42 protein-coding genes, 2 tRNA genes and 1 pseudogene (1 of these 45 running past the window's edge) are annotated in these 57671 nt (G+C 39.2%); 24 read left to right on the top strand and 21 right to left on the bottom strand.

Annotation, left to right across the window (positions count from 1 at the left end; genetic code table 11):
• The 3 genes from H0W62_02090 to ruvA form a co-directional block, all read right to left on the bottom strand.
• Positions 1-1103: the 5' portion of a T9SS type A sorting domain-containing protein gene (locus tag H0W62_02090; GenBank protein MBA3647330.1), read on the bottom strand. It extends 757 nt beyond the left edge of the window; only the first 1103 of its 1860 coding nucleotides appear in the window; it begins with the start codon at positions 1101-1103; its stop codon lies beyond the left edge, outside the window.
• Positions 1104-1453: 350 nt separating this feature from the next.
• Positions 1454-8728 carry a cell surface protein SprA gene (gene sprA, locus H0W62_02085; GenBank protein ID MBA3647329.1) on the bottom strand — a complete coding sequence of 2425 codons (7275 nt, stop codon included), beginning with the start codon at positions 8726-8728 and terminating at the stop codon, positions 1454-1456.
• 211 nt (positions 8729-8939) lie between these two features.
• Entirely contained in the window at positions 8940-9536 is a 597-nt protein-coding gene (gene ruvA, locus H0W62_02080) for a Holliday junction branch migration protein RuvA (protein ID MBA3647328.1), read from the bottom strand.
• 187 nt (positions 9537-9723) lie between these two features.
• On the opposite strand from ruvA, the gene H0W62_02075 reads away from it, so the two are divergent.
• Complete coding sequence (locus H0W62_02075) at positions 9724-9930, top strand: hypothetical protein (protein ID MBA3647327.1); 207 nt, start codon at positions 9724-9726, stop codon at positions 9928-9930.
• Between the two features lie 88 nt (positions 9931-10018).
• On the opposite strand, the gene H0W62_02070 is transcribed toward H0W62_02075, so the two are convergent.
• From H0W62_02070 to H0W62_02060, 3 genes are all read right to left on the bottom strand, one after another.
• Positions 10019-11821: a T9SS type A sorting domain-containing protein gene (locus H0W62_02070; GenBank protein ID MBA3647326.1), complete on the bottom strand. Its 1803-nt coding sequence runs from the start codon at positions 11819-11821 to the stop codon at positions 10019-10021.
• Between the two features lie 107 nt (positions 11822-11928).
• The gene (locus tag H0W62_02065; GenBank protein MBA3647325.1) at positions 11929-12150 is read right to left on the bottom strand and encodes a T9SS type A sorting domain-containing protein; all 222 of its coding nucleotides are present in this window, start codon (positions 12148-12150) and stop codon (positions 11929-11931) included.
• Between the two features lie 78 nt (positions 12151-12228).
• On the bottom strand, positions 12229-12624 hold the full coding sequence (locus H0W62_02060) for a hypothetical protein (GenBank protein MBA3647324.1): 396 nt from the start codon (positions 12622-12624) through the stop codon (positions 12229-12231).
• Positions 12625-12861: 237 nt separating this feature from the next.
• On the opposite strand from H0W62_02060, the gene H0W62_02055 reads away from it, so the two are divergent.
• The 3 genes and pseudogenes from H0W62_02055 to H0W62_02045 all read left to right on the top strand — a co-directional run bounded on the left by H0W62_02055 (position 12862) and on the right by H0W62_02045 (position 14358).
• On the top strand, positions 12862-13758 hold the full coding sequence (locus H0W62_02055; GenBank protein ID MBA3647323.1) for a hypothetical protein: 897 nt from the start codon (positions 12862-12864) through the stop codon (positions 13756-13758).
• A pseudogene (locus H0W62_02050) lies at positions 13752-13946 on the top strand (phosphoesterase). Before H0W62_02055 ends, H0W62_02050 begins: the two are co-directional and overlap by 7 nt.
• A 46-nt stretch (positions 13947-13992) precedes the next feature.
• The gene (locus H0W62_02045; GenBank protein MBA3647322.1) at positions 13993-14358 is read left to right on the top strand and encodes a hypothetical protein; all 366 of its coding nucleotides are present in this window, start codon (positions 13993-13995) and stop codon (positions 14356-14358) included.
• Positions 14359-15746: 1388 nt separating this feature from the next.
• Here H0W62_02045 and H0W62_02040 read toward each other — a convergent pair.
• The 9 genes from H0W62_02040 to H0W62_02000 all read right to left on the bottom strand — a co-directional run bounded on the left by H0W62_02040 (position 15747) and on the right by H0W62_02000 (position 23071).
• Positions 15747-15902 carry a hypothetical protein gene (locus tag H0W62_02040; protein ID MBA3647321.1) on the bottom strand — a complete coding sequence of 52 codons (156 nt, stop codon included), beginning with the start codon at positions 15900-15902 and terminating at the stop codon, positions 15747-15749.
• Between the two features lie 78 nt (positions 15903-15980).
• The gene (locus H0W62_02035) at positions 15981-16982 is read right to left on the bottom strand and encodes a T9SS type A sorting domain-containing protein (protein ID MBA3647320.1); all 1002 of its coding nucleotides are present in this window, start codon (positions 16980-16982) and stop codon (positions 15981-15983) included.
• Positions 16983-17054: 72 nt separating this feature from the next.
• Positions 17055-17255 (bottom strand): hypothetical protein, encoded by a 201-nt coding sequence (locus tag H0W62_02030; protein ID MBA3647319.1) that lies wholly within the window; start codon positions 17253-17255, stop codon positions 17055-17057.
• Between the two features lie 130 nt (positions 17256-17385).
• Positions 17386-17985 (bottom strand): hypothetical protein, encoded by a 600-nt coding sequence (locus H0W62_02025; GenBank protein MBA3647318.1) that lies wholly within the window; start codon positions 17983-17985, stop codon positions 17386-17388.
• Positions 17927-19657: an NADP-dependent malic enzyme gene (locus tag H0W62_02020; protein MBA3647317.1), complete on the bottom strand. Its 1731-nt coding sequence runs from the start codon at positions 19655-19657 to the stop codon at positions 17927-17929. The genes H0W62_02025 and H0W62_02020 overlap by 59 nt, the downstream gene beginning before the upstream one ends.
• Positions 19658-20076: 419 nt before the next feature.
• Positions 20077-21651, bottom strand: a complete 1575-nt coding sequence (locus H0W62_02015) for a T9SS type A sorting domain-containing protein (protein MBA3647316.1) — start codon at positions 21649-21651, stop codon at positions 20077-20079.
• Between the two features lie 100 nt (positions 21652-21751).
• Positions 21752-22534 (bottom strand): PhzF family phenazine biosynthesis protein, encoded by a 783-nt coding sequence (locus H0W62_02010; GenBank protein MBA3647315.1) that lies wholly within the window; start codon positions 22532-22534, stop codon positions 21752-21754.
• A 103-nt stretch (positions 22535-22637) separates the two neighbouring features.
• The gene (locus H0W62_02005) at positions 22638-22895 is read right to left on the bottom strand and encodes a hypothetical protein (protein MBA3647314.1); all 258 of its coding nucleotides are present in this window, start codon (positions 22893-22895) and stop codon (positions 22638-22640) included.
• A gap of 47 nt (positions 22896-22942) precedes the next feature.
• Complete coding sequence (locus H0W62_02000) at positions 22943-23071, bottom strand: ASPIC/UnbV domain-containing protein (protein MBA3647313.1); 129 nt, start codon at positions 23069-23071, stop codon at positions 22943-22945.
• Positions 23072-23427: 356 nt separating this feature from the next.
• On the opposite strand from H0W62_02000, the gene H0W62_01995 reads away from it, so the two are divergent.
• From H0W62_01995 to H0W62_01980, 4 genes are all read left to right on the top strand, one after another.
• Positions 23428-23949 carry a sigma-70 family RNA polymerase sigma factor gene (locus tag H0W62_01995; GenBank protein MBA3647312.1) on the top strand — a complete coding sequence of 174 codons (522 nt, stop codon included), beginning with the start codon at positions 23428-23430 and terminating at the stop codon, positions 23947-23949.
• Entirely contained in the window at positions 23915-24214 is a 300-nt protein-coding gene (locus H0W62_01990; protein MBA3647311.1) for a zf-HC2 domain-containing protein, read from the top strand. The genes H0W62_01995 and H0W62_01990 overlap by 35 nt, the downstream gene beginning before the upstream one ends.
• Positions 24215-24220: 6 nt before the next feature.
• Complete coding sequence (gene meaB, locus H0W62_01985) at positions 24221-25141, top strand: methylmalonyl Co-A mutase-associated GTPase MeaB (GenBank protein MBA3647310.1); 921 nt, start codon at positions 24221-24223, stop codon at positions 25139-25141.
• A gap of 132 nt (positions 25142-25273) precedes the next feature.
• The gene (locus H0W62_01980) at positions 25274-25906 is read left to right on the top strand and encodes a T9SS type A sorting domain-containing protein (protein MBA3647309.1); all 633 of its coding nucleotides are present in this window, start codon (positions 25274-25276) and stop codon (positions 25904-25906) included.
• 29 nt (positions 25907-25935) lie between these two features.
• On the opposite strand, the gene H0W62_01975 is transcribed toward H0W62_01980, so the two are convergent.
• The 4 genes from H0W62_01975 to H0W62_01960 form a co-directional block, all read right to left on the bottom strand.
• Positions 25936-26583 carry a response regulator transcription factor gene (locus H0W62_01975; protein ID MBA3647308.1) on the bottom strand — a complete coding sequence of 216 codons (648 nt, stop codon included), beginning with the start codon at positions 26581-26583 and terminating at the stop codon, positions 25936-25938.
• Between the two features lie 33 nt (positions 26584-26616).
• A complete protein-coding gene (locus H0W62_01970) occupies positions 26617-29847 on the bottom strand; it encodes a hypothetical protein (GenBank protein ID MBA3647307.1) in 3231 nt (1076 codons plus the stop codon).
• Positions 29848-29920: 73 nt separating this feature from the next.
• Positions 29921-30355, bottom strand: a complete 435-nt coding sequence (locus tag H0W62_01965) for a hypothetical protein (protein ID MBA3647306.1) — start codon at positions 30353-30355, stop codon at positions 29921-29923.
• A 1031-nt stretch (positions 30356-31386) separates the two neighbouring features.
• Positions 31387-36804: an alpha-2-macroglobulin family protein gene (locus H0W62_01960; GenBank protein ID MBA3647305.1), complete on the bottom strand. Its 5418-nt coding sequence runs from the start codon at positions 36802-36804 to the stop codon at positions 31387-31389.
• 179 nt (positions 36805-36983) lie between these two features.
• Here H0W62_01960 and H0W62_01955 point away from each other — a divergent pair, with 179 nt between their 5' ends.
• Positions 36984-37964 (top strand): amidohydrolase, encoded by a 981-nt coding sequence (locus H0W62_01955; GenBank protein MBA3647304.1) that lies wholly within the window; start codon positions 36984-36986, stop codon positions 37962-37964.
• 19 nt (positions 37965-37983) lie between these two features.
• On the top strand, positions 37984-38313 hold the full coding sequence (locus H0W62_01950; GenBank protein ID MBA3647303.1) for a pathogenicity locus: 330 nt from the start codon (positions 37984-37986) through the stop codon (positions 38311-38313).
• A gap of 17 nt (positions 38314-38330) precedes the next feature.
• On the opposite strand, the gene H0W62_01945 is transcribed toward H0W62_01950, so the two are convergent.
• Complete coding sequence (locus H0W62_01945; protein MBA3647302.1) at positions 38331-39101, bottom strand: alpha/beta hydrolase; 771 nt, start codon at positions 39099-39101, stop codon at positions 38331-38333.
• A gap of 162 nt (positions 39102-39263) precedes the next feature.
• Between H0W62_01945 and H0W62_01940 the strand changes: the two genes are divergently transcribed.
• The 11 genes from H0W62_01940 to rny all read left to right on the top strand — a co-directional run bounded on the left by H0W62_01940 (position 39264) and on the right by rny (position 49781).
• On the top strand, positions 39264-40043 hold the full coding sequence (locus H0W62_01940) for an amidohydrolase (GenBank protein MBA3647301.1): 780 nt from the start codon (positions 39264-39266) through the stop codon (positions 40041-40043).
• Positions 40044-40131: 88 nt separating this feature from the next.
• Positions 40132-40470: a hypothetical protein gene (locus H0W62_01935; protein ID MBA3647300.1), complete on the top strand. Its 339-nt coding sequence runs from the start codon at positions 40132-40134 to the stop codon at positions 40468-40470.
• Between the two features lie 19 nt (positions 40471-40489).
• Positions 40490-40867, top strand: coding sequence for a VOC family protein (locus tag H0W62_01930; GenBank protein ID MBA3647299.1), 378 nt, complete (start codon positions 40490-40492; stop codon positions 40865-40867).
• A gap of 99 nt (positions 40868-40966) precedes the next feature.
• Positions 40967-42535, top strand: a complete 1569-nt coding sequence (locus H0W62_01925) for a methylmalonyl-CoA mutase (protein ID MBA3647298.1) — start codon at positions 40967-40969, stop codon at positions 42533-42535.
• Between the two features lie 540 nt (positions 42536-43075).
• On the top strand, positions 43076-44509 hold the full coding sequence (gene dnaA / locus H0W62_01920) for a chromosomal replication initiator protein DnaA (GenBank protein MBA3647297.1): 1434 nt from the start codon (positions 43076-43078) through the stop codon (positions 44507-44509).
• Between the two features lie 114 nt (positions 44510-44623).
• Positions 44624-44715: transfer RNA gene (locus H0W62_01915), tRNA-Ser, on the top strand.
• 71 nt (positions 44716-44786) lie between these two features.
• Positions 44787-44859: transfer RNA gene (locus tag H0W62_01910), tRNA-Pro, on the top strand.
• Between the two features lie 148 nt (positions 44860-45007).
• Entirely contained in the window at positions 45008-47440 is a 2433-nt protein-coding gene (locus H0W62_01905; GenBank protein MBA3647296.1) for a phenylalanine--tRNA ligase subunit beta, read from the top strand.
• 2 nt (positions 47441-47442) lie between these two features.
• Positions 47443-47736, top strand: a complete 294-nt coding sequence (locus tag H0W62_01900) for a hypothetical protein (protein MBA3647295.1) — start codon at positions 47443-47445, stop codon at positions 47734-47736.
• A gap of 2 nt (positions 47737-47738) precedes the next feature.
• Entirely contained in the window at positions 47739-48035 is a 297-nt protein-coding gene (locus tag H0W62_01895; protein ID MBA3647294.1) for a cell division protein ZapA, read from the top strand.
• Between the two features lie 171 nt (positions 48036-48206).
• Complete coding sequence (gene rny, locus H0W62_01890) at positions 48207-49781, top strand: ribonuclease Y (protein ID MBA3647293.1); 1575 nt, start codon at positions 48207-48209, stop codon at positions 49779-49781.
• A 154-nt stretch (positions 49782-49935) separates the two neighbouring features.
• Here rny and H0W62_01885 read toward each other — a convergent pair whose 3' ends face one another.
• Positions 49936-52038, bottom strand: coding sequence for a hypothetical protein (locus H0W62_01885; GenBank protein ID MBA3647292.1), 2103 nt, complete (start codon positions 52036-52038; stop codon positions 49936-49938).
• Positions 52039-52436: 398 nt separating this feature from the next.
• Here H0W62_01885 and H0W62_01880 point away from each other — a divergent pair, with 398 nt between their 5' ends.
• The 3 genes from H0W62_01880 to H0W62_01870 all read left to right on the top strand — a co-directional run bounded on the left by H0W62_01880 (position 52437) and on the right by H0W62_01870 (position 57325).
• Positions 52437-54218 carry an ATP-binding protein gene (locus H0W62_01880; protein ID MBA3647291.1) on the top strand — a complete coding sequence of 594 codons (1782 nt, stop codon included), beginning with the start codon at positions 52437-52439 and terminating at the stop codon, positions 54216-54218.
• 192 nt (positions 54219-54410) lie between these two features.
• Complete coding sequence (locus tag H0W62_01875; protein ID MBA3647290.1) at positions 54411-55763, top strand: DUF262 domain-containing protein; 1353 nt, start codon at positions 54411-54413, stop codon at positions 55761-55763.
• Positions 55764-55933: 170 nt separating this feature from the next.
• On the top strand, positions 55934-57325 hold the full coding sequence (locus H0W62_01870; protein ID MBA3647289.1) for an AAA family ATPase: 1392 nt from the start codon (positions 55934-55936) through the stop codon (positions 57323-57325).
• Positions 57326-57671 lie beyond the last annotated feature (346 nt).

Here is a 57671-nt window from a genome sequence, read left to right as displayed (position 1 = left end):
TATTGCACTTTGTCCATGATCACATCGCTTAAAGGTTCCAGCTTGGTATTGCTATTCGGCTGCGGAATACATGAAAAGTTATCAAATCCGCATAAGTTGCTGTTGTATGGAATGGTTGGTAAATTAATAGGTCCCGTGATAGTGGAGTTGGAAGGAATGGTCCAATCAATGCTTAACTGAAATAATTCAAGCCGGTCGGTATCTATAGAGCTTCCCCAGGCATCATCAGCGACCCGGATCACCATTGCGGGCTCAGAAGCAGGAGGCGGCTTATTGCCTGTTTCCGTAATGGGTGATGCAGCCTGGAAACCTATGGTAGGAAAGCGAGCCAGTGAAAACATCTGTACTATTCCAATCGGCTGACCGACAAGCAAACTGCTGCGGTTAAGGACCCAAATGCTGGGAGCATTGGAATTGGTAGTGATTAAATAGGAGTCCCCCCATACTGCAATTTTCGGATAGTCTGGTAATCCGTTGGATGGCGTAAATGAGTACACATAATAGGCGCCGTTGGGGTCAGGAGTTTGTGAGACGCAAACATAAATTTTACTATAAGTATTCGAAAGTGTAGAAATTACGAAGCGATCTGCCTGCTGGTCATAGAGCACGTTAATATCCCCGCCGTCACTTTGACCAAGGATGCTTTTCAGCTGCTTGCTGTTTGCAATAATGTTTCCGGATTTATCCCAAAGGCGAATAAGTGAACCGCTCAGTGTTCCGTTTATAATCTGAAACACATGGTTAGGTCCTACCGCCATACTGTTATCGGAAGGCTCTGAGCCGGATTGCAACCCTGCCCAGTTAGATAATACCGTGGCGGCAGTAGTAGAGTGCATATTACTGATCTCTGATTGAAGTGCAGGATCAGGTCCTGCAGGAAGCGCATGAGGATTGGTAACGGGCATGTGGCGCTCCAGAGACCGATTATCTCTTTCCATCCTCGGACTTTTCATATCAGCAGTGCTTTCCTTAATGTCGCGGAGTGCTGGAGAAATTTTTTCAAGCTTTATAGAAACCTGTTCAGGATTGCTTAAAGTAGTTACCTGTGCATGGATTACTATTGAATACAGAATTGTAAACAAAAAGAGGAGATGTTTTTTCATTTCAGTTTATTTAAGTGCTAAGCTAGGTTTCTTTCTAATTAAAATACACCGGGTTTAAACCTTGATCAAGAATAACGATTTCGTATTCTGCTCCCGGCAGCTTCACTCCATCAGACGTTGAGCGTTGGCGGAGGAAGCTGCGGATGTAAGTAAAATTAAGCTTACCCATTACTTCTGCAACGTCAACCTAATAGTGACGCCACTATCTGTATAGCGTATAGGAAAGGAGGAAATTTTAGGCGTGGAGTAACGCTTATCGAAAAATACATGAACGTTCACAGTATTCGGCTCCCCGCAGCTTCACTCCATAAGGCTTGAGCATTGGCGGAGGAAAGTGCGGATGAAACTAACTATTTCTGCAACGTTAACCTGATGGTGACTCCACCATCTGTATAGCGTATAGGAAAGGAGTTGGAAATCTTAGGCGTGGAGTAGCGCTTATCGAAAAATACGTGAACGTTCACAGTATTGCTGACCGTGTAATCAAAAGAAGGAGAAATGGAAATTGTTTGAATACCGCCGGTTGGAAGGGAAGCTACTGCCTGGTCGAGCTTTTCGCTTACGATAAGGTTGTCTGCATAGGAAATATTCAACAGGAAATTCACATCATTTTTCAGCCGCTTCTTCTTGCCATTCACCTTAAACGGAATAGGCACATTCTGAAACTTATACCCTATACCACCAGTAACCTCCTGGTTTCTTGATTCCGTCAGCTGGTAGTCAATCAGGCTTAATCCAAGATTTCTTCCCCGGTTGTACTGAAGCTTGGTGGTTAATGAATTTTTCCAGGTTAAATCAATTCCTATCAGCGGTGCGAACTGCTCTGAAATAGCAATTGCAGGAATGGCGAAGAAAGAAATAAAGTTTTGTGAATTGGGATCTATTATAGATGGAAAATAAATATTCCCGCTGTTGTTTCCTCTGAAATTTAGTGATGAGGCAAAGGCACCCACGCTTAAAGTAGAGTTATAGGCATGCGTCACATTTACAGAGTTCCAGATCTTCTTTGCCCATGGATATTTGCCTAACCCGTTATAAGTGATGCGCCAATTGGGAATTGGGAAGTTTTTAAAGGGAAGACCAAGGGAAATCTTATTTGCATCCTTTTTACTGTATGCAGCAAGAAATGCGGGTATAAGCACATCCTGTGAATAGGGCCCGTAACCCTGCGAATAATTCTGTAAAGAATCATTAAATACACCCTGGGAAAAAGGATTCACTGTTCCAAGCCGCTGCGAAATAATGGTGCGGTTATTTTCAAATTCCAGGAAAGTGGAAGAAAACTGATTAGGCTTTAAAGAAGTAAATGCAGTCTTTATGGTAAGATAAGACATGCTGAAGGTACCAAACTGCTGACGGCTTAAGTGCTCAAATCCGGCTCCGATCGAGGGTCTTTTAAAATACTCGGAAAGGTTGTCCGTAGTAGATCTCATAAAATTAAGATCGACTAGAAAATCCTTGAAAGGCTCCAGCGAAGCCTTCATGTTGAGAGCCTGCGTTTTGTTTTGTATAAAAAGATAGTTTAGGGTAGTATCATTACTGATCCATCCTTTTCTTGCCTTGTCGTTCAACCAGTTAGAGTCAGGCTGATATCCAAAGATAAAATCCCATCCCGGCGCATTCTCACTAAAGTCCTGCCCAATCCACTTTGGCTTAAACAGATATCCGGGAAGGGTAGTGTTATGGTTATCTGAGAAGCTCGCTGAAACTCGTTTCAGCATTAATGGAAGCCGTACAAACAAGGCTTCAAAACCAGTGGTTTTAGCCTGCTGATTCTTAACAGTCCCCCTTTGCGTGGAATCGGATTGATTTTTTATATTTTGCCTTGGAGCCTGCACTCTTGAAGAAGGTGCATTGGTATCATACTTCTTAAGGAACTTTGATTTATTATAAAGATTGCGCAAATTCAATTCACCGTTCAGGGCTACATTTTGATTATTAGAAATGGTATTTCCTAATGGACTGGGTACGATGCGCTGGGTAACGCTGTCGAAGACGAGCGGGCCTGTGAGCCAGTTATAGTTACTGCCATAACGCGCTGTAACCTGGGTCCAGTCAAGGATCGGTATTTTACTTAAAGGTAAAGTGTATGTTACGTTTGCTGAATGCAGATAATTGGTGGTTCTGCCCAGCTTCTTAATATTATTCCAGACCGAATCCTTCTTCTCTTGCGTATTGATTAATCCATCCGGCTCATCGATACGCGTATTTGCAGCGGCATTAAAGTCAATGGAAAGACCTCTGGTAAGGTCCCATTTGAACCCTTCAAAACGATCCCAGGTGAAATACTTATTATAAGTCGGAAAAATAATTTCGTCGGATGTAATTGGCCTTAGTAATAAGGATCCAATCTGCCGGTTTATGGCGGTCCGGAATGAAAGATTTGTGGGGTACGGATTAAAATTGATGTCCCGGATAATCTTCAGCCATTTCGATTTTGAAGGAATGACTTTGCCAAAAGGCGTGATAAACTTCGATTTACCTGGAAATGTATAACCAAGTTCGCCGTGATAAATACGGGTCAGCTGTGATTGAATTATGGGTGTATGAATATAGGTTCTGGTATATGCAAGTGTCAGGTTCAAGTTTTCAGGTGAATAAAGATGCAGCTTCTTATTGCGGTTAGAGCTCACCTTCCTGATATTGGTAAAGTTCACGCTTCCTATTGAGCTGTAGGTTTCTGCCGCTTTACGAGCGGCAGCTCTTGCCGCCGGACTGGCAAGCTGGTTTAATTTTTCCTTCAGCAGTATATCATGGTCATAAGGATCATATTGCGGGTTACTGATAGCCTTGGAAATACCCGCATACAATGGCAAAACAATTCCCGATGTTTTAGGGAAAAATTTTCCGAGCTGTAAGTTGGTTGCAACGTCATACTGATTAAAGTTATCCTTAAACCGGTTTTGAACCTGCTGCTCTATCTGTCCAAAACCAATGGTATGCATCGCCCCCGATAGAGCAACAGTCCCCAAATCTGCAAGCTTAATGTCCGCCCGTGCAATGGCGGCATATCCACCGCTTTCATCCAAACCGCTCAGGCGCAGCTCATCGAACCATGCCTCTGCACACTTTGAGGCTCCATCATCGTCGCCTCCCTGGTTTTTTGGATTTCTAATACCTAACATAGCGGTTGCTGCAACTCCTAAATCAGGGTTTCCAATAATGGTGACCCGCGCGCCCGTCGCTGTACCAATAGTATATGGAACATTCAGAGGAATACCGGCGAGGTTTCTTGCTTCTTTTGCATTAACGAGGTCTGTTAGAATAATATGAAAATCATTTGATATTGGCCAGATATCGTTTGCATTACCTGTTCCTGCAAGCGTAACAGTCAATGGAACTTCATATTCATAGTAGTTACTCACGAAGTCGGTACCCAGACGCATGAAGGCGGTAATATCTCCATTGTTTAATACCTGGCCGCCCGAAGCTTCGGCATGCACAAACATGTCGAGGGCCTGATAGGTGCGTAAATCGAGGTTTATATTTTTATAAACAGCTCTCGAGTCACCATCCTGTAAATTGCAAACCTGCAGAGAAAGAGACTGTTCATTTTGAAAAAATGTACCTGTCTGGCCAACAATCTGCTCCCGCTGAATACCCGGAGGAATAGTATACCGGATCGGAACCCTTTCTGAATTTTCTTCAAGACTAACAGAAGTGACATTAAAAAATGTATTCCCGGCATTGTCATCAGGTAAGCTTTCACCTGGTTTTTTCAATGAAAGATCGTACTTACGCCACTGGTTGCGAACAAGCTCAAAACGATCGAAGCGAAGTATAATGGTGGTATCAAATCCTGAAAGGTAAGTTCTGATAAACCGTATAGAACGAAAATCAGGGATACCTCCTATACGCTCTTCATAATCAGTGATTGGAATTTTTATTTGTATCCATCGCTCCTGCTGTATACCTCCGCTCTTATCCAAAGGAACGGTAGTCGATACCGCATCTGTTACAAATTTTTGACCTACCCTGAGATTGACAGGGTTTATCCGTACATGATATTGAAAATACTGCTCATTTTCATTTACCGAATTATCGTGGTTCAGATCCTCTGATTCGGGTTCATTTGTAGAGGCAAAAATCAAGGTTGAGGTGGCAGTAGATACCGGGGAATTGCCGTCAGGACCATTGAATTTACTATACCGGTCAAGGATATTCGTCTGGGCTGCATCGTAAAAAGGATCGGCATAGTACCTGTAATTGTCATTGGACGGATCAGCGAGAGCTGCCTGGTAGGCAGCCTGGTTAGTCAATGCAAGATTATTAATATACCCTTTGAAAAAGTTAGCTTCGTCTGAGTTTTTAACTCCATCATATCCAACATCCTGAAACTGCCGTGCATTGGGGTCATTATCGAAAGCATTGGTAATAGGAGGGGTTTTGGCGGAATATCCCCAGACACTTCTGTTTACAATAGTGGTATCACCGGTGGGAGAAACTCCATTTTCATATTCAAATTTCGAATCACGCAACACATCCTCTGAAATGTTTCCAAGATCGATATACAGGTCTCCATGTGTATTTTGTGATGAATCATAGCCAAACGGATCCAGCATCCACAGCTGTATGTATTCTACATTCGCTTCTTCAAAATCGGTCTGATCGATGCTGCGCTGAATACCTGCCCAGCGCTTACTGATATTCGCGGAACTGGTATCCAGAAATTGCAGGGAACCATCTGCGCCTACTGTAAGTACTGAAGTAGTATCGAAATTATAAGGGCCTCTTTTACGGGGTTCATACCGAAGATCAAAAGTGTTCTCATTTTGAGGGACAAAGCCACTAGTAACATCTTTTTTCGGGAAAATTTCTTTAGTAAGCACCTGCCTGGAGTACAGGTTGTATATCTGTGTATAATTACCTTTTATTCCGGCGGGTGCTTGGTTACCCCAAAAGTAGGGATCGATGTTATACCATGACAGTTTCGACCGGTCAAATCCATACCGCCAGTCGTTAATTGCTGTGGCAAATGGAATGGAACCGTCTTGAGGAGTGCTGGCAAGTCCCCAGCTTGCAAAAGGAAAACGCAGATCGTAAGTAGTGGAAGTACCTTCAAAATCATCGATATAGACTGTGCCATTTTTACCAATAGCTTTTGAATGCCCGGGCTGAAGGCGGGCCGCCTCACCGCTAATGCTTACCGTTGATTTTTCCTTGGTTTCAATGAAAGGAATTTTATCAACTATACTGGTAAGGAAATCGGATGCAGAAGTATAGCTGCCATCCACACCATAAATAGCATTTGAAATAGGGTCTTCGCCCACATTAACCTTATTGGTAAAGGGTCGTTCCCACTCTTTCAGTAAGGTGCCGCCGAATGACAAATGATCATTAATGTAGTAATCAGCACGTACGCCAAATAGTGTCTTGGTAAGAATGCCAAATGTGGCATTGTTTTCAAAAGCAACACTTACAGGTATTCCTGAATTCAAAAGTCCCTGGTTAAGAATCTTGACGCGACCAAGGTTATAATCCACCGTATAATCTGCATTTTCTATCAGCCTTTGTCCACCGGCGGTAACGGTAACGGAGCCTTCTGGCACATTGAAGGCACCCAAAGATATTTCAGATGAAACACTCGATTTATAAGATCCCCTTAAAGCATACCTGTTAAACTCCGGAAACTGCAGGGCCACTGTTTTTGTAGAATCATATAAGACCTGGTATACATAAGGCTTGGAAGCAGTAGCAGATGAAAATTTACTTGCAAGGTCTTTACCGAATGGTTCCAGCACTGGAAAAATAACTTTTCCATTTGCGGGATTTATAGTGATTCCAGGAATGAAATCAAACACCCCATCAGGCTGCGGGTCGTTGTTGCTGTTTAAGCGGTCAAGCCCTAATACCTGAATGAGTGGCTTGCCATTGATATTATCTGCAGGTATGTAACGTTTTTCCCCGCCACCCGGATCATAGTAGTAGACATCTAAATAAAAATCCTGAGGATTGACCTGGAAAGCGCCAAGCGAATAAACGTTTTTCATCATCAGCTGCCAGATCGGCAATTGGGTACGAACTGAAGTGGCCTTCAGCATTTTTAAGAATAGCACGTTGGCAGTATCCGTATTAGGAGGAATATCCTGCGCAAATTCACCTACCTGGTAAACCTGGCCATTGTAAGTATATTGATAGGCCACTCCAAGAACATCATCCGGGCTCAGCTGCTGATTAAGCATTAGATATCCCACACGCGGATCGAAAGTATATTCAGTTGGAGAAAGTTTCCTGGCATAAGTTTTTTCAAAATCCTGAACCGGTATCAAAAAATGAAAATCGGGTCCAGTCAATTCAGCAATTGTATTGTCAAGTGATCGGGCCGAAGAATGGGATATTAAAGTGGGGTATAAACTATTTGAATTGAGATTAGGAACAAGGGAATATGCATATGGCAATGGATTATTACTCCCATTGTTGAATTCAGTTCGATAAGGGCTTGGTTCACCCAAATCTGCAAATGCCACTACATCCCGCACATCTACTGTAGCTCCTGTTTTATTCGTGACCCAAACCTCTATCTTATTAACAGTTACACCTGAATTGATAATTGGAATTTGTGCAAGCGCGCCATTGTAATGGTTACGGAAGTATTGGGCAAGCAGGAAGTTCCGGTTCTCATCATATTGATCAGCGGTGAGCCGGAATACCTGAGTTTGTGCACCACCCTGCACCGTAATATTTTGTGATTGTGATTGCTGCTGGGAAACAACACCGGTAAGCGTTAACCGCCCGAATTGCAACTGTGTCTTTAAGCCAAACAGGCTTTGGCTTCCCTGAATAAGCGTCCCATGCAAAGGCAGCTGGATATTTCCTGCCTCAATTTTCTTTATGATCTCATCATCGTAGCCGGTATAATCAAGCTTCACCTGGTTTTCAAAATTAAATGTCGATTCTGTATTGTAATTTGTAGTAAGCTTTAATTTATCGCCGATTTTCCCAATTACGTTCATCTGTATTTGCATAGCGAATTCAAATCCGCCCTGCCGCTGCTGCCTGCGCGTAAGTGTGGGGTTCAGGATATTCTGAAAGTTTCCGCCAAAGGTGAGATCGATATTCCCCTGCGGGCGTATATCCACGTGTGTGCCGCCAAAGATCCGGTCGAAGAGGCGGCTGTTTACATTCACATCGGGGATTACTCCCTTTTCAGAAAGAAGAGAAGCTGCATTTGAACGGTCTTTCCAGTATTGCGCGTCGGATTGTTTGTACTGATAGTTTAAAAAATCTTCAAAGCTCATGGAAGATGGATTGCGATAGAATTGATCGCCCATCGTTTCATTAATTATGTATTGGTTAGATTGTGGATCATACTCTACATCTTTTTTTACATTCGAAGGATCCTGTAAATCGAAAGAATTGTCGGGTGCAGCAAGGAAATCGGTAACGCGATCGTGAATAGGATAATGCAGATCAACTGCAGGAGGTGTATCTGCAGGAGCATTATATACCGGGACAGAGAAAGATTTTATTTCTTTTGAATCTTCACTAAGGCTTGCAACCGGTTCGTCGGGAACCACCTGTGGTATATATAAAATATGAAAACCATTTTTTCCCATAGCGGAAAGAATGGTAAGGGACACAAAAGCAGTGAAAACCAGTAAAGAGATGTTATTTTTTACCTTCAAGAACTGTGATGGTTTTACCTGAGCATCATAATAAATAGTGAGAAACGGTTAATCCGTTACCGCGCATAGCTGTAACGCGAAGAAATAGATTTTTTCAAAAACAAACCAATCAAAATTTTTAAGGCGACTAATATTAATTATGAGTATGGCCCAAATGCTTTTCCCGAATTTTGAGGCTTCATATTATTAAACAAATACAGTACTATTTCTATCAAATATATTTTAGGGTTTGTTTAATTAAATCCTCTACAGTCCAATCTTTTTTATCATTCAAAATTTTCTGTACAGCCTGCTCTGCCTGGATGCGATTAAACCCAAGCATAACAAGTGCACTTAACGCTTCCTCCTTTACGTTATTGCCACCTGCTACCTGCATTTGCGGAGCCATTAAATTTTTACCGATTTTGTCCTTCAGTTCCAGGATAATACGCTTAGCGGTTTTGGGGCCAATGCCTTTAATACTCTCCAGCAACTTCACATTTTCGGTTATGATGGCTCTTTGAATTTCCTCCGGTGAAAGCGATGAGAGAATCATTCGTACGGTAGAAGCACCGACTCCGGAGATGCTTAATAGTTCTGTAAAAATTTGTCTCTCGCTTTCGTCATAGAAACCATAAAGTGAAACGCCCAATGCACCCTGCAAGCCTCCGCTGAAATGCAGGTAAGTATGCAGCTTGCAGCTGGTTTTCCCTTCAATGCTGGAATAGGTATTTAAAGAGATGTTTACAAAATATCCTAATCCTCCTGATTCGATAATCACATGGGCAGGTGATTTTGAAGTGATGGTACCTTGTATGTAAGAGATCATTTATAATCTTATTAACTGACGCAACTTTCAGGTAAAGAAAAGAAATTCATTGGGTTTCAGCTTCTGTTTCCTTTTGTAATTTCTGTACGTGTCAAAAAGGAATTACTTGAAATAATACCTTTTGGTGGAGACCCCTACTCATTTGAAGAGTTAGTGGGCCGAAATTGGTGCCTGTTACCTGCAATCAGTGAGCGGTATAGCACCTACTCAGTTTGAAAATAATGTGGCTTATATCAAGGGATGGTTGGATACACTCGAGAAAGATAGACGGTTTATCATCTTAGCCACTAGCCAGGCACAGAAGGCTACTGATTTCATTCTCAACCTTAAAAAAGAGGAGAAGCCGGAAGAGGAAGTTCTCGAAGTGGTAAAGGAAGATGACGTACCCATTTGATTAAAATGTTAAAGCCTGATGGGTATTTTCTATCAGGCTTTTTTTCTATTCAATGAATCATCTATAATTCTTTTCTGGAGTATAAAATCTACTGTAAAAATATTTTTTTTGTCAAAACTTCATTTTCCATTCGCACCTTAACAAAATAGATGCCTTTGGAAAGCGTGGCATCTAAATATAGCGGAATTTTAAAGTTAGGGCCTGCAATGGCCATCTTTTCACTTTTTATTATTGCACCATTGGAGTTTATTATCTCGATGGTGGCAAATGGAGAATACATATGAGAGACTGAGAAGTTAACCTCTAAACAGCCAGTTGTTACAGTTGGAAAGATAAAAATGCTATTGGTAGAAAATAAAGATTTTTCAGAAACATAAACATCTTCGTTCGAAATGTTGCTTTCTTCCTTGGCTCTTTTGCCGGCCACATTTACAACCCAAAAATCACTGGAGGTTGTCGCTCCATGGTGATCTTTTACATTGCCATCATCTGAATAGCTATAACCTGCCACTGTAAAGCCACCATCTGCTGTTGGAATAAGTGAAGTTGGATACTCATTATTTGATCCCCCTAATGAGATTTTATATCTTGAATTTCCGCTTGCTGAAAGCTTATCGATGAAATAATCCTGACCCCCATGATTTTGTGGGAAACTGGATGAATAGCCAAAAGCTATACAACCCCCATCATGGGTTAATTGGATCCCCTGGCTATTGTCACTATTGTAGCCTCCAAGACATTTCTGCCATATTAAGTTTCCCATTGGATCTAACTTAACTATCCAATAATCATTAATAAAGTCATACTCCTGACCGTGATAACCCATTACATCGCCATCATTAGAGGTAGTAGTTCCTGAAATATAGTAATCTCCGTCACTTGCTTGTTCAATGGAGTAGGCAAAATCTGTGTATGAACCACCCAGAGCGTTCTCCCACTCAATCATGCCATTGGAATCGAGTTTTACGATCCAATAATCATCAAATCCATGAAAGCCGGTTACATCTCCATCATCAGAACCTGTAAATCCCGCCAAAATATATCCATGATCAAAAGTTTGATGCCCGGAATATAAACGATCAACATCACTACCCCCTAAAGATTTTTCCCAAATCAAGTCTCCTTTTGAATTTAACTTTACGACCCAGTAGTCTTCAGTACTACCGAAATGATGTTCCGTTACATCTCCATCAAATGAACTTGACGTGCCTCCAATAATAATCCCATTGTCTTGAGTCATTTCTGAAAAATGTAATGTTTCGTCCTCCGTTCCTCCCAATGCTTTTTCCCATATTAAATTACCATTTTCATCTAACTTTATAGCCCAAAAATCAACTCCTCCATGGAAACCAGTTACCTGTTTGTCATTTGAAGATGTTTCACCCACTGCAAAATATCCTTCGTTATTAGATGGATAAACAGTTAGCAAATTATCCGGACCGCTTCCTCCAAATGATTTTTCCCATTGCATCGTACCATCCTTGTCTAACCTTATGATCCAGTAATCTTTGTGTCCATGATTGCCAGTTACATCACCATCATTTGATTCTGAAGTTCCTCCTACTATGAATCCCTCATCTTTAGTTTGTTCAATATGCATTGCTTCATCATCTTTGCTGCCACCGTATGAGTGTTGCCATTGCATTTTGCCTTCATAATCTAATTTTACAATCCAATAGTCATTACGACCGTGATTATCTGTAATATCCCCATTCTTGGAATTGCTGTATCCTGCAATAACATAACCGCCATCCTTAGTACCAATCATAGAGGATGTTATCTCGTCTTTGCCTCCCCCCAATGAATTTGTCCACTGGATATGAGGTGATTGAGAAAAAGTCCGTGCCGTCAAAAGGCTCAGCAAAGAAATTATAAATAAATATTTTTTCATGAAGGAAAATTTTAGAATTAAAAGGTTAAAAGAATCTTATCTATTCGTAGGTCAGATCAATATATCTACATGAATCAAAGTGAAAATGGTCAAGCCACCATAAAGCCTTATTTTCCTGTTTTAATTAATTTATATATTTTGCTCGTACCATCTGCATATTTAAGGCGGGTAAGATAAACACCAGAAGGATACATTGATCCAAACGTAATTTGATCACCGGTACTCGTGAAATATTCCACTTTCCTTCCAAAAAGATCGGTAACAAAAAATTGAGTTCCTACAGGTATTGTTTGGGTACGAAAATCAGTAGAGGTTGGATTAGGAAATATTTCTGTCCAAGCCCTGTCTCGCTAAGAGGTTGAGTGAAGGTGCGGACAGGGCGCAATCTATGGAAGTAGCTATTACCTTCACACATCCCTATAGTGGGTTAACTTAAATATTCCCTGAACTTCTGTTGCATAATAGCGGGCACTGGAGTGCAGATAAGAAATGTCATCAACTGCCAGTCTCCATTTTTTTGAAACAGGATTGGAATGCATGTAATCCAGCTTCTGAAGCATCATTCTATCACTCATAATCTCTTTTGCATCAAATGAATCTCTGAACACCTGGTGCAGCTTACCTGCTCTGCGGTCACTTGCCGATACATCTTCAGACAATAAATTTAGGATTTGTTGCTGATCTTTTTGTCTCAATCGCTTCACTATCTCATATGCCATAAACCGCTTGCCATTACTGATACAGGCATTGAGTGACTTCACATCTTCAGGACAATAAATAGTGAAATGCAGGTGGTTGGGCATAATACATATCCTGTAATTCTATAGCCTTTGGATTCCATGATGCGAAACCACTTATAAATTTCATCATAAAAATCAGTGATCAGGAATAAATTCAGCCAACGGTTACAGGTAAAAGTGCAGAAATAAATAGCGTGTGATTGATGATGGTTGGTATGTGTTGTCAATTTTTAGAACCCGGGAACAATCAAACTTAAATAAAGTAAACTGTTTTAATAGAGAATTGCCCTGTCCGCGTCTATGCTTAACCTTCAAGGCGAGACAGGGCAAAGGCAAAATAAAGTTGCCTTAGCAAACATAAATTATTTAACCAATTTTTCAGAATGGCTGAAAGTACAAGAAGGTAATCCTGATTCAGATGGTAATACTTTTAATGACTTAGCTGAAAACAATATCGCACCCGGGGTTGCAGGCTCGCTATTTGAGCACGATCCACGATATATTTGCACCCTGCGTGATCTAACTACGTATGTTCATTTTGATGCCCTTTATGAAGCGTATCTCAATGCTTGTTTGATTTTGTTAGGTATGCCAGCCCGCGTTGACCCAGGCAATCCCTATTTAGATGAGCCGCGATATCGGACCCAACGTACACAAGATGGATTTGCGACATTCGGACCTCCACACATTCTTACCCTCGTTACTGAAGTAGCCACACGTGCACTAAAGGCAGTTTGGTTTCAAAAATGGGGAGTACACAGGCGTCTCCGCCCTGAGGAATTTGGGGGGCGAATACAGGTACATCTTGTAGAAGACTCAGGGCGGTATAACGGTATGATAAACAAAGAAATTTTGGATTCCTTAAGTGCAGCAGGAAAGCTCGCTTTACATTTTCCCATGGCTGGTGGATACTTACTGCCGCAAGCGTTTAAAGAAGGAGCACCTACGCATCCTGCATACGGCGCTGGTCATGCCACTGTTGCAGGCGCCTGTGTCACTGTCCTTAAAGCCTGGTTTGATGAATCAGAGGTATTTGATCCATCTGTTGTACCAGCAGTAATCCCGGGTGTACCGGGACCTGTTCGAAATCAGATGGCAGAAAATAGAAGGCCAAAGGAACCAGACCCTGCAGATCCAACATGTAGAACACTAAGGAATGTAATCAATCCTCCTATCTTGACAGTAGGTGTGAGTTGAATAAACTTGCTGCTAACATAGCGCTCGCCCGCAATGCAGCAGGAGTACATTGGCGAAGTGACTATACAGAATCTTTAAAACTTGGAGAAGAAATTGCAATTCGAATTCTTCAGGAACAAAAGTTAACGTATAACGAAGATCATCATTTATCGCTTACAAAATTTGATGGCACCAGTATTACAATTTGAAGCCTCAATGGCTGAAAGCGATTTTCAATAAATAAAAAGAATAGTTATGCAATTGAATTTTAATGCCGAAATATATCGGAACGCCTCTGCGTTTTATTCCGATGCAGTACTTGAAGCAAGTACAAGCTATACTGATCTTTCATTGGTTCCTGCTATTGGAGATTTGCAATATTTTCCGCAACTAACAGCAGAAGTACGAGCATTAGAGCTGGCATTGGGTCAGCTTGAGGAAAAACTTGATGAGGTTATAATTATGCTGAAGGCTCTTGCCGTAATAGCGGAACCTGCGAACAAATTAAAGGTGCTTCCGATAATAGGATTAATGGATCAACAGGTAGAGCCTTATGTTAATTTTTATCTGGTAGAAATGAAGTGCAGGAACGAAAAAGTAGGGAATAAAGAAAATAAATAATTGGTGTACTCAGGTAGCTTCCATGCAGAACAATGTTTGCCCTACTTGAAATCCTTTCATGGGTGTTCAGCCAGCTGAGCATTTTACCAATACCCTTCATCATTATTGCTCACCTGAATGTGATGAACCACTTCGCGGCGTTCATCAGCAATCAATGCAACATCTAATGTCGCTTTAGAAACATCTATTCCTTCTTAAAATTTGTACTGCGTTTTAAAAGTTAAGAATAAACAACGGTGTTCATGAGTTTCTTTGAAACCTTAATAATAAGCCCGAAGCTTGAATTTCTATTCGAAGCATCTCATAAACAAAAGGAAGCAGTCTGTATCAACGGATGGACCTGCAAAAGTCAATTGGTCTTCATAGTTCACTGCTGCAATTCGGTTAGTAATTATCAACAAATGTGTGTTTAAATAACAAAAGAAAAAGCAGCAAAAAGGAAAGATAATAATAATTGCAAAGTGCTGAAAAAATCACTTTGCGAATCTAAAGATGGGCGTCCTCGCTGACCACAATTCTACCAATCAGATATAACCATGTAGTAGGTGAGAAAGGAAAATTCTTTTCATTAAACAAATAATATCATGCTGATGAAAACTATACTGTTCAGGGAGTGAGACAAGGTGCCATCTTCCTGAAATTGGGTTCAAATGCATATAATCCAATTTCTGCTGTGCAATAGTAGGACATAGTATGTTGATGGGTGTGTGACCCATCTTTCCCAAAAATGATAGCTTCTGTCATGTTATGTTGAATCAAAATCATTGAGCATTTCAGGATCATTTGGTAACAATTGCTTGTTGAATGCATGAGAAGTAAAGTCAACAGCATATTTTCAATTTTAGCAGGCTCAAAAATCGTTTTGAAGACCATAACAGACGGATATGATTTGGCATAATAATAAACCATGAATTCTTGTCCGGTTATTATCATGAAGCCTCTGTAAAGAATCTGTAATTATTTTTTTGTAAACATCCTTAAAAAGCAGCGGTTTCCAGCTATTAATAGTTGTAGTAAAGAAAACCATTTCCTGAAGGTAACGGATCGTTTAGAGTGGTCGGTGGGGACACCGACCACGGAAAGGGTCGGGGCACGAAGAAATAGATTTTTTCAAAAACAAACCATCAAATTTTAAGCTGACTCATATTAATTAAAGGAATATCTAATAATCGGCGGATTTGAAAATTCCCTGTTCATACATTCAACAAATACAGTACTATTGTACCAAATATATTTCAGGGTTTGTTTGATTAATTCCTCTACAGTCCAATCCTTCTTCTCATTCAAAATTTTTTGCACAGCCTGCTCTGCAGCTTCACTCCCGCAGAGCATCAGCGTGCAAGCAGAGGAAGCTGCCAGGTGAACGGTTTATTAATCTTTAAATATCTTTACTGCACATCTTTTCTCTCCTCAGCTTCCTCTGCAAACGCTTTAGGCTCAACAGGGTGAAGCTGCGGGGAGAGTAAATATCCTAACCCTCCTGATTCAATGATCACATGGGCAGGTGATTTTGAAGTGATAGTGCCTTGGATGTAAGAGATCATTCCCGATTCTATATACTATGATTAAATATAGATTTATAAATCCAAAACCCACCGGAGGGAAACATAGTGGAGAAAGTCTCATCTTTCCACTACTATTTTTTGACTCACTCTTTCTTCTGCTGTTTGCAAGGTTAATAAATAAACTCCGCATGCTAGATCGCTGACAACTACCAATTTATTTTCTGAAGATGGAGAAAGGGTGAATAATTTTAATATTCTTCCATAAGTATCAGTGATCGCGAGGTAGCCTTGTTGACTTGTATTGAAGCTAATGCTGATAAAACTATTGGTGGGATTGGGAAAGATTTTAAATGGTTGAATAGATTTTACTCCCTGAGTTGGTGTTGCGTAATCTAAATAGGCAACACCATTTAAACTATCCTTAAGTTGAGAGAAATCTCCTCCTACATATATATGCGATTGAAAATAGATAGAAGCAAAGATAGCTCCCACACCGCCCCAATCTATACCAGACCACGTAGTTCCATCCCAAACCTGAAATCCATCCGTAATATCTCCTGTCACATATAACTTGTTATTCAAGCTTAATATCGAATTCACAAAATCAATTTCCAAATGTTTTAATGTATCCCAGGAGATACCATTCCAATCCGCAATTCCATCGCACTTAATCGTATCAGCTTTTTTGAAATCACCACCAACTATAAGATCATTTTCGAAAGTGTCCAATGCACCGACATATTCCCCGGAGATACCTTTCATCATGGGATACCAATTAAATCCATTCCAGCGTGCAATATTCTTTGCATTTGAATCTCCGGCTTCGTAAAATCTTCCGGCGGCTACTAAATCTCCCCTGTATTCATGCATAGCATCCACTGAGCCAGTAGTGCCCGTTCCTAACGGTAGCCATTTACCCGCATCGATAAACTTGGCAATATGATTAACCGTAACATCGTCCCCATCTAAAAAACTGTAAGAAACAGTAAAATCACCACCTGCATATAATGTGTGATGATAGACTGTAAGGCTATTCACTTCATTATTAAAAGCCCCAACAATAACGAAATTGCTGTCCTGAACCAATACCACCCATCCATTATCCAGGGCTGCGTACATTTTCCCTTTATAGTATAATAAATCATTTATCTGATAATCTATGTCAGGCGCTTTGAGCCATTGTAAACCATTCTATATAGCCAAATTTTGAACAGGAATACCACCTGCGTTAAATATAAGCCCTCCTATATATAAATTATTCGATTGTGAGTCTATACACATTGCATGGACATATCCATTTATCCCTTCATCCAATGGTCTCCAAACCTGTGCAAAAGCAGATAGTGCCGATAATGTAAAAATAACGGTGAAGATCACGAGTGAGTATTTCATATCCATTAATAAGAATAATCTAAAATTGTCAGTTATTATTTACCGCACAGGAAATGAATTAAATCTGATCCATAAGTTAATACATTCAATAATACGAAGTAAATCTTTGAAAAATAACAGGCTCCAAGCTTCATTTCTTTGTCTGTGCATCTATTACTGCAATGGTAACCATATTCACTATTTCACGAACGGAGCTGCCCAGCTGGAGTATATGAACAGGTTTTTTTAACCCAAGCAGGATGGGACCAATTGCTTCGGCGGCTCCTAGGGATTGCAAAAGCTTATAGGCGATATTCCCGGAGGAAAGATTAGGAAAGATCAGGGTATTCGCCCCGTCCCTTATCAATTCGCTGAAAGGATAATTGTCTTGAAGCAACTGCTGGCTGAAAGCAAAGTTGGCCTGCATTTCACCATCTACAATCATACCCGGATATTTTTTTCGCAATATAGCTACTGCCTTTGCCACTGTTTCCGGTTCGGCTCCTTTGGTAGATCCAAAATTAGAATAGCTCAGCATTGCAATCCTGGGCTGAATATTAAACTGCTGTACTGATTTTGCAGTTAGGGCAGTAATTTTTGCTAAGTCTTCGGCATCAGGGTTTACGTTCACGGTGCAATCCGCAAAGAACAGCGGACCTCGTTTAGTAAGCAGTATATACATTCCGGCCACCTTATCTACTCCGTCTTCCGTCCCTATTATTTGTAATGCCGGGCCGGATGGTTTGTGCATAATTTCTTGTCAGACCTGAAATCAGCGCATCTGCTTCACCGTTCAACACCATCATAGCCCCAAAATAATTACGCTCTACCATCAATTTTTTTGATTCATAACAAGTAAGTCCTTTGCGTTTTCTTTTTTCAAATAAGTAATTACCGTACTCCGTACGCACATTTTCCAGTTCCGGATCGCGTGGATCAATAATAGGCAAATCCTGCAGATCAAGCTTGTTTTGTTCGATGATCTCTTTAATCTTTTTCTTTGAGCCCAGCAGAATCGGCCGGGCGATTCCTTCATCCCGCACTATCTGAGCCGCCTTACATATCTTATAGGTATCAGCCTCAGCAAAAACTACTCTCTTCGGATCCCGCTTAGCTTTATTTACCATTACCCTTAAAATGGATTCATCTGTTCCTAAACGCTTCGACAATTCATTGGCGTATTCTTCCCAATCTGTGATTATGCGACGGGCAACACCTGAATGGATGGCAGCTTTCGCAACTGCAGGGGATAGTTCAGTAAGAAGGCGCGGATCAATGAGCTTCGGAATGATATAGTCTTTCCCGAAAGAGATACTTTTTTCATTATAGGCAAGGTTTACAATATCAGGAACCGGCTTTTTAGCAAGGTTGGCGAGCGCACGAACGGCTGCCAGCTTCATCTCTTCATTAATTTCACTGGCCCTTACATCCAGTGCTCCCCGGAAAATAAATGGGAACCCCAATGCATTATTTACCTGGTTTGGATAGTCACTGCGGCCTGTAGCTATTATGGCATCTGGTCTTGCTTCCAGTGCATCATCATAAGGTATTTCAGGATCAGGATTGGCCAATGCAAAAATGATAGGATTTTTTCCCATCTTTTTCACCATTTCCTTAGATACGATATTTCCTTTCGAAAGACCGAGAAATACATCGGCATCTTGAAGAGCTTCTTCCAGTGTATTAATATTTCTATGGGTAGCGAAGGGCTTCTTGTAGTCGTCAAGGTTTTCACGATCTACACGAATGATCCCTGAGCGGTCGAGCATGACTATATTTTCACTTTGTACGCCCATGTCCATATAAAGCTGCGCACAGGACAGAGCGCTGGCCCCTGCGCCGGAGACTACTACCTTAATATTCTGGATGTCCTTTTTTACAAGCTCTAATGCATTAAGCAATGCGGCCGCTGAGATGATTGCAGTACCATGCTGATCATCATGCATAACAGGAATGTTCATCTCTTTTCGCAGCCGGTATTCGATCTCAAAGCAATCAGGAGATTTTATGTCTTCCAGATTAATGCCCCCAAATGTTGGCTCTAAAGCTTTTACCACATCCACAAACTCATCGATGTCTTTAGTATTTAATTCGATATCAAACACGTCAATATCTGCAAAGATTTTAAAGAGAATGCCTTTACCTTCCATCACCGGCTTCGAAGCTTCGGGGCCTATATCGCCAAGGCCAAGCACAGCAGTGCCATTTGTGATAACGGCAACGAGATTTCCTTTTGCTGTATAGTCATATACTTTTTCTTTTACTGCTGCAATTTCCAGGCATGGTTCCGCTACACCAGGGGAATATGCCAGTGCAAGATCACGCTGGGTCTTGGTAGCTTTAGTTGCAACGACTTCAATTTTCCCGGGACGGCCTTTACTGTGATAATTCAAAGCATCCTGCTTGCTGATCTTAACCGCCATATGATTTTTTAGAGCTTGCTAAGCTAATAGATTTCATTTAGGCGAGTTACAGATACTGGCATCTGGACATCGTAAACCTTTGTATTATATAGTATTTCTATTCTTTTTGTCTTGATACAAAAAGAATGAAAAAAATCAAGGACAAACGAATGGCTCCGCCCGTTTGTCCGGCTTCGCTCAATTAGTGATGTGATTGAAGCAATTGATTTGCATAAATTTTTATTGATACCTTTTGCAACAAACTTCCTATAATCTTCTAATTTTTACTTAATCTTCTTTTTGTCTTGATATAAAAAGAATGAAAAAGGTCAGGGACAAGCTGAATGGCTCCGCCCGTTTGTCCGGTTCAACTTGTTTGCCTCGCTCAGCTCAATGTAATCGTAGGTGAAAAGAATTAGCTATAGAAATACAGCTGCGGTCTATCGTATAATTTCAAAATGAGATACGGAATATTGCTTACCAAAGGAATCGCTGCTTGACAAATAATAAATTCCTGCTGGCCACTTGCTTACATCAATTTGAACCTGGCCTGAACTTAATCTTTTTGAAAAAATAGTCTTCCCACAAACATTTGTAACCGTGATAGTACTTTCATTACTTCTTTCTGCTGACTGCACAGTAATTATATTTTGCGCGGGAACTGGAAAGATTTTAACCTGATTCAATAGTTCTGAATTTAAATGAATTGCGGTGGGGTATGAAAGCTGAACCACCCATCCATCTGCGTCACCATCCAAATCTGTAATATCGCCGTCATTGGAATAAGTACCGCCAACGCAGATGCCGTCTTCCGTTATAGAATAGCAGTAATCAGCTTGCGACCCTCCCAATGCAAGCCCCCAATCAAAAGTACCTTCAGAATTTATTTCTGCAATCCAGTAATTACGGCCTATTCTGGGATTTGGTGCTGAAACATCCCCATCAATGGAAGTAGAAGTTCCTGCAAGAAAATACCCTTTAGTGCCGAAAGCTTTTTTTACCCTTCGAAAAGTTTCATTAGCTGAACCTCCATATAACCCCTGCCATTGTATATTACCAATACTATCCAGTTTAACTGCCCAGAAATCTGCCTCCCCATGATAACTTCCAAAGTTAACCGGTGCTGGGTTATTAGATTCTCCTACAGCTAAATAACCAGCATCCTCTGTAGTAATAGCATCCAGGAATGACTGGGTGTAAGCACCACCATAGACATGATTTGATAAAATATTTCCGGAAAGATCAATTTTAAGCATCCACCCTTCTGTGGAATCTACATTCATTCCGGCAAGATCACCATCGTTTGAAGAAGTAAGACCAAATAAGCTTAAATTTCCATCACTGTTAAAAATAGCAGTGTATAAATCATCATTACCGGTTCCACCATATATTTTATTGGTGAGAATATTTCCAATACTATCCACAATAAATATCCATGCATCAAAATCAGAGGAGTCAATACTCGGCGGAACATCGCCATCAGACGAAGTTGAACGTGACATTATTAAATACTGGTGACCTGGCAACTCCAGGATATTGCGGGGCACATCCCAATTATAGCCACCGTAAGACCGTGACCATTGTATATTGCCTATAGAATCAAGCTTCACCGTCCACGCATCGCTGAGGTCATGATGACCGACTACATCTACATCATTGGACCAGGTCTCTGTTTCAAAGAGATAGCCGCCATCGCTTGTCTGAATAATTTTTGAATTCGGGTTTCCTTCCTCTTTTGTTCCGCCATAGCAATGCTGCCAGAGGATGGTTCCGGCAGGATCCATTTTTACCACCCACGTATCGTGCTTGCCTTTTGTTTCACAGTTCACATCACCATCATTTGCTGAAGTAAGGCCCAGCATGATGTAGTTCCCATCTGAGGTAGGATAGATATCCTGCATGATATCGTTACCAGAACCTCCAAATGTTTTTTGCCAGGCAATAGAAGGAACCTGCGCAAGACCATTATTAAAAATAAAAGGAAGAATTAATAAAAACAGAAAAAAGTTTTTCATAATACACATTTAATTGGCTAAAGTATTTATAAATAAAATACTCTCAGCGAGCCAGAGCGTACCACAAAAGAATAAATCCTTGTTAGTGCTTTAGGTAAAATTATATTTCAATTTCACCTACAAAGAAGGTAACAGCTTTTCCGCTGATCAATACCCGCTCATTATAAAGCCTGCAAAGGAGATAACCACCCCGTTTTGATACTTGTAATGCAGTTAACTCATTTTTCTTTAATTCATTTGCCCAAAAAGGGGTAAGAGAAGTATGTGCAGAACCGGTTACCGGATCTTCATCTATCCCGGCGTTAGGTGCGAAGAAGCGGGAAACGAAATCAACATCATTTCCTTTAGCGGTTATAATTACACCAAGCGAATGCAGTTGCTTCAATAGTTTAAGGTTGGGGCTGGCATTTATAACCTCTTCCTGAGAATGCAGGACCACCAAATAATTTTCTTTCCCTTTAAAAGTTGAAAGAGGCTTCAGATTAAAAGCATCAAATAAAACAGCCGGAGGTTCAACTTCTGTTAAATTATCCATTGGGAAATTAAGAGTCAGCCAGTCATTTTCTTTCTTAACTGTTAATAGGCCGCTGTTGGAAAAAAATTTTATCTCGGGGTTCTTGTAATTCTGATGGTGGAATAATACATGAGCAGCAGCAAGTGTTGCGTGGCCGCAAAGGTTTACTTCTGTACCCGGGGTGAACCACCTCAAATCGAAGCCATCATTGGTTGGGACATAAAAAGCAGTTTCCGATAAATTATTTTCAGCTGCAATCTTTTGCATCAATTCCTTTGGTACCCATTTATCCAATGGAATTACTGCGGCAGGATTACCTCCAAATAAATGATCCGTAAAAGCATCTACCTGGAACATTTTTAGTTTCATATCTGAATTTAATAAGAGAAGCAATAGTCAATTTCTATAAAACTATTTGTTTCCATTCACTTTTAACATCTTGTTTATAATTACTTTATCATTCGCTGCGAGTTTAGACATAAATTCCGGCTGGAGAGTGATTTCCTTTTTCATCTTTTGTATTCCATATAAAAGTGAATTTACCTGCAGAAAGATTTGAATCTGCCAGCGTTCTAATTTTTCCACCATTAATATTATAGATATCCAAAACCACTTTCGCAGGTTGCTTCAGCTGAAACAGGATGGTAGTATTATCAGAAAATGGATTAGGAGTATTTTTGGAGATTCCCTCCAGTATATTTTCAACATCAGTAACTCCGGAATAAAATATTCCCTGCCTTTATACGCGGTTTGAAAACGGTTTATAGAAATAGCTGTTTACTGATCTATTATCCCTGAAGGCCATTCAATGCTCATGCTGTCAATTATAGAAGCATCTCCTAATTCGAAATGAACGTTCAGCATATCTTCGCTGCAATAGCGACTTTGTGAAGATATTTCATGCATTTGCCATATAACTTTTTGGAGATAGTTGCTTTCACCCTACTTTACAGCCTATAGCAGCACGGTTGGAAATGATTCCCTGGCATTTTATATTGATCCAGTGGTTACTATTTCAATATTCTGGTACAATGAGTTTACCTGCGCACCATCAAAGCAGTTCGCTACAGCTAAATCAAGGTCACCATCATTATCATCATCTCCGCTTCGGAACTAAAGTAATTAGCTGTTGGAATCTAAATAGATGCAAAGGGAAAGTTGATCCTTGTTTGAAAAAAGATTTATTCGCTTATTTTTATCGCGTGGCTGAAGACACTCATATTATCAAGAAGAACAATGATGAATTGTTTGAGAAGGAATTCATGCCTCAAATGGATGCCCTCTATAATTTTGCTTTTCATCTTACCTATAACGAGGAGGACGCCAATGACCTGGTGCAGGATACATTCCTGAAGGCATATCGTTTTATAGATTCTTACGAACGTGGAACGAATGCAAAGGCATGGTTGTTTAAAATTCTCAAGAACGGATTTATTAATGAGTATCGCCGTAAAACCCGCCAACCCAATGAAGTTGATTACGAAGATTTTCTTACCTATCAGGAAACAGATGAATCTGCAGATATTGGTGAACTGGATTTGCGTGATGAACTATTTAAAGGTCTTATCGGCGATGAGGTAACCAAGGCTATTAACGATCTGCCGGTCGATTTCAGAACCGTGATTTTGCTTTGTGATGTGGAAGGATTTACCTATGAAGAGATTGCAAAAATCATTGATATACCGGTGGGTACGGTGCGCTCACGCCTGCACCGGGCCCGAAACCTAATGAAAGAAAAATTAAGGGGCTATGCCAAAAAAATGGGGTATAAAGAAAATCGCTGATGCCATGGGATTTTCTACAAAAAAAGAAGACAATTGTAAGGAAACCTTGAAGCGGGTAATATTATCTCTTGATGGTGAACTAACTGAGGAAGAGGAGAAGAACTTTCTTCAGCATATTAATACCTGTTCACATTGTCTGGAAAAATATAATATCGAGAAATGCTTTAAGGAATTTCTTACTCAAAAGCTCAAACGCCATACTGCTCCTATACAAATAGCTGATAAAATCAGGGCTCATATCGTGGGCCGTTTTCCCCGCCAGTAAAAATTCATGGATGATATTTCACTGCTTATTTCCCAACTACAGCAGGGCGATGCAAAATCACTTGCACGTGCAATCACAATAGTAGAAAATGATCTTAAGCAGAGCAGGCAGCTGCTGGAAAGATTAATTCCGGATAATAATATTCCTTTAATAGGTATCACCGGCCCGCCAGGAGCTGGTAAAAGCTCACTTGTAAATGCGCTGATAACGGATCTATTAAAAAAAAACGTGCGTATTGGCATAGTTGCAGTAGATCCTAGTTCCCCTTTTAATTTCGGTTCATTGCTTGGTGATCGCATACGGTTTACGGCGCATTTTAATCATCCAAATCTCTTTATTCGTTCTCTGGCCGCCAGGGGATCAGTAGGCGGACTTTCTGATAAAATACTGGAGGTAACAGATGTAATGAAAAGTGCAGCCTTTGACTATATCTTTATTGAAACAGTAGGAGTAGGGCAATCAGAAGTAGAAATAGCTGCATTGGCAGATACTACCGTGGTAGTTTTAAATCCCGAATCAGGAGATGAAGTCCAGACCATGAAGGCTGGCCTTCTGGAAATTGCAGATATTTTTGTTGTGAATAAAAGTGATCAGCCGGGTGCCGACCGCCTGGTAAAAAATTTAACCCTACTCACTTCATCAAAAAAAGAAATGGACCGCCAGGTACCCGTTACAAAAACCTGTGCCACCGCCCATGAAGGTATAAATGAATTGCAGCATGAAATCGACAGCCACAGTGATAAAGCATTATCCAATAAAAGAAGACCTTACCTGATGGCTGAAAAAATCTGGCGGATCATTCAAAAAGAAAAAATGAAAGGAATAAATAAAGAGGAATTGATAAAAGATTTAATAAAAGCATTAAACGATAAAAATTTTAACTTATACCAGTACGCAAAAAAATATTATGAAGGCTTAAACAAATAGGAATGCTTCTTGAAAAGTTGCTTAAAAACTTCCTTATGCCTGTTCAGCAGATATAATTGCCAATTCAGCGTTTATGATTTTCCCCCGAAATGATTTTTGTTCTATTTTTGCTAAAACTTATAAACGACTAAAATGAAATATTCTACATACTTGAGAACTGCTGTTCTGCTGTTGATCTCAATTGCTCTAAGTACTTATATCTACGCCGCCACTATAGAAGTAATGGTAAGTGATATAGTTTTTACTCCGGCTAATGTAACTGTTAATGTTGGCGACACTATAAAATGGACTTGGGTTGAAGGATCCCATACAACCACTTCATCTGTTGTTCCAACCGGAGCTGCAGCATGGGACTCTCCAATAAATTCCACCGTTACTACTTTTCTATATCCTGTTAAGGTAGAAGGTGCATATCATTACGTTTGCACACCTCACGCCTCATTAGGTATGGTAGGTCAGTTTACGGCAATGCTTGCACTGTCTATTTCCCCGGTGCCTACTAATAATGAACCATCCGTTTCGGTGGTAAATAACCCGGTTAAGGATGAAGTATCCCTGCAGTTTAATTTACAAAAGCCATTGCAAATTGAAATTGCACTATATGATTTATTAGGGAAAAAAGCAGAAATACTTTCTAATGAAATCATGAAAGAAGGAGAGTACACTATGTCCTATCGCCTTCACGACAATTATCGCCCGGGAATATACTTTCTGTCACTAAGAATTGGTGAATTGAAACAAACCGAAAGAATTGTTATAGAATAGTCCTGATTCATTCAGGAAAATACAGTAAACTATTTTTTGCCATAAAATTTATTGATTGCTTCAGTTTTTGATTGAACCTGAAGTTTTTCATAAATTTTGTGGCAATGTTTTTTTACTGTTTCGATACTGATATCGCATTTGTCGGCTATCTCTTTGTACATATAGCCTTTAGCAAGTGAAGTGAGAACCTCATTTTCTCTTGGAGATAATGCGGCAAGCTCGTTATTTAATGTTTCTATATTTTTAAAAGACATTACTACTTTCCTGGCAATTTCTGAACTCATCGGTGAACCTCCGTTATGCAGCTCTTCCACTGCTTCCAGAATTTTTTCAGGAGAATTTTTTTTCAGCATATAACCGGAGGCTCCTGCCTTGAGTGCATCAAAGATGTTTTCATCATCATCAAATACGGTAAGCATCAGGAATTGGGTTTTTGGAATGGCAGCCTTTATTCTGCGAATGCATTCAATTCCCGAGATACCCGGCAAACTGATATCCATTAAAACAATGTTGGGTTCAATTGCCGGCAACATTTCTATTGCCTCCTCGGCAGTGCCAAATACGAAATCACATTCAAAGCCATCAGATTCATTAATGAATGAATGCATGTTTGTCCGAAATTCTGGCCAGTCTTCCACAATAGCAACAGTTATCTCAGGAGGTGCTCTTTTTTCCATTGGGTTTTTTTAGGAATAAAATTTAATTATATATTAATCGTGCAGAGGTAGTAAGAGTTTTATAGTGGTTCCGTGATCGGTGTAAACTTCAAACTGACCACCAACTGATTTCATTCGATCATTCATGTTTTGCAAGCCGTTTCCAAACCTTCCGGAATTATTTTGAAAGCCTTTACCATTGTCATGCACTATAACTCTAAACCCGTTTTGCAGCTGCATTTCAATTTCCACTTTCGTGGCAGCCGAGTGTTTTAAAATATTGTGGAGTGATTCTTTTACCACCAGGAAAACATTTCTCCTTACGTCCCCAGCCATATCACAATTAATAATATCGTCAGGCATTTTTACAGAACAATCTATGCCTGCATTCTCTAAAAAGTCGAACGCATATTTACGGATGTATGCAATCAGGCTTTCCAGTGTATCATTTTTTGCACTCATAGCCCATATTATCTCACGCATATTATGAATCAGATCAGTGCTTGATTCTGATATTTTACTTATTTCGGATTTTAAATCATCAGGTGAAGATTTTCTTTTGGCCATTTCACTTATCAGATGTATTGCTGCTAATCCTGAACCCAGATCATCGTGCATTTCTCCCGCAATCCTGGAACGCTCACGATCCACGGCCTGCTGTTTTTCAAACACCAGTCGCAGCTCTCTTAATTTGTACTGAGTATATAGCTGATTTGCTGTAATAAGCATAGCCACACCTGTTACGGCAAGCAAAATACGGAACCACCAGGTTTGGTACCATGGTGGCAAAATTATAATCGGAATTTCTTCCGGAATTTTATTCCAGAGGCCATCATTATTACTTGCCCATACTTTAAAATTATAATTTCCATATCTTATGCCTGTATAATTCGCGGAGCGCTGATTTCCGGAATAAATAGTATCATGGTCAAATCCGTCCAGGATATATTTAAATTGATTCCTGTGTGTACTATTATAATTTAGGGCTACAAAGTCAAAAGAAAAATAATTGGAATCATAAGGCAGTGTTATTGATTTTTCTATTTCAAATTGATGTTTTAAAAAACTGTTCTTTTCAGTAAGTACACTTTGGTTAAAAATCTTAAAGTCAGACAGATAAACGGGTGGAGCAATTTGATTGGATTGAATGCTATCAGGAAAAAAGGTTACCAATCCTTTCTTAGTTCCGAAATAAAGCACACCATCCGGGTCTTTATATGCTGCCTGAATAAATTCGTCGGATTTTAAACCGTCACCCGAGGTATAAGTTATAAACTGGTTGCTGGCAACCTTATACTTTATTAAACCACTTCTGGTGCCAACCCAGATGTTACCACTATTATCCTGCAGCATCGATTGGATGTTACTGTTGCTTAAGCCATTTGCGGAAGTATAATTTTGAATGCGGTTGCTTTTATAGTCAAGCTTGCTAAGGCCATTTGCAGTGCCTATCCAGATTACAGGGTTTCTATTGTCGGCCAGTAAACATTGAATATTATTAAGTATGGTAGTAGTATCGCCAGGTACATACCGGTATTGCTGTGAGTCATTAGTAATAAAGTTGTAAGCTTTTAATCCATTATCGGTACCCAGCCAAATGAAACCTCGTCCATCATTAACTGCGTCGATAATATGGTAGTCAAGTGCCAGGTTGCTGGAATTGTTTGATGTTTTAAGACAAGTGATTTTGCCCGTGAGTGTATTTACCAATAGTAAAGATTTATTAGTACCTGCCAGCACATTGTTTGCCTGGCCCGGACAAAGAATATTGACGGAAGAAAAAGGAGGAGGCACACATGGAAAAGCAACCAGGCGGGTCGCTTTGGTTTCTCTTACCGCTTTAATCTGCTCTTGCTGTACTACAAAAATTCCGCTGTCTTTAGTGCCCAGACAAAGTACATCGTTGTCAAGAAATAAAAGCCTGTTTATTTGTTGTGACTTAGGTAATTCCTTTCCTGTTAAACTATTTATGAGATGAACCTCGCGAAAATTCTGCTTATCATATACTGCAATTTTATTGCTCTTTAATCCCATCCAGTAATTGCGCCGCTGATCCTGTACAATTGAATTAATAGAATCGCTGTAAAAAATGGAAATAGTTGATGGGAAATCTTTCTGATTAAAAAATTTATGTGAAGGTGTCCATTTAGAAGCACCACCTTCAGTACTGATCCATACGATGTGTTGAGGATCTTCATAAAGATCATTAATCCGGTTATCAGCAATTGAAGTGATCTGGTTTAAATCGTGAATATAATGCCTGACCTCAAAATCATTTGTCTGAAGTTCTGAAAGGGAACATATCAATACTCCTGTATTATTGGTTCCGATCCAAAGCTGATCCTTTGAATCAATAAGCATGCGAAAGGGAACAGCAGCCGGGAGGTTTACATTTTTAAGTATAGCGGGTAAATAATGATGAATAGACGATTTCCCTTCGGGATCACTGGCAAATGATGAATCTATCTGATCCAGCATGCGCTCCTTGTTTAAATGATCAGAAAATGAAAGTATCCAAAGATTTTTATGGTGGTCAGGAAGAATTTGCCAAACCCTGCTCGATGCGAGCGAATTGATGTTATTATCATCGTGGAAAAAATGAGCAAAATGAATGGAGCTTTTTTTCAGCTCTGTTGCTTTACAATAATTCAGGCCATCCTGGGTACCGATCCAGCCATTTCCGCCTTCATCAAAATAAATTGAATAAACCGTATTGTTCGATAAGGAATAAGCCTCATTTGAATCATATTGAAATTTGGTAACATGATAATTTTGATTGCGGGTCGTTTTTTTTGTTTTGTTAGCTTCTATTCTGTACAAGCCCAATAATGTTCCAAGCCACATGGCACCATTTTTATCTCTTGCAATTGCATAGACAGCATTCGCTACCGGCTTTTTATTTTCAGGGTCCGGAATAAAATTTTGAAACCTGCAAGTACTATACTTCCAGTTGCTTAATCCACCTGCTGTTCCAAACCAAATAGTACCGTCTTCATCCTCATATATTGTATTTATACTATTATTGATTATAGAGGTTGAATCGAAAGGAACATTGGTATATAAGGTGGATGTATATCCATCAAACCGAATCAATCCATCAGTGGAACCAAACCACATGTAACCACGGCTATCCTGCAAAGCAGGACCGATATTTTGAGAGATGGAAACAAAATCATTACCCGGATTTTCAAAAGGCATGTAGAATTGTCCCTCCACGTTATTGTAAACGAGGAACAGCAATATTCCGCAACGTTTAAGCAGCGTAATACAAAAGCTGTTACACATACTTGAGAAAGCGCTGATAATGGAAATTATCTATTAAAATTATTTAAATATAGATGATATTTAAATTCAGTTTCTATTTAGGAATGTTGCACACAGGAGGACAACAGGTACTGCATGTAGAGGTTGCAAAATCAGGAGCAACAATCATTTGAGGATCAATTCCTGTTATGCTATCAGGATAAGCAACAAAAAAAAGATTCTTAGTAGTGTCACTAAAATGACTTAAAGTAGCCTGGAGGCTGTCCCTGTTAAAAAAAATAATTTGTAATGCCGACAGAAACTTGTTTCGCTGGGCCGTGTCCGCTAAAATAGCAAGAGCCCCGGCACGTGTATTCGCATTAGGTAAAATACTTATGGTATCATTTGGGACGGGTGGAAGTATCCTTCGCAAACTATCAATTTGATGACGCATATCACTGTTATCTTTTTTTTCTTTCCAGTAATTACAGGTGGAAAGGCTAACTAGTAATATAAGAAGAATGATAATTGCAACTGGGACCGTTTTCATTGGTAAGTTTTTTTAAATGTAGAAAACTTAAAGATTATTAAAATATATTTGTTTACTCACGGGTCTCAACAATGTATTATCACTGCTAAGTATATAAAAAAATACCGGAAATATTGATAAGGAAAATAGTATAGTCCGGTTTTATATTCATTATTTCAGATGTTATAATATCTGTTACGGGTTACATTTGAGCCGCCTTTGGAAAGCATATTTTTTATAGAATTTTGCAGCACATTAATGGTGATTGGCCTGACAAGATTTATTACTTATTGGCAGCTCAAATATATAGCGGCACACCAGGGGTAAACAATTACCCATTTGTGGTATGCGCTAATTGAAAGCGGGCAAAAGCTATATGGGATGGACCAACTGGTTCTTTTTGGAGTAGAAAAAATTAGGGAAAAGGACGGCAATGTTTTAAACCAACTGCTGCAATTAATAGGTAAAATATGATAGGGCGATTGCAAAGAGCCGGGTATTCTTATTCCTTTTCCCTTTAGTTTTTCAAAGCTGAATTATTTACTAATTATAAAACAAAAGTAAGTGAGCTTTTCAGTGGTGTCAATGACCTTTTTGTGGTATCGGTTGCTTTGAAAAACTGTCAGACAAAATTTATTATAAAATAAATCCGATGAAATCTTACGGGATTACAATCGGATTTTAAAGACCTCAGAAATATTCAATATGACAGATCATACTTACTTATAAATTTCATTCACCGTGGGGCTTTCACTCTTGACAAGACCTTACGGGATCAGGTAAAAAGCGATAATGATATTTAAATATTTCCTTACATATTTATTGGTTTCTCAGGTAAAGCAAAGCGGCGTGAAAGAGATTCTGAAACTGGATTTGCCAACTAAAAATAATTATATTAAATAAGGATATAAAGCTTTTCCCTTTCACACCGTTCTGCTTCATTTCTGTTATAATTTTAATTGCGGAACAAATATACGTTTGAGTGTAAAGGGTAATCAATACCTCCTTTGTGGTATAGCCAATAAATCAGATGTAGAATTGAAAATCAAATATTATTTCACTGTAATTGTACTAGCTCCGTTGTAAGAATGATATTCTCCATTGTACATTGCATCTGCACTCACAGGACCCATGTGAAACACCCCTTTTGACACAGCACGCACCACGTAATAAAAATTTTTTTCTTTTGCTGTTGCAGTAGCAAAATAGGTAATGCGATCATCCCGGATATCTATATAATCAAATGGAGTTTCATCTTTGATCCAGGAAAGGTCTGGTATAGCACTTATACGGGGGTTTTCTATTTCAAAGCCAGCCGGTAGCAGATCGGTCATGGCCACATTATCTATACTGCCCTTGTAATCCAATGCCTGTAATGTGAGCTTTACCACTATTAAATCATTTTGATGTATTGCAGCAGGATTAACTTGTTTGCCAGCCCGGTCAAAAAATTGTTTTCTGGCCTTTAAAAAATTATCTTCCGGTTTATAGCTCCCTGTTGTATTGATACCATTTACTTCCCAAAAATAATAGAGTGTGCCGCTTCCGGATGATTGAATGGTGATGACCTGATTCACTAATCCTTGATTTATTGCGAGGTCATTTCCGTTAAAATCGCCGATTAATTTACCATTTGAAGAGATTGATGCAGTCACGGTACTTTCCCTGGTTTTTTTAGAAAGCTTTCCAAGCGCAAGAAGAGCAAAGGCACGATCCTGGGTTGATAAATAAGAAGCGCTTTTCATTTTTTGAATTAAGTGCCTGCTCATGATCCCTATCTGCTGATTATCGGGATCGGCTTCCTGTAAAACAAGCAGAGCTATGGCTTCGTCGCGGACCGGTGAATAAAAGCTGCCTCCCAGTGCACGTAGCGAAGTTTCTCCGGCGAATGCAGCAGGTAACAGATCATTAAAAGCGCTTTGGCTTCCTGATACGGCATAAGCTGAGGAGAGCATGTATTTTTCATCAAGCGTTAATAATTCTTCATGTGCTTTATAATAGTTCATTGCAGACTGATCAAACCGTCCTGAAAGAGCAAGCACCCATAGAGAGTACGGTATTTCTTTCTTAGCAATAGTTTTTTTCTGTGTGATATTCCGTGCATCCTGGTAGTAATACAGTTCGGTTTCTCTTGATTTAATCTTGAACTGAAGATAGCTGTACATCCTTTCGAGAAAGTCCTGATTAATGTCAAACCCGGCTTTTCCCGCTTCTTGCAAAAAATGCGCTGCATAAGCAGTACACCACCAGCTTTCCACATCGCTGGCTGGCCAGTAACTTACCGCTCCGTTATATAGTTGCATAGCTTCAATTTTTTTTATGGCTTGTTGTACATTGTAATCCGGGTTGTGCTGAATTGCCTTATTATCCTGGCCAGAGGCTTTTGCCAAGTCGCGATAATACAACTGTGGAAAGGCAGACGAAATAATTTGTTCTGCGCATCCATATGGATATTGAAGCAGATATCTAAGGTCGCCTGCAAATTCTCCCAATAAGGATCTGCTCACCACTAATTTTGCATCCATGGAAGATGCAATCATATCAGCACGCAAATGCAGTGTTTGTGATTGGCCGCCTTCTATTGATCCGCTGCCGGTTTGTCGTTGTAAAGTGGAAGCAGGCCGTATCGATATATTGGTTTTATCTGAAAACTTTTCTCCGGCACCATTTACATTTATAGTTACAGAGCCCTCTCCTGCAATACCATTAGAAAAGATGGAAAACTCTGACCGGGTTTCACTGGTGGCGTTCAATGAAACAGATTGTGTTGTAGATCTGGAAACTTTTAATGGTCCACTAACCAGTATTTCTGCTGTCACATTGGTATTTTTTACAGTAGTATTTGAAAGCGTTACAGGAACATTAAGCGTATCGCCGGGACTTAAAAATCTTGGTAATGCGGTGCTTATTACAATAGGATCCGCAACCTTAATTATTTTTTCGGAAGAACCGAAATTGCGGTCTTTATAAGCAACAGCCATCACGCGTAAAGAGCCTGAAAACTGAGGGATATAAATATCAAAATCCACGTTACCGGATGCATCGGATTTTTTTATTCCGCTCCAAAGGGCAACAAGGTTAAAGCGTTTAATAGTGAATGGATTTACCCGGCGGTTGAGTTCAGCAATATCGCCCCCCTGTAAGGTACTGTTCCGGTATTCCGGGAATAAAAATGGATACAGATCAAAAGAGGTAACCTCTAAAGCCTTTTGCTGATAGAAGTAATGAAAGGGATCGGGTGAAGCAGTATTTCTTAATTGCAGAATACCTTCATCTACCACAGCTATAGTAAGCTCTGCATCAGGCAGAGTCTTTACGGTGATTGTTTGTTTGATTTTCGATCTCGAATCCGCAGTTGAGATAATAGTAACCGGAAGCTTATTTTCTGCATTATCTATCAGCAATGGCATATAACCGCGGGCTACAGTAAGCGGTAACGGATTATTATTTAATCTACGGATAGCAGTTGCTGTGATATACACATTTGGCACATATTCTTTAAGTATTGAAATGGTAGCCCTTGCTGCTTTGTCCTTCGTGCTGACGTAGAAATAACTGAAAATATGGTCTTGTTCTACAGTAATCAGGATTTTTCCGTCGAAAGGTGCTTTTAACAGCAACTCTGCTTTATCGCCTATAGCATATCTCTCCTTATCAACATGCATTGTGATTTCTCCCTGTGTACTCACCTCAAAGGATGTATTCTGTGTGTCTTCCCATCCATAAGCATAAAAAATTCTGGATACATATGTTTTAGTACCAGGCTTAAGAATACGAACTTCATATTCACCTGAATTAAACGGAGTAAAATTTAAAGTGCCTCCGGACGCAGATATATTTATAGTGGAGCGCGACAGAAGTTGGTCTCTTCTTTGGGGATTATAATTATACCTGCCCCCGGAATGCTCTATTACATTTTCCCAATTGTGTTTGTAAATTTCTACAACTGCATTTGTTGCTGCAGGAATTCCGGAAATGGTGAGTGCAGCAAATTGAAAAGTTAACGATTGGTGTGTGCTTACCCAGGAATCAAAATTTTTAATTCCGAAAAAAATATCCTGTGTATATTCTTCGAATTCGATAAGCCTGTGTACTGGGCGGCCTGTTTCATCAAACACTGTAGTATATATATTCCCATGTAAAATGCCGATATCCTTATAGTCGGGAAGTGAATAAATTGCGGAAGCGTTACCATTCACATCTGTTTTTCCCTCCTTAATCACATTCTCAAGAGGAATATTTTCAGATGTCTGAATGGAAAAATTATAATCGTTAAACTTTTTTACAGCAAAATCATGCCTCTTTAAGGAAAGTTCTGCTTCATAATTTCTGTTCGAAGCAGGGGGCCCAAAGAGATTGATTGCATTAATTCTTGCATTAACCTGGTCATTTGGTTTAAAGATATTTTTATCAAGCTCCACGGTTACCTTAATTCTGTCCGGAACAAATTCTTCAACATTAATTTTTCTTGAATTAATCAGCACATCATTTCCGGAATAAAGCTCAATAGTAAACTGCCCTGTTACAATAGTTGCGGGCAAATAAAATGCGGTTTCAAATGCACCCTGGTCATCAGGCAGTTTTTTATATGACTGATATTCTTTTCCTGATGGCAGAATCAACTTCATTTTCATGGGAGCTCCTTCGGGTGTTTTCCAATCTTCCGTGCGAACAATTGTATTTGCATGGATGGTATCGCCGGGACGGTAGATTTCCCGGTCACCGTAAATAAAGGCATCGAGCTGTGCATCATTGCTGTGGCTGCCGCCTACTTCATATCGTGAAGTTTCAACGGAAGTGTTATCGAGAATGATAAAATTGAAATCATCATTTACAGTTGCAGTTACCATTCCCAGAAGAAAATTCCCAAATACTGCTTCATCTTTTTTAATTATTCCCACTCCATCTTTGTCTGTAGTGGTAGTTTGAATTACCTGATTATTACTGCTGATGAAACTGAGCTTTACGTTTGGAAGCGGGTTGGCATCTAAAATGGAATTGGCGAATACATATACTTCATCCTTAGCTTGCCGAACAATAAGGCCAATATCGGACACGGAAATAAACTTTGATTGCTGTAACCATTGACGGTCTGCATCCTGAATTTTCAATACGTACAGTCCTTTTAGTTTACTGCCATAATTCAAATCATCCAGATTGAGATTTAGCAATCGCGTATTTCCATTTTTAGGAAGCGATTGCACGCTGTAGGTTTTCTCAGAGATCAGGTTTCCATAGTTTTCATAATTGTAATATTGATAGTCATGGTACTCATAATCACCGTTATTTGGTTCGTCATAATATCCCCATTCTGTTCCCGCACGCGTGAATGCCAGAATATTGTTTTCGTATATCCGGATTACGGACACTTTAATTTTATTTAAGCTGATGGCATTAATACTGATATTGCGGTCTCCGGCAGCCGACAGATATATTGATTTTTTATTTGCAAAAGCTATAGAGGGCTGCAATTCTCCAAAAGAAACATTCTGAACGTAATTTTCATTAAGCGCGTATCCAAAAATACCCTGAAGATCTTTTGATAAGGTTACTGAATATGTTTTATCAGTTTCAAAATCTCCAATTATTGCAAAGCCATTGTCAATTTTTTCTACAGAAAACTTAATGGCAGGAACAATGCTGACAAGCAATTTTAAATTTTCATTAATCAAGGGCTGGTTTGTAAATACATTGATTTGCCCGATCCCTTCCTTAAAGATTGCCGTCATTTCAGTAACCATAATTTTTCCCTTTTCCGGAATTACAAGGTTATATTCCAGCTTGGTTTTCGACTTATAGGAAGTGCCTACAGACGGAAGCCCGGCATCTATTTGAATTTTGATGGGCACTGAACCTTTGGAATCTCCAATGTAATCTGCAATAGCTATTACTATAATGGAATCTGTGTTACCATTTAGAAAATCAAACAGAACTGACTTTTGATTTACATAAATGTGCAGCCTCTTGTTTACTTCAGCAGGCAATACCGGGGAATTAAAATTTAAATTAATCCTTGTTTCAGCCGTACCAGGATTTTGTAATGAAGTTGCCCAGAAAATTTGTGGTGTTGTAAGAGTAAGATAAGGAGTATGAAATGCAATTTTATTTTGCTCAGGCAGGGAAATCCTTTCTTTGAAATAGAATAATAATTTTTTGGTGAAGATCGCCTCGAAATCAGTGCTGGGTGAAAACAGAGCGTAAGGAGAAAAGGTTAGCTCATTGGAAGCGGTCCATTTATATTTTCCTTTCACAATGGGTATGAATTGAATATAAACGGTGGTGTCCCACTTATTAAGCAATGAATCAGGAACCATATTAGTCGAAAAGGTAAACACAAGGTTCTGATCACGGCCTATTTCCCCAGTGAAGTTGGTACGTTCAAGACGGATAAAATTCTGGGAATAATGACATCCGTTTATGAATAAAATAATTGGGAGAATCAGCAAAGCGGGATGAAAGCGCAGTTTCATAATGTGTGTTAAGATGTTCAGAAATATAAATTAATTTAAATAAAGCAGCACACCCGATTGATAAGAAAAAATTTTAAAAAATAAGTAGTGCACGCTTCATGAGCATATTGAGCAACATCTAAGATTTCGTTTATTTCATTCCGGAGATTATTACATTTGATCAGGTGCGAAAACTTGATATCCATACTCACATTATCCCTCAGCAATTACCTGAATGGACTAAAAAATTTGGATATGGTGGATTTGTTCACCTTGAGCACCACAGGCCATGTTGTGCAAAAATGATGGTTGATAATAAATTTTTCCGGGAGATAAATGATAATTGCTGGGATGCAGAGGTTAGAATGAAAGAGTGCGAACATTTTGAGGTGGAAGTTCAGGTGCTCAGTACCATTCCTGTTATGTTTAGCTATTGGGCCAGGCCACTTGATTGCCTGGAAGTCTCGAGATTTTTAAATGATCACATTGCCGGAATTGTTCAAACATTTCCTCACCGCTTTGCAGGTTTGGGTACTGTACCTCTCCAATCGGTGGATATGGCGATCAGGGAGATGGAACGCTGCATGAAAGAACTAAATATGGCGGGAGTTCAGATTGGTTCTAATGTAAATCAGAAAAATTTAAGTGAGCCTGAATTTTTTCCTTTTTTTGAAGCGGCGCAGAATATGAATGCGTCAATATTTGTTCATCCATGGGAGATGATGGGTCGCGAGCAAATGCAGCATTATTGGTTGCCGTGGCTTGTGGGTATGCCGGCTGAAACTTCCCGTGCAATTTGTTCCATGATTTTCGGTGGTGTCTTTGAAAGGTTACCGGATCTGAAGGTAGCTTTTGCCCATGGAGGTGGATCATTTTCTGCTACCATTGGCAGAATTGAACATGGATTTCGGGAACGTCCTGACCTGGTGGCTGTGGACAATCCAGTAAGTCCTAAAAGTTATCTCGGTAAATTTTATTTTGATTCGCTGGTCCATGATGAAAAAATGTTGGGGTATATTATAGACTTAATGGGGGAAGATAAAATTTGCCTCGGTACTGATTATCCTTTTCCTTTGGGAGAATCGGAAGCTGGCAAAATGATTGAAGAGATGGATATTAAAGAAGAATTGAAAAAGAAATTACTTTGGGAGAATGGCTGGAAATGGTTAGGAAAAAAATAGGAGCTGTAATTTGATTTAAATGAACACTGTACAAAAAGAATTGCAAACTATTCCCGGTATTGGAAAAAGCATTGCTGCAGATTTGATCAACATTGGCATCCTCAATGTAAAAAGCTTACAATATAAAAATCCTTACTTGCTCTACAGAAAAATAGAAATTTTTTATGGTCTAAAACAAGATCCCTGTCTTCTTTATGTAATGCGTTGTGCGGTTTACTTTGCTTCTACTAAAGTACATGATGAAGAAAAATTAAAGTGGTGGTACTGGAAAGACCAAACTATTTATGAATCTCCCATATCCGCTCAGCAAAAATTAGGTAAGAGCCTCCGTATTCCAGCTGTTAAATAGCTTATTGATTCAATAAATTATTTTCTCAAACAATTCAGGATTACTTTGATTATTGAATCCTTTTTAGTCCATGGAATAAAATGGTTTTCATGAGGAAAAGCAATTATCTCTAGGGGCGCATTCACCAGCATTCTTTTCGCAAATTCTACATTTTCAGGGGGAACTATTGCATCCTTTGCGCCATACATGTATACACAATGGCAATGAATATCAGACCAGAGAGGAAGCATTTTTTTAAGTTCTGCAGAGTGGCTTAGCTTTTCATCATTGGTCACCTTCCAAACAGGAGGAACCATCCATTTAAAAATTTTCCAGTTGGCAGGATAGCTGATCTTCCAGATTTTTTCATGATCGGGATCAATGGCGGGAGCTAAGAAAATCAGTTCTCCCACTTTATCTGGGTAATCCATTGCTATACGGGCAATAACGGCTCCCCCGAGAGAGTGACCTATTATTATTGCCGGCTTATTTGATTTATTAGCATCTAAAATCGGTTGAATCATCCTGGCCTGGTCTTCTATAGAAGCTACAGACTGACCAAGCCCTGACTTTCCATAACCAGGCCTGTCGACAGAAACAAGCTGTGCATGGTTCATCAGAACTGTGTCACCTAAGTATTTTATAAAGGCATCCCAGGATCCAGGAGCACCATGAACAAATAATATTAACTGGTTGGTATCGCTTCCTGTGGTGGCATAAAACATCTGGTGGTTTAACTCCTTATATGTAATAAATCTGGGAGGCATAGGCTTATCCCTGAAATAATTATTCATCTGTTCAGGGCTAATAACAAAGCTTGTTTCCATAATTTTGAAAGCTGCAATTGGCGCAATAATACACAGCAGCACAATTATCAGCCATGTCGTCCTTTTTCTAAAAATTCTCATCATATTTACCAAAACGAATGCTCTTTACAATTCAAATGTACAGGTACGGAATGAACAGTGAATATGAAAGCTGACTTAAATATAACCTTCATTCAAACATCCCTGCATTGGCAAAACCGGAAGGCGAACCTTGAAATGCTTGCCGAAAAAATCATTTCTGTGGATCTTCCAACAGACCTGATTTTACTTCCTGAAATGTTTACTACAGGCTTTTCCATGTCTCCGGAAATTTTTGCAGAGACGATTGGCGGTGAAGCAATGACGTGGATGAGGCTAATGGCAGAACAAACCAGTGCAGTTATTTGCGGAAGCATGATGATGAATGATGGAGTCCACTACTATAATCGCTTAATCTGGATGCGCCCTGATGGAAGCTTTGAGCATTATGATAAAAGGCACTTATTCGGCTTGGGTGAAGAAAATCAGCATTACACCAGAGGCAATAAAAAAATTCTAGTCGAATTGAACGGGTGGAAAATACTTCCCTTGATTTGCTATGATCTTCGCTTTCCTGTGTGGAGCAGAAATTCAGAGTTCTTTGATTTAATATTGTACGTTGCTAACTGGCCGGAACGCAGAATTTATGCATGGAAGCAATTATTAATTTCCAGGGCAATAGAAAATCAATGTTATGTGGCAGGGGTGAACCGCGTAGGTTACGATGGAAATGAAGTATATCACAGTGGTAATAGTATGACAGTTGATCCTGCTGGTGAAGTATTAATACAGCAAGAGCATAACGAAACAGTTTTCACAAGCACTCTTTCACATCAGCACCTTATTCACCTTCGGCAGAAATATCCTTTTTTAAAGGACCAGGATCAGTTTAAGTTTGAGAGCTAAAGTTTATTGTTTATAATTCAGGAAACTGCTTTAAGTAATGATGTTCATTTTTCAGGTATAAGAATTATCTGTGGAGGAGGAAAATAGAATCTTAGTAAGAGAGAAGCAATGGCTGAAGCTTCGACAAAAATTAAAAGATGATTTCGGGAAAGCTCCCGATGTAAATGCCATATTGTTCCTGATTGGTATTCGTGAGCTTGGAAAGCTCAAAAAAAAATTTACCAAAGAAGAAAAACAGGATTTAATGCATATTGCTACGTGCAGTATTTTAAGTGTATCAGGCTATTATGAATTGAAAGCAGTGGATCAGGAGGGCTGGCCGCATTGGGTTGCAAAAAAACCATTGCCGGTCATGGATCTGATAGAACAGGAAGATTTTTTAAAAGATCATATTATCCGGTATTTTGAAGAAATGGAACTTTTATAGTAATATTCAATCAGTAAATATGAAAAATGCGCTAAACTGGTTTGAGCTTCCCGCTGGCAATTTCGAGCGTGCAAAAAAATTTTATGAGGACATCTTCAATTACAAAATGTTTGTGCTTGATCTCGGTTCAAACTTTAAAATGGGCTTCTTGCCGTTTGAGGAGAAGTCCATTGGAGGTGCCGTTGTATGGAATGAGGGTTTTTATAAACCCGGTGCCACAGAAGGTCCCTTGGTTTATCTGAATGGAAATCCGGACCTCATAATAATTCTTAACCACGTAGAAACTGCCGGAGGAAAAATTATTATTCCCAAGCGGCAGGTTTCACCCCAATTTGGATATATGGCAGTATTTATTGATAGTGAGGGTAATAGGGTAGCGTTGCATTCCAATTCATAAGACGATTAGCGATTTCAAAAAACCTTCAGAGATAATGCAGGTTAAGCAGAAGAGCACTTTCAAAGTGCTTGCCTATCTTCGTTGCATATCAAAAACCTTATGGGAAAAAAGGAGGACAAAAATAATTTCTATACGGATTCCGGAATTGAAATACAGCGTGCATATACCAGGTTATTAAAAGATACTTCAGAACAACCGGGTGAATTTCCATATACCCGCGGTATTCATGCAAACATGTACCGGCAAAAATTATGGACCATGCGGCAATATGCAGGTTTTTCCACTGCTGAAGAATCGAACCGGCGCTACCATTATCTTTTAAAACACGGTACCACCGGCCTATCCGTGGCCTTTGATCTTCCAACGCAGATAGGTTACGATTCAGACCATGAAATGGCTGAAGGAGAAGTGGGAAAAGTAGGTGTAGCAATTGATTCTTTGAAAGATATGGAAGCGTTGTTTCAAGGAATACCATTGCAGAATATTACTACTTCTATGACCATTAATGCAACCGCTTACATTCTTTTAGCCATGTATATTGCTCTGGCAAAAAAGCAAAATGCGGATCTGAAAAAAATTTCAGGCACTGTTCAAAACGATATACTAAAGGAGTATGCCGCACGCGGTACTTATATCTATCCACCAAAAGCTTCCATGAGGTTGATCACCGATATTTTTGAATATTGCGGTCGTGAATTACCGTCATGGAATACCATTTCCGTATCAGGTTATCACATTCGGGAGGCCGGCGCCACTGCGGTGCAGGAAGTGGCATTTACACTTTCAAACGGTAAGGCCTATTTACAAGCCGCACTCAACAGGGGGTTGGATATTAATGTATTTGCGAGGAGGATTTCTTTTTTCTTCAATGCTCATAACAACCTTTTTGAAGAGGTAGCAAAATTCCGGGCGGCCAGGCGCATGTGGGCGAAAATTACCAGAGAGTCAGGGGCTACAGATGCAGGTGCGCAAATGTTGCGGTTTCATACACAATCCGGGGGATCAACGCTTACAGCTCAGCAACCCCTGAATAACATTGCCAGGGTTACTGTTCAGGCACTTGCTGCAGTATTGGGTGGCACTCAGTCTCTCCATACAAACGGATATGATGAGGCACTGAGCTTGCCTACAGAATCTGCTGCAGCAATTGCATTGCGAACTCAGCAGATAATAGCTTATGAGAGCGGAGTTACTCAAACAGTGGATCCGCTTGGCGGTTCTTTTTTCATTGAGCAGCTAACGGATGAAGTGGAAAAAGAAGCGTGGAAATATATAGAAAAGATAGATGCTTTGGGCGGATCTGTGCAAGCCATAGAGGACGGCTTTATTCAAAATGAAATAGCCGCTTCAGCATATAAGTACCAGCAGGAAATAGAAAACGGTGATAAAATAATAGTCGGGTTAAATAAATTTATAAAGGAAAATGAGGAAGCAAATATTATTTTTAAAATAGATGATTCCATTAGAGAATTACAGAAGGAAAAACTTCATGAATTAAAGAAACAAAGGGATCCGCAAAAAGTAGATCAGATATTGGAAGAGCTGGAGAGAGTGGCGCATACGGAGGAAAATATTATGCCTGCGGTAGTCGAGGCGGTTGAAAGTTTTGCCACGCTGGGTGAAATTTCAGATACGCTACGGAAGGTGTTCGGAGAGTATAAAGCCTGAATATTGTTTATTGATGAATGATCTTCATTAAAATTAAAATACAACTTCAGGATTAATCCATCTGCATTATTCAGCATTACCTGATTTTATGAAAAATAAAACAGCTGCTGCATTGCGTTAATGCTTAAATATAAATTCTAATTGTAGTAAACCTCATTAAGAGGTGATTATGAGAAATGAAAAATAGGTATACTCATCTTAATCGAAAATGTATATTCTAATCAAAACGTTTAGATGATTTTTCCGATAAAAATTAATATAGTTATCATCATATTATCGTGCTGAAATCGTTACCTGAATGCATTTTCTTCTTTTAGAAAAAAAAATATAAACGCCACATACATATCCACACTACATTTCCGCTTTCCGCAGAAAAAATATGGAGTGTGGAAAACCCAATTGTAATTGCGGTGAAAAAGTCAATAGGCAGAAATAATTTTTTTGAACTTTTTTTAGAAGATGTTTGCACTTCTATCACCATTCTACTTAAATTGATGAGATAAAATAAAATTTACAAACACTAATAATTCTGAGAGACAAATGAACAAATCACCCGATGATGTATGGAAAAGCTGCTTAAAAATTGTTAAAGATAATGTGAACCTTCAAAGTTATAAGACCTGGTTCGAACCTATAAAACCCATAAAACTTGAAAAGAATGTTTTAACAATCCAGGTACCCAGCCAATTTTTTTATGAATGGCTGGAGGAACATTACGTAACATTGCTTCGAAAAATTATTCGTCGTGAGCTGGATAAGGACGCGCGATTAGAATATCAGATTGTTGTGGACGGAAATTCCGGACAAAACACTCCTTATACCGTCAACATACCAACGTATAATACCAATACAAATAAAAATCCTGAGGTTTTGGCTCCTATGGTTCTCGGTAATCAAATAAAAAATCCTTTTGTGATACCGGGGCTGAAAAAGGTACAGATCGATTCGCAGCTGAATTCCAATTATAGCTTTGATTCATTTGTGGAGGGTGATTGCAATCGCCTGGCGCGCTCCGCAAGCTTTGCTGTAGCCAATAAACCGGGGGGCACTTCCTTTAATCCACTGGTTGTTCATGGAGGCGTGGGTCTGGGCAAAACACATCTGTTACATGCGCTCGGAAACCAGGTTAAAATGAATTTTATTGAGAAGACGGTACTGTATGTTCCTTCCGAAAAATTTACAAATCAGTTTATCGATTACCTGAAAAATAATGCCGTTAATGAGTTCATTCATTTTTATCAGATGATAGATGTGCTTCTCGTTGACGACATTCAGTTTTTTGCGAATAAGGACCGCACCCAGGATATATTTTTTCACATTTTCAACCACCTCCATCAGTCAGGCAAACAATTGATTCTTACATCAGATCGCTCGCCCCGTGACCTGGAAGGTATTGAAGAGCGGCTTCTATCCCGCTTTAAGATGGGCCTGACTACGGACCTTAGCTGCCCCGATTTTGAAACACGTATGGCGATACTGGAAAAGAAGATATATGCCGATGGAATAGAATTGCCTCACGATGTAATAGAATTTGTCGCGTATAATGTCAGCTCCAATGTCCGGGAATTGGAGGGAGCTTTAATCTCATTGCTGGCTCAGTCTTCTTTAAATAAAAAAGAAATCGATCTGGAAACAGCTAAAAAAATCATAAAGAACTTCGTAAAAAGTATTTCACGGGAAGTATCTATAGAATTTATCCAGAAATCGGTTTGTGAATACTTTAATGTTCAGCAGGATAAGCTAAAGGAAAAAACCAGAAAACGTGCCATTGTACAGGCTAGGCAATTATCCATGTATTTATCAAAAAGCTTTACAAAGAACTCACTCAAGGTAATCGGTCGTCATTTTGGAGGTAGAGACCATAGTACGGTAATTCATTCTTGCCAGGCAGTACGTGATTTGATGGATACAGATAAAGAATTCAGGGAATCTGTAGCTGATATTGAAAAAAGAATTCAATTGAGTATATCCTGAATTACTCCTTATGTTTAGAATATAATTTAATAGACCCTGTAGTGAATTAAAACCTTTTAGGGTAAATTCACTCTGCAATTAACACCTATTTTATTTTTACTTTTGCGTCCTCACGGAGAGGTGCCTGAGTGGCCGAAAGGGCCGGTTTGCTAAACCGTTGTACTCTGCAAAGGGTACCGAGGGTTCGAATCCCTCCCTCTCCGCCAGTAATCATGATCTTACCTGTGTATTGATTTGGATTGGGTGGAATAAATACCTTCCTTCGCAGGTAAAATTTCGGGGTGTAGTACAGTTGGCAGTATGCCTGCTTTGGGAGCAGGAGGCCGCAGGTTCGAGTCCTGCCACCCCGACACTGGTATATATAATTAGGTTGGCAACATAAAATAGTGCTTCCGCATTCCTGGAATTCTATTTACTCCTCTCAATGCATATAGAAAATTGAAACCTCTGCTGCAATCATCTTCTAAACTTCTTTTAATTTGTTGTGCTTAAGATAAGATGAACATTTCCTATAACTTATTAAAAAAATACCTTGATAATAATTTAACTCCGCAAGAGATAGCCGAAATTCTGACTAACATCGGCTTGGAAGTGGAAAATATTCAACACCTGGAATCAGTTAAGGGAGGCCTTCAGGGATTGAAAATCGGTCTGGTTAAAAGTGTAGGGCGGCATCCGGATGCGGATAAGCTGACGGTAACCCGGGTTGATACAGGCGATGGGAATAATTTACAGATCATTTGTGGCGCGCCTAATGTTGCACCCGGTCAAAAGGTAGTAGTTGCTTTGCATGGCACCACCATTTTTCCTTTTGAGGATAAACCTGTTAAAATTAAAAAGGCGAAAATCAGGGGAATCTTATCGGAGGGTATGATTTGTGCCGAAGACGAAATAGGATTAAGTGCCGACCATAGTGGAATTTTAATCCTGCCGGATACAGCAGAAGTCGGCTCCCCCGCTGCAAAATATTTCAATATTGCTGATGACTATATTTTAAGTGTAGGGATTACTCCCAACCGGTCTGATGCGATGTCGCATATTGGTGTAGCCAGGGATTTGGCTGCTTATCTATCATTCAACCGGGATCAAAAAATATCCCTCACGATTCCTGATATCTCCGCTTTCCAAATTCATAATCACACCCTTCCAATCGAAGTAACAGTTGAAAATTCTGATGCCTGTCCGCGGTTTTCCGGTGTTACTATTTCCGGAATCACTGTAGCACCATCTCCTGAGTGGCTAAAAAATACATTAAACGCAGTTGGGATTCGCAGCATAAACAACATTGTGGATATTACCAATTTTGTGATAATTGAATGCGGTCAGCCCTTGCATGCTTATGACGCCAAAGAAATAAAGGGAAAGGAAATTTATGTTAAGACGCTTGAGGAAGGGACCCTGTTTAAAACCCTCGATGATAAAGATTTGAAATTGAGAGCCTCAGACTTAATGGTATGCAATTCAGATGAAGGTATGTGCATTGCAGGAGTTTACGGAGGAGCAAAATCGGGAGTTAAAGAGACGACTGAAAGTATTTTTCTGGAAGCCGCTTACTGGAATCCATCCTGGATTCGCAGAACGGCTGCTTATCACCATTTACGAACCGATGCAGCCTCGCACTTCGAAAGAGGAACTGACCCTAATGGCAATATATACGCATTAAAGCGTGCGGCCTTGTTGATTTGTGAATACTGCGGTGGTCAAATTTCCTCAGAGTTGACAGATGTTTATCCTGAAATAATTAAAGAATCTGTTGTTTCACTCAAATGGAGCAAGCTAAACCGGTATACAGGAATTAATATTCAGGAATCAGATGCAAAAAAAATTTTAGAGGCCTTGGATTTCAGGATTGTTTCTGAAGATGAAGAAGGGATTACTGTCCGTGTTCCGACATTTAAAACCGATGTATTGCGTGATGTTGATTTGATTGAGGAAATACAGCGTATTTATGGAATTGAAAAAATTCCAGTTCCAGAAAAAGTGCGTTCAGCTCTCAGCTATTCAGCTGATAAAAAAGATAAAAGCTCTTTTGTATTTGGGCTTTCCAATGCACTTACAGGCTTTGGATTTCGTGAAATGATCAATAATTCCATTTCGAATTCAAAGCATTCAGAAGTGTTTTATCCCGAATCTCAAGATTCCATTGTTCGTCTGCAAAGCTTTAGCAACATAGGCCTTGATTCCATGCGAACCTCTATGGTGTTTCCTGCGCTGGAGGCAGTTCATTATAACCATAATCACAAACAGTACGATCTTAAGCTTTTCGAATTTGGTAAAACATATTCTAAGAATAACAATAAATATCTGGAAAAGGAACATTTAATACTGCTGGTTACAGGAAGCAGGTTTCAGGAATCATGGAATCAGGAAGAACAGCCGGTTGATTTTTTTTTCCTGAAAGGAATTGTGGAAAACATTTTAAAAAAAGCCGGCATTTCCGGCTTCCAAACAGCATCAACAGAAAATGAAATTTATCAGTCTATGATTTCGTATGATGTAAATAAACAATTAATTGCATCTATCGGAAAACTAAATACCGGGTTGCTTAGTTATTTTGATATTAAAAAAGAAGTTTTTTACGCCGAATTTGATCTGGAAGCACTTTTAAATTTAGGAAGCAATTCAGCCACGTTTGTGCCTCCTCCTAAATTTCCCTCTGTCCGCCGCGATCTAGCCCTTATAATTGATAAAAAAACTTCATTTCAGGACATTGAAGGCATTGCTTTTAAATCTAGTAATTCACTGCTTAAAGAAGTAAATTTGTTTGATGTATATTCAGATGAAAAAATAGGAAGCGATAAAAAATCTTATGCGGTAAGTTTTATGTTTCAGCATCCGGATAAAACATTAACAGATCAGGAGGTGGAAAATGAAATGAATCAGCTCCTTAAAACTTTTTCTTCAGAATTAAATGCTGTTGTAAGGCACTAAAAATGAATGAACTTTTAAAGAAAACGGAAGATCTTGTTTCCAAAATCCATCGGCTCCTGGATAAACAGGACCGGCTAGCAGCTGAAACGCTGGTAAAAGATGAAAAGCTTCGGGTTACTGCGACAGAGTTAAAGCAAAAGAATGATCAGATTCGTCAGCTGGAAGAGCAGATTACATTATTAAAAGCAACAACCCACATTCCCTTTTCCGAAGGGAATTTGAAGGATGCCAGGCGGAAGCTAAATGAATATATCCGGGAAATTGACCGATGCATTGAAAAACTATCGGCAGAATAACTATGAGCGACACCATAAGCATTAATATCACAATTGCTGACCGCACCTATCCTATTAAGGTAAAAGCGAACGAGCAAATTCTTATAAAAGAAGCAGAAAGGCTGATAAATGATAAGTTATACCAGTTTCAAATGCAATTTACAGGTCAGGAAAAGCTGGATTACCTCGCGATGAGCGCCTTAATGAATGTGGTGGAAGTAATGAAAATAAATGAAGAAGGGACAGCTGTTAATGAGCAGGTAAATAAAAAATTATCCGAGGCTGAGCTATTAGTTTCGGAAGGACTGCGGAAGCCTTAAACTTTTGTCAGCCAAAAGTATCCTGATTAAACTCCCGCTTGAATAACCAATACCTCGTATTTCAAAATTTATAATTTTGTGATACTAACTTTAAGAATAATTGGTTATAGACTGACTATTAATTTCTGAAAACCCATTTGGTTATGTTGTTCAAAATCAAAAAATTAAACAATGAATTCTCAAATTCCTTATATAGCTTTTGCTGTAATGGCAATAATAATGGCTGGCCTGGGCCTGCTTGTGGGCAGGCTTATGTATTCCAAATCATCAAAAAAAGAGCGTGAATTAGCGATCCAGGAAGCTGATAGAACACTGGCAGATGCCCGTCAGCAAGCAGAAAACTTAAAAAAAGACAAATTATTAGAAGCAAAAGAGCAGATTTTACAGCTTAAAGGTGAATTTGAAAAAGAATCTCTGCAACGCATAAAGTCTTTGGAGCAAAATGACCTTCGCTTTAAGAGAAATGAGCAAGTGCTATCTCAAAAGATGGAAGGGGCTCAGCGAAAAGAGCAGGAAGTGGAAACTATTAAGCAAAATCTTTCCCGTCAGCTTGAATTAGTTTCTTTAAAAAAATCAGAACTGGAAAAAGCTCAGGAAGAGCATATCCAGAAACTGGAAAAGATTGCACGGCTTACAGAAGCAGAAGCTAAGGCCCAACTGATTGAAAATCTGAAAGAAACAGCCAGGTCTGAAGCAATGGGTCATGTAAAGGAAATAATGGATGAGGCAAAAGTAAAAGCCAACAAGGAAGCGAAGAAAATAGTTATTCAAACGATTCAGCGCGTGGCGGCTGAACATGCTATTGAAAATTCAATCTCTACATTCCATATTGAAAGCGATGATATAAAGGGACAAATTATTGGCCGGGAAGGCAGAAATATCCGGGCTTTGGAAGCTGCCACGGGGGTGGAGATTATTGTGGATGACACTCCGGAAACCATCATTATCAGCTGTTTCGATCCTGTTCGCAGAGAGATTGCCCGGCTTTCTTTACAGCGCCTGGTGGCTGATGGAAGAATACATCCTGCGCGAATTGAAGAAGTGGTGGAAAAAACCCGGAAGCAAATGGAAGATCATATAGTAGAAGTGGGCGAACGTACGGTTGTTGAGCTTGGGATACATGGTTTGCATGCCGAATTGACGAAAATGGTAGGCAGGATGCGTTTCCGCTCTTCTTACGGACAAAATCTTCTGATGCACTCTAAGGAGGTTGCCAACTTGTGTTCCATCATGTCGGCCGAATTGGGTTTAAACCCTAAGCTTGCTAAGCGAGCAGGATTGCTCCATGATATTGGTAAGGTGCCGGAAGAAGAAAGTGAGCTTAGCCATGCACTATTAGGAATGAAGCTTGCCGAAAAATACAACGAACATCCTGCTATCTGTAATGCCATTGGGGCTCATCATGATGAAGTGGAGATGACGTATGTGATCTCACCGATTGTACAGGCCTGTGATGCCGTATCCGGAGCCCGCCCCGGAGCTCGGCGTGAAATGCTGGAGCAATACCTGAAGCGGTTAAAAGACCTCGAAAACCTGGCCATGAGCCAGGATGGGGTCGAAAAAGCCTACGCCATCCAGGCAGGCCGGGAGCTTCGTGTAATTGTAGAATCAGAAAAAATTACGGATAAGCAATCTGAAGAACTATCGTTCTCTCTTTCTCAAAAAATACAAAATGAAATGACCTACCCGGGCCAAATTAAAGTGACAGTGATCCGGGAAAAACGTTCCGTAAGTTTTGCTAAGTAATTTATATCCTGGTTTGAATGAAAAGAGATTTTGGGCTGAAGTATAACCGTGTTAAGAGTCTTTGATCTCACAAGCAACACACACTGATTAGGAACTAATCTATAAAAAGATTACATCACTTTATTTATAATCCAGCCGTGAAAGAACCTTTTCATTAAAATAACAGCTTATCCACAGCAGCAATTGTGTCTCCTTTCCATTCTACTAAATAAATACCTGGCCTTTTATATAAAACCGGAATGTTATTATCACCGGTAGCAAGTTGAAATTGCTGAACGGTAATCCTTCTTCCCAGCACATCATACATAGACATTTTAACGCTTTGCACATTTTCACAATAAATATGTGCGATATATCCTTCTGAAGTTTTGCTGTAGGAAACAGTTGCCGTTTGCAGGTTTGACAACACTGCTTCACTACGGCTGCAATTACCCAAAGTAAGCTTAACCTGGTTTCCTGATTTCTTGATTGTAATTCCTTTTAATGTAATCAAGCCGCTTTTATAGGTAAAGGAACCGCTCTCTATTACTGAATTATTAACATCATAATTCGTCCAGGTTATTTTATCTCCGTTTTTTGGATGAAAATGCTGGACCCGGCGAAAGGTTATATCGCTTTTGCAGGTAGAATACTGATTAGCACTAAGCTTGCCACCCACATAAAAATCTTTTATAAAAACGTTAATAGATAATTTACAGTTTTCATCTGTGATATCATTCTTCCAGCCTAAATATCCGTTAAGAGCTCCATAGTTTGCACCGCTGCCAGGGTCTCCCGTTCCTAAATTGGGGTCAATAGAACAGTTGGAAAATGCAGGAAACAGTTTCGTTGTCTGCAGGGAATAGAAGTCAGGTGTAGTTTCCTGATCAAGAAAATTAGCTCCGTTGCCATCATGATCGCGCTGGTCCCAGAAGAATACGCCTCCGCAACGGGTGGTTTCTAAAGAATCAAAACCTCCCACTGTCCACTTATTCCACAATATTGTTTTATCGTTTTTTCCATAAACACAATACACCGGTGGTAAATTATAGTCTTTATTGATGTGCAGCATGGAGCGTGTATCCAGCAATTCATAGATGCCAATGTCATTTTCAGAAGACGGATATTTAATATCTGAACTAAGATCTTTTGAAGCTTCTCCCCACATTTGTGTAAGCTCCTGCGACTTGCTGTCGTTGCCTTCGGGTTGCACCAGGAAAGGACCGGCAGCTTCATATACCGCCGCTATCTGGTCAGGGATAATCATCGCAGTGGTAAGCACTCCGAAACCACCGGCTGAGACACCCACCAGGTAAACCTTAGAAGTATCAAGCGGCAAATTTTTCTTTGCCCATCCAAGCAAATAAATGTAGCGGCGCTGGGAAAATGTTTTTATCGTTCCCGACGATGGAACAGGATTAGTGCCCGAGTAAAAGTCGTACGACTGATGGTAGCCATTCCAATACGTATGATCACCATTTGAAGCGGAGGATGGCAGCCAGTCATCCATCCCCATTATGTAGCAATCCGTAATGGTACCATTCATAAATTGAGAAAGGCCATTCCCCTTGATGGAATTTTCCTGGAGGCCTTCATAGAATTCGAAGAGCGCATATTTGCTTTTAGCACCCCTTTTTAACACGTAAAAATTATACCCGTACGACCCTTTACTGTTAAATGCTGGCATGTTCTCGGCTTCCTGGTTATTTCCAAAGATCACATACATCTGCACTTCGTCTCCGGTTGACCAGTGTATTGAATCCTGCCATACAGGCAATGGGTCAGATACCTTTTCTTTAACCGGTGTGGAGAGACTATTACTACCGATGGTGATGGTTTTATCTTCTTTATTATCACTCAGGGTTGTTACGGTAACTGCATAATAATAAGATTTACCGTTAACAGAAGTAGTTACATATAACCCCTGTGAAGCTGAAAGTGGATTACCATTATCTTTTATTTTAAAAAACACATTTTGATGGTCGAGACTGGTGCGGCGGATATTTTTTGAGGAACTGTCCCTTACAAATCCTAAAAAGGTGGAACTGCTAAGCTGGGATGATGAGGTAAATTTTGAAGTGGAGCGGTAAACATTATACTGAAGGTTGGTACCCTTCGGGGATGTCCAGGTTGTAAAAGTTTGACCGTTCCGGTATATGGCACTGATATTTGTAACTGTGGAGGCAGATACCAGGCAGGAACCAAATCCGGATAATAGAATGATGATGCAAAAATGCACATTGCATGCCACCGGCAGGCAGCGTTTTAACTGTTGCATAAGCGTAGATTGTGTTTTAATTACAGAAAAGCCGAAGAACCCCCTCAGGCTCTAAGGCGCGCCAAAGTTGTGAGAAGCATTATAAAAATGCAAAAGAAAAAATCTGGAAAACGGACAATCAGGAATGAGTTTCTTTAAGCTGAGTGAATGGCGGAAATGCCTAAACGACCGCAAGGATAAATGACGGATATTGTGCGCACTGCCTCAGTAAAGCAGGCTCTCGCCGGTTCCCTTTTCAAAAGTTTTATATTTGAAAATAGTATACTTACTATATTATAGCGCTATGGCTTTCTTGTTAAAACATGCGTATATCCTCATACTCAGAGGCGGATTCACGCTATGAATAAAAGAAGCAGTAGCGTAATAGATGTTAGCGGTAATTACTAAAGACAACCAAAATAAGTATGAAAATCAACATAAATCAGAAACATAAATCAATAAATCCGCCTTGCGAGTTTGAGCTTCCCGAGTTTTCAGCGCTAACTGGTAAAAACGGTAGCGGTAAAACACATTTATTAGAGGCAATAGCAGATAATAAAAAATCTCAGGTTTTAATAAATGGTGTGGTCAAAACAAATGTTAGATATATTGGATTTAACGGACTAAATCCCAATATTGAGGAAACTTGTAACCCACAAACAATTATTAATCATATTAAGACTACTTGGAATAATTACAACAACGCATTACAAAATATAATTACGGAAACCAACCTTACAATTCAAAGACTATTTCAGCATTTGGGTGGAGACGAAAACCAAAAAAAATATATCACACAAACAATTGAAGGCACAAAAAAGACATTCGACAAACTAACAGAAGATGATTTTGCAGATTATTTCGACATCTCTTTTATGGCGAATAATGATTTTTTCACTGCCCAATTTGCTCTTATTTTCAAAACTTATCATAAGAGGCAAGAAGAAAATAACCTTAATGAATATTACAACTCAACAGGAAGACCTACTTCAAAACCTGTACTATCAATGAAAGAATTTGAAGACAAATATGGAAAACCTCCTTGGGATTTTGTAAATAAAATCCTTCTTGAAACGAATATACCATATGAGGTAAATAGTCCAATCGGAACTCGGCTAGAATCAAATTTCAATTTTAAATTAAAAGATCGAGTTGCAGGTTTTGAAATTAGCTCAATGGATTTATCGACAGGCGAGAAAGTATTAATGTCGCTTGCACTAGCTATATACAACACTGGCGGAGATTTGGGGAAGCCAGACTTATTATTGCTTGACGAACCTGATGCAGGTCTCCATCCCTCAATGTCTAAAATGATGGTAGATGTTCTAAACAAGAACATAGTAAATGAGAACAAAATCCCAACGGTTATTTCAACTCATTCTCCGACAACAATAATTGCTTCGGATGGTATTTCAATTTATCAAATGATTAGAGGGAACAATATACCAACAAAAATACCTACTCAACAAGCAGTTGAAATTCTATCGTCTGATATTCCTTTCCTAAAAATTTCTAATGACAAAAGAAGACAAGTATTTGTTGAAAGTAAAAATGATGTAAATTATTACGAACTTCTAACGAACATTTATTCACGTATCGAACAATTGCCATCAGAACCCATTTACTTGCCAGCAAGAACATCAGTTGGTTCAAATTGCACTGATGTCATTGATATAGTAAATAACTTATCGAAAAATGGGAACGAGCAGGTTTATGGAATTATTGATTGGGACACCACAAACGCCAGCAAAGATAGAGTAATAGTAATCGGTGAAAATGACAGATATGCAATTGAGAATTATCTGCTTGACCCTCTACTTATGGGTTTGCTATTTCTCAGAGAAAGAAGAGTAAATTTTTCTGATTTTACTTTGAACGATTATTCTAACTATGCCGACATTAATAAACTAACAATGCCTGACGCACAAATAATAATAGACAAAGTTCTAAATGATTTAGGACTGTATTCAACAAATATAAAACCTTGTATCCTTCAAAATGGTTGGACTTTAAATGTTACAGAAGAATTTAATCTGCATCAAGGACACGACTTGGAAATACTTTACAAGACAAAATACCCATTTTTGAAATCGTATCAAAGAGAAGATGGACTGAAAAAGGATATTATAGAAAAAGTAATAAATGACTATCCAAATTTTACACCAAGAAAAATATTTGAGACAATACTAAAAATAAAATAATTACCGCTAACAGCGGTTTGGCAAAAGTGGCGGTTCAGTGTTCCGCAGACACCGTTGTGGTTAATCAAACATTGATTCTCCGCATCAACATTTGTGGTAAAAATCGACACCTTCGCCAAGCCGCCAGCCGTTATAGGGCATTTTAGAAAGACGCAATTAAATTAATACAATATGGACAACGAATCAATAAAAATGACTGAAGAATTAGAGGAAGAAATCTTTTTTGATGATGAAGGTGATGAACCAGAATCGGAAGTCGTAGGAGATGGCCCAACGAAAATTTATACTGAACAAGGGGATCCCGAAATTGATGGGCTTTACCAAAGATGGAAGCGTGGAAAACTGGATGTTCAGCCAGACTTTCAGCGCTATTTTGTTTGGGATATAATAAAAAGTAGTCGATTATTAGAATCAGCCTTACTCGATATTCCTTTACCCGTAGTTTATCTGACAGAAGAACCTGATGGCAAAATCTATGTAATTGATGGTCAACAACGACTTACTTCATTCTTCGCATATATGGACGGGCTTTTCCCAGACAAAAAAGGAAAACCATTTAAGCTGACTGGACTAAAAGTGCTTAAAGAATATCAAGGGAAACAATTTACTCAATTGCCTGAAGACATTCAAGACAAAATACGGTATTGCAAAATAAGAACTATCACTTTCAAAAAGGAATCTAATCCCAATTTGAAATTTGAAATATTTGAGAGACTAAATACTGGCTCAGTTCCTTTAAACACTCAAGAACTTCGTAATTGTGTTTATAGAGGCAAATTTAATAATCTAATAAAGGAATTAGCTTCTGATAATACCTTCTTAGAATTACTTGGCCTAAAACATTCCGACAGAAGGATGAAGGACGCTGAACTTGTGTTAAGATTTGCTTCTTTCTTTCACAACACTCATATCAATTACAAATCTCCAGTAAAGAATTTTCTCAATAATGAAACAACAAGATTTCAAAATATTTCCGACAAAGATGCTGAGCAGCTTAGGAATGCCTTTAAAAATTCTATTGCAATAATAAAGTCCCTTCTAGGTGAGAACGCCTTTAAAAGGTATTATAAAGGAAATGATAAGAATCCAAACGGATATTGGGAAAAGTCAAGATTCAATGCCTCATTATTTGATGTGCTTATGGACTCATTTGCGCGAGTTGACAAAAACAGCGTTTATGCGAACCTAGACTCGATTAGAGAAGCATTCATAAGCATAATGACTAATGATATAGAATTTATAGATGCCATTGAAATCGGGACTAGTGAGGAGAGAAAAGTAATTAGACGTTTTGACAAATGGAGAAATACGCTGAATGAAATTCTAGGAGAACAGAAGAAACAGCAAAGATGTTTCTCTTTCAACTTGAAAGAACAACTTTTTGAAGAAAACCCGACTTGCGCCTTATGTGATAATCAAATATCACAAATAGATGATGCAGCCGTTGACCATATTGAGCAGTATTGGTTAGGTGGCAAGACCATCCCAGAAAATGCAAGACTAACACATAGATTTTGTAATGCATCCAGACCAAGAAAAGAATAAAAAAGCGCCCTATAACACACCTGCCCAAAAGACGGGATTTCGTGTTTCAAAGACAGTATAGTGGTTAATGGAAGTTTAGTTTTTCAAATCAAGTCTTGTGGTAAAAGTCCCACCCTTTAGGTAACTGCGAAACGTTAAACACAATTGTAAAATGAACATTCCGATTATATATGAGGATAGAAAATATTAGACAATTCATCAAGGAGAAAGCGGAACAATTCGGTGCTAAGAAAGACAACGAATTCAATAAACCTTATGTTGAACGTAACAACACTGGACAAGAGGCATTAAAAGACAATGGTGCATATTTTGGTTTTATTCATCCAGAAGAAGAAGCTTCTGGCCCATACCACGATTTTTCACTTACTATATTTCCTAACGACCAAAGCAAACCTTGGCTAGTATGTTTAGGAATTGGGTCTAGTGGCTTTAAAAATGATTATGAACTAGCAACTTACCCAGGACTTAGAAGATTATTCTCAAAGCTAATTGACGAAAAAGGTTTTTGTAAATCTGATTTTTCAGATATTGAAACTGGATTGCCTAAAGCATTTACAGGCCATTCTGAACTAAACCATATTAAGAATACTATTTCTAAAATGTATTCTAAATTTTTACCTGCTAGTCAAATTGTTAATGATCCTGAAAACGATGAAGGCAAGAAAATAATTGCTGCATTTGTGGCTGGCTATGCAAAACTTAGAGACTGGCCATCCAATAAAGACCATCGAAAAGCAATTTCAGAAGCCTTAGAACCTTTTCTTAAAAAGGAAACAACAGATGAAGCCGAAGAAATAAAAAATCTTTTGAATCAAAGAAAATATATTGTACTTCAAGGTCCTCCGGGCACTGGAAAAACAAGAACAGCAAAAGAGGTCGCTGAAAAAGTTAATGCAAAAACATTTTTTACTCAATTCCACGCAGAGACAAGTTTTTCAGATTTTATATTTGGTATTCGACCAGACCTTAATAACAAAGAACTTAGCTATAAAGAAAATTTAGGAAGCTTCACTGAAGCAGTGAAGTATGCAAAAGAACACGAGAAGGAAAAAGTTCTTCTAATAATTGACGAAATAAATAGAGCTAACCTATCGAATGTTTTAGGTCCAATCTTCTATTTGTTTGAACACAAGATGGACAAATTGAATGTTGAAATTGAAATTTCTCCAGATTTCAAAATAAAAAAGCTACCAGATAATTTTTCCGTAATTGCTACTATGAATACTGCTGACAGAAGCTTGGCAGTAGTTGACTTTGCATTACGTAGAAGATTTGCCTGGTATTCTTTAAAACCAAAAGCAATTATTTCAAATCAATTTTTCAAAGATGATTTTGCAAGAATTCAAGAAATATTCGACTGGTACGCTTCAAGCAATGAATTATCGCTGCAACCAGGCCAAGGTTATTTTATAGCAGACAGTGACGAGGAAATGACAAACCGCATCAAATACGAAATATACCCATTGATAAAAGAGTATTTGCAAGAAGGGTTGATTAGAAATGCCAAGGAAGAGTTCAATGATTATTTCGCTACAAGGATAGATCAATCATTATTCGAATGAGCAAGCCATTAGATGTTTTTTGTGAGGTACCTTGTTTAACTGAACATTCAAGACAGTTAGGTGGAATTGCTTTGCAAAAAAAATGGTTCAAATCGGCTGATAAAAGAATTATTGGCCAATACCTTCAAAAGTTTATTGACTATAATTCATCGCAATTCAAGTTCATAGGCGTTCAACCATTTATAATTGGCTCTGACCAAAACACTTCATTGGCCTTCCGTGTAAGCTCCCCATAAAATAGGGCCAGTTAAAAATAGAAAATACAGTTTTAAATTTAACTGGTCATGAAAAGAGAAAAATTCACCGAAGAACAAATTATCAGGATACTCAAGGAGTATGGCACTGG

The sequence above is a fragment of the Chitinophagales bacterium genome, assembly GCA_013816805.1.
In the GTDB taxonomy this organism is placed as follows: domain Bacteria; phylum Bacteroidota; class Bacteroidia; order Chitinophagales; family UBA10324; genus MGR-bin340.
Note: the sequence above shows the minus strand (reverse complement) of the source record. Positions and strands in the feature narration are given on the sequence as shown.

Excerpts from the sequence above, each read along its gene's own strand:
- ruvA (MBA3647328.1), bottom strand. The coding sequence starts at position 9,536 with ATGATCTCTTACATACAAGGTACCATCACTTCAAAATCACCTGCCCAT.
- H0W62_02070 (MBA3647326.1), bottom strand. The coding sequence starts at position 11,821 with ATGAAAAAATATTTATTTATAATTTCTTTGCTGAGCCTTTTGACGGCA.
- H0W62_02060 (MBA3647324.1), bottom strand. The coding sequence starts at position 12,624 with ATGCCCAACCACCTGCATTTCACTATTTATTGTCCTGAAGATGTGAAG.
- H0W62_02055 (MBA3647323.1), top strand. The coding sequence starts at position 12,862 with ATGCTTAACCTTCAAGGCGAGACAGGGCAAAGGCAAAATAAAGTTGCC.
- H0W62_02045 (MBA3647322.1), top strand. The coding sequence starts at position 13,993 with ATGCAATTGAATTTTAATGCCGAAATATATCGGAACGCCTCTGCGTTT.
- H0W62_02040 (MBA3647321.1), bottom strand. The coding sequence starts at position 15,902 with ATGATCTCTTACATCCAAGGCACTATCACTTCAAAATCACCTGCCCAT.
- H0W62_02035 (MBA3647320.1), bottom strand. The coding sequence starts at position 16,982 with ATGTACGCAGCCCTGGATAATGGATGGGTGGTATTGGTTCAGGACAGC.
- H0W62_02030 (MBA3647319.1), bottom strand. The coding sequence starts at position 17,255 with ATGAAATACTCACTCGTGATCTTCACCGTTATTTTTACATTATCGGCA.
- H0W62_02025 (MBA3647318.1), bottom strand. The coding sequence starts at position 17,985 with ATGCACAAACCATCCGGCCCGGCATTACAAATAATAGGGACGGAAGAC.
- H0W62_02020 (MBA3647317.1), bottom strand. The coding sequence starts at position 19,657 with ATGGCGGTTAAGATCAGCAAGCAGGATGCTTTGAATTATCACAGTAAA.
- H0W62_02015 (MBA3647316.1), bottom strand. The coding sequence starts at position 21,651 with ATGAAAAACTTTTTTCTGTTTTTATTAATTCTTCCTTTTATTTTTAAT.
- H0W62_02010 (MBA3647315.1), bottom strand. The coding sequence starts at position 22,534 with ATGAAACTAAAAATGTTCCAGGTAGATGCTTTTACGGATCATTTATTT.
- H0W62_02000 (MBA3647313.1), bottom strand. The coding sequence starts at position 23,071 with ATGCATGAAATATCTTCACAAAGTCGCTATTGCAGCGAAGATATGCTG.
- H0W62_01995 (MBA3647312.1), top strand. The coding sequence starts at position 23,428 with ATGCCTCAAATGGATGCCCTCTATAATTTTGCTTTTCATCTTACCTAT.
- H0W62_01990 (MBA3647311.1), top strand. The coding sequence starts at position 23,915 with ATGCCAAAAAAATGGGGTATAAAGAAAATCGCTGATGCCATGGGATTT.
- meaB (MBA3647310.1), top strand. The coding sequence starts at position 24,221 with ATGGATGATATTTCACTGCTTATTTCCCAACTACAGCAGGGCGATGCA.
- H0W62_01980 (MBA3647309.1), top strand. The coding sequence starts at position 25,274 with ATGAAATATTCTACATACTTGAGAACTGCTGTTCTGCTGTTGATCTCA.
- H0W62_01975 (MBA3647308.1), bottom strand. The coding sequence starts at position 26,583 with ATGGAAAAAAGAGCACCTCCTGAGATAACTGTTGCTATTGTGGAAGAC.
- H0W62_01970 (MBA3647307.1), bottom strand. The coding sequence starts at position 29,847 with ATGTGTAACAGCTTTTGTATTACGCTGCTTAAACGTTGCGGAATATTG.
- H0W62_01965 (MBA3647306.1), bottom strand. The coding sequence starts at position 30,355 with ATGAAAACGGTCCCAGTTGCAATTATCATTCTTCTTATATTACTAGTT.
- H0W62_01960 (MBA3647305.1), bottom strand. The coding sequence starts at position 36,804 with ATGAAACTGCGCTTTCATCCCGCTTTGCTGATTCTCCCAATTATTTTA.
- H0W62_01950 (MBA3647303.1), top strand. The coding sequence starts at position 37,984 with ATGAACACTGTACAAAAAGAATTGCAAACTATTCCCGGTATTGGAAAA.
- H0W62_01940 (MBA3647301.1), top strand. The coding sequence starts at position 39,264 with ATGAAAGCTGACTTAAATATAACCTTCATTCAAACATCCCTGCATTGG.
- H0W62_01930 (MBA3647299.1), top strand. The coding sequence starts at position 40,490 with ATGAAAAATGCGCTAAACTGGTTTGAGCTTCCCGCTGGCAATTTCGAG.
- H0W62_01925 (MBA3647298.1), top strand. The coding sequence starts at position 40,967 with ATGGGAAAAAAGGAGGACAAAAATAATTTCTATACGGATTCCGGAATT.
- dnaA (MBA3647297.1), top strand. The coding sequence starts at position 43,076 with ATGAACAAATCACCCGATGATGTATGGAAAAGCTGCTTAAAAATTGTT.
- H0W62_01905 (MBA3647296.1), top strand. The coding sequence starts at position 45,008 with ATGAACATTTCCTATAACTTATTAAAAAAATACCTTGATAATAATTTA.
- H0W62_01900 (MBA3647295.1), top strand. The coding sequence starts at position 47,443 with ATGAATGAACTTTTAAAGAAAACGGAAGATCTTGTTTCCAAAATCCAT.
- H0W62_01895 (MBA3647294.1), top strand. The coding sequence starts at position 47,739 with ATGAGCGACACCATAAGCATTAATATCACAATTGCTGACCGCACCTAT.
- rny (MBA3647293.1), top strand. The coding sequence starts at position 48,207 with ATGAATTCTCAAATTCCTTATATAGCTTTTGCTGTAATGGCAATAATA.
- H0W62_01885 (MBA3647292.1), bottom strand. The coding sequence starts at position 52,038 with ATGCAACAGTTAAAACGCTGCCTGCCGGTGGCATGCAATGTGCATTTT.
- H0W62_01875 (MBA3647290.1), top strand. The coding sequence starts at position 54,411 with ATGACTGAAGAATTAGAGGAAGAAATCTTTTTTGATGATGAAGGTGAT.
- H0W62_01870 (MBA3647289.1), top strand. The coding sequence starts at position 55,934 with ATGAGGATAGAAAATATTAGACAATTCATCAAGGAGAAAGCGGAACAA.